We start from the raw sequence: 57,671 nt of genomic DNA on the forward strand, positions 1-57,671 counted from the left end.
ATGTATGCGGTTTATCATGGGCCTCAAGGTTTAGATTTTATCGCAAATCAAATTCATTACAAAACGAATGCGCTAAAAAGCACATTGCAAATTTTAGGTTATGATGTGGTTGCAGAACCTGTTTTTGACGCTGTTAAATTCAGAATGCAAGAGGAGGAAAAAACGGCTTTACGTATGTTGATGCTTGATCATAAGATTAACCTTAACTATTTCACAGAAGGTTTTGTAAGCATTGCTATTAACGAAACAAGCACACTTGCTAAACTTCAGAAATTAGTTAATACGCTTGCAAGCTTTAAGGGCAAACAAGCTTATCAATTAGAATTAAAAGAAGAAATTTCGATTCCTGCGGATATGCTTAGAAAAGACGAAATTCTAAAAGAAGAAGTCTTTAACAAATACCATACAGAAACCGAATTAATGCGTTATATTAAACGTCTAGAACGTAAAGATTTATCATTAACACACTCGATGATTTCTCTAGGTTCTTGTACAATGAAACTGAATGCTGCAACAGAAATGTTGCCTTTATCTTGGCCAGAATGGGGAAGTGTTCACCCATTTGTACCAAGAGATCAAGCAGCAGGTTACCAAAAATTAATTCAAGAATTAGAAAAAGATTTAGCTGAAATTACTGGTTTTGCAGGAACTTCACTTCAACCAAATTCTGGTGCGCAAGGAGAATACGCAGGACTTATGGTAATCCGCGAATATCATAAATCCAGAGGCGAACATCACAGAAATGTCGTTGTAATTCCACAATCTGCTCATGGTACCAACCCAGCTTCGGCAGCGATGGCAGGAATGAAAATCGTTGTGGTTAAAAACTTAGAAAACGGAGAAATTGATTTTGAAGATCTAAAAGCTAAAGTTGAGCAACACTCAGAAAATCTTTCGGCGATTATGATTACTTATCCGTCAACCTACGGATTCTTCGATAAAAACGTGAAAGAAATTACAGAACTTATCCACGCACATGGCGGACAAGTCTATATGGATGGCGCGAATATGAATGCGCAAGTAGGTTTCACAAGTCCAGGTAATATCGGGGCAGACGTTTGTCACCTTAACTTACACAAAACTTTTGCGATTCCTCATGGTGGCGGCGGTCCAGGCGTTGGCCCAATCTGTGTGGCAGAACATTTGGTGCCATTCTTACCGAGCAATGCCAATATCCAAACAGGTGGGAAAGAAGCGATTTATGCTATTTCTGCAGCGCCTTATGGTTCAGGTTTAATTCTTAATATTTCTTATGCTTACATCAAAATGTTAGGAACTTATGGTCTTAAAAAATCAACAGAGCATGCGATTCTTAATGCTAATTATCTGAAAGAAATTTTGGCAGATCATTTCCCAATTTTATATTCGAATGAAAATGGAAAAGTAGCTCACGAATGTATCGTTGATTTCCGCCAATTCAAAGCTTTAGGGATTGAGGTTGCTGATGTTGCAAAACGTTTGATGGACTACGGATTCCATGCGCCAACAGTTAGTTTCCCAGTAGCTGGAACTTTAATGATTGAACCAACAGAATCTGAAAGTAAAGCAGAAATCGACAGATTCGCGGAAGCGCTAATCGCAATCAAACATGAGATTGACGAAATTGCAAATGGTGAAGCGGACAAAGACAACAACGTCTTGAAAAATGCACCACACACAGAGCAAGTTATTATTTCTGACGCTTGGGACAAACCTTATGGTAGAGAGAAAGCGGCTTATCCATTGGATTGGGTACGCGATCACAAATTCTTTGCAACCGTATCAAGAATTGATGAAGCTTATGGTGACAGAAACTTAATCTGTACTTGTGAGCCAATTGAAGCTTATATGTAAAATTGATATTTGGATTTTTAATCCTTTTTTAAATAAAATAAGAACAGCAACAAAATTTATTGTTGCTGTTTTTTTTGTTTCAAGACCGAAATTTTGAGAGAATTTTTATTTAGTCATTATTAATGGCATCAGCCAAAAATTGATTGAACGGATGTATGATCTTAAAAACATCTACAGCGTTTTTAACAACATGAGGATCCAAAATTTCTTTATCCGATAATTCATGAAAAACAGTGAATTGCTTGAATTTTAGATAATCTTCCATAGGATCTTCTTTGTCAAATCCTTGTGGAATCCTCACTAATTTTTCACCGCGCATTTCTAGTTTTTCCTTAAAATTTTTGGTATTAATAATGTTTAAAAAGCTTTGAGATTCAGTACTTATTTTTTGTCGAATAAGTTTCAGATTGGCAGTTTCGGTCATATAAACGCCACCCGCCAAAAAAGATTTGCCAGGTTCTAGATGAATGTAATAACCAGAATGGCTCAAGGTTTTGCTGCCTTTTTCTCGCAAAGAAGCGCCCATATTGGTTTTGTAAGGTGTTTTATCTTTAGAAAATCGTGTGTCTTTATAAATTCTGAAAACACAAGATTTTGCTTCCAATCGTTCGACACTTTCATCAAAACCCGCAATTCCGTGTATGATGTCGTCAACAACTTTTATGAAGTTCTGTTGCGCTTCGATATATAAAGCTTTGTTTTCGTTGAACCAATCGCGCTTGTTATTGCGTTGCAATTCTTTTAGAAAGTCTAAAGTAGATTCCAAAATATAATGTTTCATCTTAGATATTTTTATAAAATTAGACTTTTTTAAGCTTTTGATATGTAACGTCCTGAAAAAATGATACAGGATTAGACCAATAAAATTTTATTTTAAACAGTACATATATTCGTATTTGTACTGTTTTTCTTTTTGTAAGATTTTGGTATTAATTCTTGTTGTTGGTGCATTTGCATCGGTGTTAAATAATAGTTTGACAAATGCGGTCTTAACTCATTATAGACCTTTACGGTTTGTTTGACCAAAATCTTTCTTGTATTCAAATCTACATTAAATTTATCAATATCATATTCCTGTTTTAAAATTCCATTGATTCTTTCGGCTATGGCATTCTCATAAGGATCTGATTCTTGTGTCATACTACAACGGATTTTATGCTTTTTTAATAACTTTTGATAATCATCGGAACAATATTGTAAACCTCTGTCTGAGTGATGAATGAGACTCTTCGGATTTTCTTTTTCCAATGCCATTTTTAGAGCATTTAAACAAGATGCTGTAGCCAAAGAATCCGACACATCAAAACCTACGATTTTCTTGGAATAAGCGTCGGTTATTAAACTTAGATAGGCAGGATTTTCTCTGTTTCCCAAGTAAGTTATGTCTGATACCCAAACATTATTAGGCTTTTTGTATTGATAATCTTTAATCAAATTTTTATGTTTTTTTAAAACAATGATACGAATTGGTAGTTTTGTGATAACTTCTTTTGGGAATGATTAACAAATGGTTAGCCCTTAAGAAGTCAAAGAATTTGTCTCTGCCAATTCTTAAATTTTCAAGTTTCTCTTTCAAAAGAAAATACAGTTTCTTTCCACCCATTTTTGGATGAATCATTCGCAGCTCTGCTACCCAATCCACAACCTGCTGTGCATTTTGTTGCCGCTTTGCTCTTCGTTTCAAATGACGATAATAAACCTGTCGGTCCACCCCGAACAATTCACAGGAGAAACTTATGGTTTCTTTTTGTTCCCTTCGGAAAGATTCGATAGTTCGGGTGGTGAGTTTTTTCGTATATCAATTTGATATTCCTCTTCGGCAAGGTTAATCATCATGTCAAAAATAATAGCTTTTTTATCCGCTACATAAGCCTGTTTTTCAAGAAAGGTCTTCTGTTTTTGCAAAAGTTTTACTTGAGCTTCAAGCTCCATAATCTTTTGTTCTGGTGACTTTGGCATATGCGATGGGGAGTGGTTCTCCCAGTCAAAGGTACCAAATTTTCTGAGCCAACTCACAACTGTGCTTCGAGCTTGGATGCCATACTTACGGCAAGCACCCACAGTAGATAACTCCCCACACTCGATTTCTTTTACAACGTTCAACTTAAAAGACATACTGTAATCGCGCTGAGTACGTTTTACATAATTGCTTCTTTCTTCCATAATAACGATTTCTTTTTTGTATCGCTATTTCAGGACGGGACAATATTTAAAAATAAAAAATCCTCAAATAATTATTGAGGATTTGTATTGTTTTATAATGCGATTTCAATTTTTACTTTTTTACCTTTTAGCTTTCTATTAACAAGATTGGCAAGTAAGTTTTTGACTTTAGTTTCTTTAACGGCAACGTAAGCGCTGGTATCCTTGACTTCGATAAGACCGACATCATCTTTTTCTAAACCACCAGTTTTTATGAGGTATCCAACGATATCGACTTTGTTGATTTTGTCTTTTTTTCCTGCGCTGATGTACAAGGTTTTGAAAGCTGCGGTCTGTGGAAGTTTGTAATCTGTGCTTAGTTTGACTTCTTCAACATTTGGTTTTATAAAAGGATATTGTTCTTCTGTGGTCATGATGAGATAGGCAATTCCTGAGGCATTCATACGCGCTGTACGACCATTTCTGTGGATAAAAGCATCTTCTTTTGGAGGAAGCTGATAGTGGATAATCGCTTCAACTTCTGGAATGTCGAGGCCGCGCGCTGCCAAATCTGTCGTTATCAAAATACGGATACTTCCGTTTCGGAACTTTAGCAAAGCGCGCTCGCGTTCGTCTTGTTCCATCCCGCCATGAAAAGATTCGTGGGTGACTTTGTTTTGTTTTAAAAGTTCACTTATTCTGTTAACCGCTTCGCGATGGTTGCAGAATATCAAGGTGTTTTTTGCGCCAATTTTTCCGATAAGCGCAATTAAAGTTTCCAGTTTTTCCTCTGGTTCACTCATTACTTTTTTCAAAGTGAGATTAGGTTTAACTTGCTTTTCGCGTAAGAAGTCAATGTACTTAGCTTCTTCAAGTCCAGTAAAATCAGGGATTTCCTTAAGGTCGGTTGCGGATGTTAGCAAACGATGTTTCAGACCATTCATTTTTCCTATGATAAAAGACATGTCTTCTGTAAATCCAAATTCCAGAGATTTATCAAACTCATCCAATACCAAAGTTTCTATAGTCTTTGGATTAAAATTTTGATTCCGAATATGAAATGCAATTCGTCCAGGCGTCCCAACCAAAACTGCTGGCGGCTCGATAAAATTGTGCTCTTCAATCTTGACAGCGTGTCCGCCATAACAAGAATTGACTTTAAAACCGGTTCCCATACTTTTGAAAACCTGTTCAATTTGCAGAGCCAATTCTCTGGAAGGCGCCATGATAAGTGCTTGTACGCCTTTTTTGTCTTTTTTTAGATTTCGTAAAATCGGGAACAAAAAGGCTAAGGTTTTTCCAGAACCTGTGGGAGAAAGTAAGACTAAATCTTGATGTTTGTCGCTGGTTTTGTAAGCTGCATTCTGCATGGTATTGAGCGACTCAATCTGTAGTTTGGCTAAAATAGTATCGATTTGCATTTTGCAAAGTTAATCTAAAGCAAGAGTCAATAAAAATTAATTTTATTTTTAAGTTCTGTCATATTAAACAGAAATGGACATAGGCGTAAAAAAAATAAATTTAGTTTTCAATTAAATTACTATTTTAGGGACTTTATTTAAAACAAAAAATTTGGAGACACAACAACAAACTACAGAATCTAAAACCGAATTAAAACGCGGGCTTAAAAATCGTCATATTCAATTGATTGCTTTGGGAGGCGCGATTGGTACAGGATTATTTCTTGGTATTGGCCCGGCCGCGGTTTTAGCAGGTCCATCTGTAATTTTGGGATATGCCGTTGCAGGACTTATCGCATTTTTTATTATGCGACAATTAGGGGAAATGGTTGTTCAGGAACCTGTATCTGGGAGTTTTAGTCATTTCGCGTACAAGTATTGGGGAAGTTTTGCCGGTTTTGCTTCTGGCTGGAATTATTGGTTGTTGTACATTCTCGTAAGTATGGCAGAGTTGACCGCTATTGGAGTATATGTACAGTTTTGGTGGCCCGAAATCCCGTTGTGGGTATCAAGTTTGTTTTTCTTTTTTGTTATTAATGCCCTTAACTTAGCTTCTGTAAAAGTGTATGGTGAAGCAGAATTTTGGTTCTCTATTGTTAAAGTTGTTGCGATTATAGCGATGATTATTTTTGGAAGTTATTTGTTGTTAAGTGGAACAGGAGGCGAGGATGCTAAAGTCTCTAACCTTTGGAACAACGGTGGATTTTTCCCAAAAGGTTGGATAGATTCTGACGGACAAGGTGGATTTGTGGGACTTTTGGCGGCTATGGCGTTGATTATGTTTTCGTTTGGCGGTTTGGAGCTTGTCGGCATTACTGCTGCAGAAGCCGAAAATCCTGAAAAAAATATTCCTAAAGCGACCAATCAAGTTATCTATAGAATTTTGATTTTCTATGTTGGTGCGTTAATTATTTTGTTTTCGTTGTCACCTTGGGAAAAAATTACGGCCGGAAGTAGTCCTTTCGTTATGGTTTTTGAACGACTAAATGGTTTCCAATTAGATGTGTTTGGGACGACCATTTATTTTACAAAACTCATTGCTAATGTTCTTAATATTATTGTTTTAACAGCGGCACTATCTGTTTATAATAGTAGTGTTTACAGTAATAGTCGCATGTTATTCGGACTTGCAGAACAAGGAAATGCCCCGAAGTTTTTAACCAGATTAAACAAGAACCATGTTCCTGTGATGGCGATTTTGGTATCGGCTGCTTTTGCTGCAATCTGTATCGTTATTAATAAATTAATTCCAGAAGAAGCATTAGAGATATTGATGTCTTTGGTGGTTTCTTGTTTGGTGATTAACTGGATTATGATCAGCTTTACACATCTTAAATTCAAGCAAGCGCAGAAAGGTGAAAAAACAAAGTTTCCAAGTTTTGCATATCCTTTGACCAATTATATTTGTTTAGTTTTCTTATTCGGGGTTCTGGTAATTATGTGGTTTACAGGACTTAAAATTTCAGTGGAATTAATTCCGATTTGGCTCATATTTTTATACTTATGTTATTTGGGAGTGAAGCGTTATAAAAGAGCAAATTAAACAATTGTTTGGTATAGAACTTGCCACTAAAACCGAAATTTAAAGTTTATGAAAAAATTAATGGCGATGAGCCTTTTTACTGGTGCAATTTTAATAAGCGGAACTTTTTCTGCACAAAATTCAATGAAAGTAGATATTACACCTTTTCCAAAAGCTGAAAAAGGGATGAAGCAAGTGGTGATAGAAGTGCCACATTCTGAAAATGATATCAATAAAAAACTTGAAATTTTTGTTGGTAAAACCATGCAGACAGATGGTTGTAACAAAATTTGGTTATCGGGAGAATTCTCAACTTCGGAGCTGAAAGGTTGGGGGTATAATTATTTAACTTTCAAAACAGATGGTGCAACGCCTTCAACGATGATGGCTTGTCCTAATGCAAAACCAAAAAATGAATTTGTTAAATCTAAAGGTTACTTTACAGATTACAACGGAAGAATGCCGATTGTACTTTATATTCCAGATGGTTACGAAGCCAAATTCAGAATTTACAAAGCAGAACGCGAGCTTTACAAAGCACAAGAGATTATGACAAAATCTAAATAAATTAATAAAAGAGTTTCAACATTTGTTAAAGCTCTTTTTATTTTAAACGCATCATGGTTACAAGAGAAGTGGCAACATGCGACTCTTTTCCGTTGTCGCTGATGCAATAGATTTCCGTACGGATGACACTGATACTTTTTCCGCCTTTCACCACATAGGATTTACTTAATAAAGCTTCACCAATTGCAGGTCTCAGATAATTAACTTTTAGTTCTACGGTCACAACATAGCAATCGTCTTCGTAATGACTAACAGCAGCATAACCAGACGACACATCAACCAATGAAGCCATCATTGCGCCATTGAACATGCCCGCTTTGCGCGTCATCATCTCTTGTTTCGGGATTTTTATCGATACAAAATCCTTGTCAAGCTTTTCTAAGTTTGCTTTGTAAAATTTGAGCGTTTCCGAATTGTTAAAACTTTTTTCTATAAGTTGTCGTTTCTCAGCTGTCATTTTACAAATTTAGTTTTTAAATTTAATTCTAGACAATTGATTTTTCCAACAAAGATCTTTAATAAAAAATTTAAAACTAAAGCAAATTGTCTTTTAACTAAAAATTGTCGAAGTTTGTAAAACTTTCAAAAAATGAAGTGGTTCCTATGAAATTGTGTATTGCCGAAAAACCAAGTGTTGCCCGAGATATTGCCAAAGTATTGGGCGCAGATATGCCCAAACAAGGCTATTACGAAGGTAATGGTTATTGTGTGACATGGACATTTGGTCACCTTTGCACCCTCAAAGAACCGCAAGATTACAGCCCACATTACAAATCTTGGGATTTAATTTTTCTTCCCATTATTCCACAGAATTTTGGAATTAAACTAATCCAAAATCCAGGCGTAGAAAAACAATTCCGAACCATAGAAAAATTAGTTGAAGAATGCGACGAAGTCATCAACTGCGGGGATGCTGGACAAGAAGGAGAATTGATACAACGTTGGGTTTTGCAAAAAGCAAAATGTAACAAACCGATGAAGCGCCTTTGGATTTCGTCTTTGACAGAAGATGCTATTAAAGATGGTTTCTCGAATTTGAAATCTGCAGACGATTACAAAAATCTTTATTTAGCAGGAAATGCACGCGCCATTGGCGATTGGCTTTTAGGCATAAATGCTACCCGACTTTTCACAAAAAAATATGGCGGAAACAAAGCAGTTTTGTCCATAGGTCGCGTCCAGACGCCAACTTTAGCGATGTTGGTACAGCGTCAAAAAGAGATTGATGCTTTCCAAACGGAAGAATATTGGGAGTTGAAAACGAAATATAGAGAAGTCGTTTTTAATGCCGCTATCGATCGTTTAAAAACTTTGGACAAAGCCGAAAAAGGTTTAGAATATCTCAAACAACATTTGTTTGAAATTATAGCTTTTGAGATTAAAGAAGGACGAGAAAAAAATCCTCGTTTATTCGATTTGACGGCGCTTCAGGTTGAGGCTAACAAAAAATATGGCTTTTCTGCTGAGAATACGCTGAAATATATCCAGAGTCTTTACGAGAAAAAACACACGACTTACCCCAGAGTTGATACGACTTATCTTTCGGAAAACTTGTACCCAAAAATTGCTGGGATTTTAGCATCGATGAAGTTTTATGCTGAATGGACTGCGCCTTTATTATCGCAAGCAATTCCGAAATCAAAAGCGGTTTTTGATGATTCTAAAGTGACGGATCACCACGCGATTATTCCGACAGAAATTCCACCGAGTTCCAATCTTAGCAAAGAAGAAAAGCTGATTTATGATTTGATAGCAAAACGTTTTATTGCTGTATTTTATCCAGAATGTAAAATTTCCAATACTTTAGTGGAAGGACAAGTAGGAACAATTCCTTTCAAAGCTTCGGGAAAACAAATTTTGGAACTTGGCTGGCGCGAAGTTTATGCAAAAGACAAAAAAGACGATTCTGAAAAAAAAGATAAAGACGAAGAACAAGCAATTCCGAGCTTTGAAATAGGAGAGAAAGGTGAGCACGAACCTTTGATTCATCAAGGGAAAACAAGTCCACCCAAAGCTTATACAGAAGCGACTTTGCTACGTGCTATGGAAACTGCGGGTAAGCAAGTCGAAGATGAAGAGCTTCGCGAAATGCTCAAAAATAATGGTATCGGACGTCCTTCTACAAGAGCCAATATCATCGAAACTTTGTTTAAAAGAAAATATATTGATCGCAAAAAGAAAAATATTTTTGCAACTTCTGTCGGTATAGAACTCATTGATACCATTGAAGACGAACTTCTCAAAAGCCCCGAATTAACAGGAGAATGGGAGTTTAAACTTCGTAAAATCGAACGTGGCGAATATGAAGCCAATCATTTTAAAGATGAACTGATCCTGATGGTGACCAATCTTACCAGAAAAGTTATTCACGAAAAACCGAAAGTAATTGTTCATCAGGATGCTATTGAAGTTAAAGAGAAGAAAGAACGCGCACCAAGAAAACCGACAGTCATTATTTGGGAAGAAGAAAATTGTCCAAAATGTAAGGCGAATAAGTTGATGAAGGGCAAAACGGCAATTGGCTGTTCGGATTATAAAGCTTGTGGTTTCAAAGTTCCGTTTGAAGTTTTTGGAAAAAAATTAAATGAAAAGCAGATTTTTGATTTAGTGAAAAAAGGAAAAACATCGAAGCTAAAAGGTTTCACTTCTCACCCAAATACGATACAAGAAGGTAGTTTGAGTTTTAATGATAATTTTGAAATAATTCTATAGATGATGAAAATTCCAAAAGAAAAGTACGGGCTCTTGGCGAGCATTATTTGTTTTGTTCTGAGTTTAATATTGCCAGTTTATCTGAGATTTCCGTTAAACACGACGACTTCTGGCTATGGTCTAGAAGGTTTTGGATACGAGTTTTTAACATTGGGCTGGATAATGCTTTTGGAGTATGTTCCAGATTTTATTGTGTGGTTTTCCAACATCACTTTGGTTTTGTCTTGGCTATTTTATAAGAAGAAAATTTCTAATTATTTCGCCTATTTTTCAGCCGGAATGATGTCGCTTTACTTTTTAGATTATCTATTAAATTTAGAAATTTTCGAAATTGTATATCATCAATATTGGCCTTGTGGCTTGTTGTTTTGGGTCGCTTCTGGCGTGTTGATGGCGATATTTAGTTTTAAAAAGACAAAAGCTTTAAATAAATAAAATTTAAATAAACCATTGGTCCATTTGCGAGTCATCTTTAAGATCAAACTTATAGACTTTTCCAAAACCAACCTGAATTTTAAAAATATTTTCCAAAGGAATTTGTAACATATTTGCAATCATACAACGGATGACGCCAGCATGCGCGACAACCACAATATCTTGGTCGTCTAACAATCTTAATTTGTTAAAAAAATGGCCAGTACGTTCAAACAATTCCAGAAGGTTTTCGCCATGAGTAGGGCGTTCGGTTACGAAATTTTCACTCCATATTTTTAGTTCGTTTTCTGGAATCTCTTGCCACAGTTGACCTTCCCAATCTCCAAAATTAAGTTCGAGTAAAGCTTTATCGGTTTTATATTTAGGATCAAGAAATTTAGCAAAAGCTGTACAACGTTGGCTAGGACTACTGTATACAAGATCAATTTTTTTGGGAAGCAGTCGTTTCAGTTTCGCAAATTCCTTTTCAAAATTTTTCTTCAGAGGCACGTCCAATTGCCCATAACAAGTCCCTTTCGGAATATCCACTTCGGTGTGACGTACTATATATATTGACATACTGCAATTATCGTTAATAAAATAAAAATCTCTGCAAACTGTTCTACAGCGCCGAGGCAATCTCCTGTGAAGCCATCTATCCATTTATTAAAATAATATTTTGAATAGATTATTAATAGCATTAAAACAGGGATTGTCGCTAAAAAATGCAGGGAGAAAGTTACTAAAAATATCAAGCTAAAACAACCAAAAATGTAAGCGCCAAAAACCTCTTTCCAAGTGAAAGATTTTGCCAATGGTTTGCTCTTACTCGTTGCATCTTCGCGAGAATAAGGTATCAAAAAACTTAGCGTAATGCCTGCAGTTCTTGCCAAAGCATGATAACAAATAAAACCAGCAAAAATGAAAAGCCAATCGCCTTTTGCAAAATTGATAAAAGTGGTCAATGCATAAACTTTTAGACCAAACAAAAAAATCAAAGCCACAGTTCCGTAAGTTCCTAGTCGGCTGTCTTTCATAATGTCAAGGATTTTTGTTTTGGTCCAACCGCCGCCAAAACCATCGAAGACATCTGCAAAACCATCTTCGTGAAAAGCGCCTGTTACCAGAACACCTGCCACCAAAGACCATATCACTGCAATCTCTGTAGGGAACAGAAAGCTTGATAATGCAAAAGCCAGAAATGAAATCGCGCCCACTAAAATTCCTACCAAAGAAAAATAGCGTGTGCATTGGTTAAGAAGTTTTTCGTCATAATTTTTGAAACTCGGAATCGGGATTCTGGTAAAAAACATTAATGCCGTTAAAAAAATATGGAATTCTCTTTTCATTTTTAAATTACAATCAAAGCTGTGTATTATTTGTTGCTAACGCCTGCACTCTCGAAACTTGCCATGTCGTTTAAAAAATTAACCGAAGCCAAAATCAAAGGATAGGCGAGCGCGCAGCCTGTGCCTTCCCCTAATCTTAAATCTAAATCCAGCAAAGCTTTTTCTCCGAAATATTCTAATAATAAACGATGACCAGCTTCTTGACTACGATGACAGAATATGGCATTATTTAATATGTCAGGATTCATTTTGTAAGCCACCAAAAATGCGGCACTTGCGATAAAACCATCAATCATTAACAACATATTATTCTCAAAAGCCGATAACATTGCACCAGTCATTTGGGCAACTTCGTAACCGCCGAAAGTTTGTAAAACCTGTTGTGGATCTTTAATTTCAGCATGGAAATTTTTTGCATTTTGGAGAATTTCAATTTTTTTAAGAACAGCTTGGTCATCAAGACCAGTGCCGCGTCCTACGCAATTTTCTAAAGGGATATCTGTCAGAGTATTGATAATCATAGATGCCGACGAGGTATTGCCGATGCCCATTTCTCCGAAACCAATAATGTTACAATCGGATTTTGCAATCTCGTCTATCATTTGTTGAGAATAGTCGAAACAAGCTTTTAGCTCGTCTTCTGACATGGCTTTGTGCTTTAAAAAGTTTTTGGTTCCTTTAGCGATTTTGTGATGAAGCAAATTGTCATGGGCTTCAAAATCGCCATTAACACCAGCATCAACAATTTTTAGATTAATATTATTTTGTTTACAAAAAACATTGATTGCTGCGCCATCGTTTAGAAAATTAAAAACCATTTGATAGGTTACTTCTGGAGGATATGCGCTGACAGCTTCCTGCGCAATGCCGTGGTCACCAGCAAACACGATAAGATGTGGATTTTTAAGCTCTGGAGTTAAAGTGTTTTGAGAAGCGCCAATTTTGAAGGCTAGCTGTTCTAATTGTCCTAAAGCGCCAAGTGGTTTTGTTTTTAAATCTATTTTTTGTTGAAGTTGTTCGAGCATTTTTTGAAGGTAATTTTGCTAGTCTTAAGTTATATGTGTTGGATGTTTTTTATTTTTAAGATTAAAAAAGAATTAATAAATTCTTTGTCCAAAAATGGCTGAGCCGACACGTACAGAATTGGCACCATTCTCAATGGCTAAAGGGAAATCGTCGCTCATTCCCATGGATAAAATCTCTAGCTTTTTTTGAACAGATAGTTGATCAAAAAGTCTTTTTAGAAAAGAAAACTCCCGAGCAACTTGTGCTTTGTCATCTACGAAACTTGCCATACCCATTAATCCAATTATTTCTACATTTGGGAATTCGCCTTGCAAATATTTTAAAAATAATTCTTTAGCTTCTGAAACTTCGAGACCTGTTTTGGTGTCTTCTTCAGCGATTTTAACTTGTAGAAGAACTTTTATAATTCGGTTGTTTTTGGCTGCTTGTTTATCTATTTCGGATAAGAGTTTTTCGCTATCAACACTTTGTATCAAAGCCACAAAAGGTGCGATATATTTAACCTTATTCGTTTGCAAATGTCCGATAAGGTGCCACTGGATATCATCGGGAAGATTGGGTTGTTTTTCCGTCATCTCTTGTACTTTGTTTTCACCAAAAATTCGTTGGCCAAGATTGTAAATTTCTTGGATTTTTTCAATGGGATGGTTTTTGGAAACCGCTACTAATGTAACATGTTTTGGAAGTTGGCTTTTGATATGTTGGTAGTTTTCTGCTAAGCTCATTTTTAAATTATTAAAGTTTAGTTCTTTGTGTTATAATAAGATTAAAACCCAAATTAAGAATTATCTTTTTTAATCGTTTCATAAAGGTCTTTTCGACGGTCTTTGATAACTTGTACCGATCCGTTGAAATGGAGTTCTTTCAACAAGTTAAGATCCACATCCACGATGAGTGTCATTTCTGTATTGGGTGTGGCTTCACCTTTTATCGCGTTGGAAGGAAAAGCAAAATCCGACGGTGTGAAAACCGCAGCTTGCCCGAACTGAATGTCCATGTTGCTAACCCCTGGAAGGTTGCCTACACAACCTGTTATGGCTACGTAACATTCGTTTTCTATAGCTCTTGCTGCTGCGCAATTTCGCACGCGTGTATAGGCATTTTGCGTATCTGTAAGATAAGGGACAAACAAAAGCTTCATCCCTTCATCTGCGAGAATTCTCGGTAACTCTGGGAATTCTACATCATAGCAAATAACGATGCCGACTTTTCCACAGTCTGTATCAAAAACTTTGATGTCGCTTCCACCCTGCATGCCATAGTATCTTCTTTCATTGGGCGTGATATGTATTTTGCGGTATTCGTCTATTTTGCCATCGCGGTGGAGTAGATAACTGGCGTTATACATTTTGCCATCTTCCATAATTGGCATACTTCCTGCGATGATGTTTACGTTATAACTTACGGCATATTCCGAAATTTTATTTCTGATTTCTTCTGTTAATTCCGCTAGTTTTTCCATGGCTTCGCGCTCGTGCATTTCATTGAATTGCGCCAGCAATGGTGTGTTAAAAAGTTCTGGGAATACACAAAAATCGGACTCATAACTTCCTAAGACATCGACGAAAAACTCGACTTGTTGATAAAAAGCATCAATATCTTTGAAATGTCGCATTTGCCATTGTACTAATCCCAATCGAATAACACTGTCTTTCATCGTATTTTTTTTGGAGGTATAGTAGATGTTGTTCCATTGCAAAAGCACTGCGTATTCTTCGGACTCGACATCGCCTTTTAGATAACCTTTTAAAACTTTGATGGGCGAAAAATTATTCGATAACTGAAAGCTAAGTACAGGGTCGTAGATTTCTTTTTGTCTTACTTTTTTGATGTATTCTCGCGGCGTTAACTCATCGCTGTATAGATGGTAGTTTGGGATACGACCACCGATGACAATGGACTTAAGGTTTTTGATTTCGCAAAGTTCTTTTCGCGCATCATAAAGACGCCGTCCCAAGCGCAAAGTTCGGTATTCAGGATCTACAAAAACTTCGATGCCGTAAAGTGTATTTCCGATATTGCTATGGGTATTAAAACTTTCGTGCCCCGTAATTTCTTCATAAGTATGTTGGTCGCCAAAAATCTCATAGATTACAACAATGGAAAGCGCAGCAGCTACCAATTTGCCATCAACGGTGATACACAATTGTCCTTCTGGAAAAATAGAAGTTAGCTTCTGAATATTCCGTTTTGCCCAAACATTATCTTCGATATCGGGATAAGCTTTTTTCATTGCCGTTGCCAGCTCATCATAATCATCAATAGATAATTTTCTAATGTCTACTTGCATATTGTGTTTTTTTTTAATTGTTTGATTTTGAATGGATTAATCTAGATGATAATTTTAAAAAACGTGTTACCAACAGGACTGCCGAAATTGTTAATCCAATTCCTAATGCTATCCACATTCCCAATGCCCCCATTTTCTGAATGTAGCAAAGATAATATCCTAACGGAATGGTAAAAATCCAATAAGCGACAAAGGTAATAATGCTTGGGATTTTAACATCCTGAATGCCACGCAAAGCGCCTAAAGCCGCCACTTGTATGCCATCTGATAATTGGAATAAAGCCGCAATAATTAATAATTGTGAAGCCAAACTTATAACTTCTACCTCACTTTCCTTGGTGAAGAAATGTGGTAAAATGTCTCGGAATGTGATAAATATTAAACCACAAAAAATCATAAATATAAAGGCCATTTTCAGATTATTAATACCGACTTTTCTTAAACCAACAAAATCATGATTTCCTAGCCTGTTCCCAATCATAACCGTAGAAGCAACACTGAATCCTATACACAGATTAAATGTGAAAGATGCCATCGACAATGCAATCTGGTGCGACGCAATGTCTTTGGAACTTATCAAACCACAAATAAAAGCTGCGCCTGCAAAAGCGGTTACTTCAAAAAACATTTGCAATGCTGTGGGAAGTCCAAGTTTTATCATTTTGTTGAACATCGATTTGCTAAATTCTGATATTTTTAAACTGAATTCTTGGATGTAGCGTTTTGTTTTCGGTTCTTTAATCAGCACAAAATACAAGAAAACGACCATGAAAATTCTAGCAATTAAAGTTGCCATTGCCGAACCCTGGACGCCCATTGCTGGTAATCCGAACATGCCTTTAATTAAAACATAATTCAGAATAATATTGATGATATTGGCGAGTATTGTCGCTTTTGTTACGCCTATCGTATAACTAAGACCTTCCGAAACTTCGCGTAAAGTTTGAAACATCATAAACGGAATCATACTTATCGCCATAATGTGCAAAAAATCAATGGTGTCGGGAAGGATTTCCTTCGGTTGATCCATGTGATAAAGTAGAGGAAGTGCAAAAATTAATGCGAGCATGAGAACAATGCCAACTGTCATATTAATTACAAAACCATGCCGAAAAACATTATTAATCATCGAATGATTTTCCTGAGTTTTGGCTTCTGATACCAAGGGCGGAATGGCAAAAGAAAATCCTAATGCCAGAACAAAAATCGAAAAAAATACCGCATTTCCTAACGAAACAGATGCTAAAGCTTGGGCACCTAGTAGTTTTCCCACGATAATATTATCGAATAAGTTAACAGAAACCTGCCCAACTTGTGTTAACATAACAGGTAACGCCAAGGTTAAGGATTCTCGGGTATATCTCGGATTTAGAAATTTCATATATTAATTTTTTAAACAAAAAACCGCAGATTTTAATGTTCTGCGGTTTCCAAAGAATATTAAAATCGATTATTTTCTTACAAAATTAGCTACATCTTCTGTAGATACAGGATTTGCACCTAATATTACCAACCTTTCTACAACATTTCTAAGCTCGCGGATGTTACCTGTCCAACTGTATTGTTGAAGTGCTTTTATCGCTTTATCATCAAATTTTTTAATTGCTGTACCTTGCTCATCAGCAATAATTTTTGCGAAATGTTCTACCAAAAGTGGAATATCATTTTTGCGATCATCAAGCGCTGGAACATTGATTTCGATGACAGAAAGTCTGTGGAACAAATCTTCACGGAATTTGCCTTCTGCAATTTCTTTATTTAAATCTTTGTTGGTGGCAGCAACCACGCGAACGTCAACTTTTATTTCTTTGTCGCTACCTACAGGAGAAACTTTACTTTCTTGTAAAGCGCGAAGCACTTTGGCTTGGGCCACCAAACTCATATCCCCGATTTCGTCCAAGAAAATGGTTCCGCCGTTGGCTTGCTCAAACTTCCCTGATTTATCTTTTATCGCGCCAGTAAAAGAACCTTTAACATGTCCAAATAGTTCACTTTCAATAAGTTCTGATGGTATTGCAGCACAGTTAACTTCAATCATTGGACCTTTTGATCTTTCGCTTTGAGAGTGGATGGCGTGTGCAACCAATTCTTTACCAGCACCATTGGGACCTGTGATAAGAACTCTAGCATCCGAAGGCGCTACTTTTTCGATCATTTCTTGTATCATTTTCAAGGCTGGAGATTCTCCAATCATTTGATACTTTTTATTGACTTTCTTTTTAAGTTGAGAATTTTCGGACTTTAAACTTTTATTATCTTTTTGAAGATTACCTTTGTCTAAAGCGTTTTTAACGCTAGTAATCAGTCGGTTAATATCAATGGGTTTTGATATAAAATCATAAGCGCCATCTTTAAGACAACTAACAGCGGTATCGATATCGGCATGTCCAGAAATCATCACAAACGTTGTTTCTGGTTTTATTTGCAATGTTTCTTTCAGTAGTTCTGTACCAGAAAGTTTTGGCATTTTGATGTCAGAAATGACTAATGAAAAATCTTCTTTTTCAAGAATTTTCAAAGCTTCTAAACCGTCGTTGGCGATTTGGAATTCGTAATCTGTAAGCTCCTCTGATAAGATGCTGTGAAGTACACCAGAAATGGCTTTTTCGTCTTCTACAATAAGAATTTTTTGCATAGGGCAAAGTTAACAAAAATTGTGCTATAATTAATTATTGAACTTAGTGGGGATAACTTTACTTAATCGATTAATATTTTTTTGGTTTTTGAAATGCCATCAATTGTTAATGTCCCGAAGTAGATCCCTTTTTTCAGATTCTGAATGTTGATACGGTCTTCATTTTTTACCGATAAAATTGTTTTTCCTAAAGCGTCTACCAAGCTGAATTCGAAGGTTTTAAGTTTTTTATTTAAAAATTCTAAAGTGATAAAATCTTTAGCAGGATTAGGAGAAATCTGAAGACTATTAACTTGATCTTCGGGCGTACATACTGCTAAATTTGAAATTTTGGCATTTGTAAAATGAAGTGCCGCGCCAGTAGCTGCTTTAGCAACATTATATACATAAGTTGGATCCAGGTTGGCAAGTGTATCGTTCTGCGTGTGTGGATAAGAACTTTCTGTGCCTTCATAAAATCCTGTAATCACCTCGCCATTGGCTTCGAAAGGCATATAGTCTGATCCGTAAGCATGGGCTAATTTTGGCTGAAGCGTCGAGTAGTAGCCAACGTAAGTCATTAAATCCTGTGTAATGGCTGCCGAAGCTGCATTGTTGGAATTCGGTGAGTAGGTTTCGTCTTGCTCGCAAGTAATTTGGTTATTAATTCTTCCTTTAACTCCGCCCACTTCATCGATGTTGAAAACTAATTTGATATTCATTTTTGGAGAAGTAGCATTCACCACATTGCTTACATAGCGCGAACTTCCGATAAGGCCTTGTTCTTCACCTGCAAAGTTGATAAATTTAATAGAATACTCGGTTTCTATATTTTGTAAAAGTCGTGCGATTTCCAGAATTACCGATACGCCACTTCCGTTATCGTTGGTCCCAGGCCCGTTAAGCGTGTCGTAATGTCCACAAATAATGACAAAAGTATTTGGATATTTGGTGCCAGTTTTGGTAACAATTAAGTTGCTGGAAGTAGAACCTTGATAGCTAAAGCTTTGTTCTGTAATTTGGGATGCTGTATAACCAAAACTGGTGTATTTTCCTTTAAGCCAAGCTAAAGCTTGATTAAGTTTGGAGCTTCCTGTTGTTTTAACACCGATATTTTCAAACTCCTGAAGATGGTTGGTAATATTGGTTTGTGTAACTTGGTTAGCGATAGACGAATAGTAAGGCACCGCTTGCGAAAACATCCAATTTCCGAATAAACTTGCTCCAATTATTAAATATGATTTAATTGTCATTGATAAACTTTTGATTGTCAAAGATAATTTTATTCTTAAACAAAAAAAAGAGGAAATTCAATTTCCTCTCTTCTGAAAAATAGTGTGTTAATATGAAGATGACTCTCAAGTTAATTTTCTTTCTGAGAATCGAGTTTGTCATTGATGTCGTCTTTGATTTCTTCAGCCTTGTCCGATGCTTTGTCATAAAGCTCCGAGCTTGTATGTTTTGTTTTTTGCCAAGCTTCTTCCGCAAAATCTTTCGTATCGTCCCAGGCATTGGCAACTGAATTTTTTAATTGATCAAAAAAGCCATTTTTGCTAGGTTCCTGATTGTTTCTTTTTTGTTCTTCTATGTAGTTTTTGGCTTGGTTAGCCAGTTGTGTGATTTTTTCTTGGGTTTCGTTTGTGAAGTTGTTCAAAGATTCTTTGGCGTCATTCACAAGATTTTTAGCTTTGTTGTAATCCTGATTTTCCATTGTATTTTGATTTTAATGTTTGTGTTTAATTATTTTCAAATATTGTTCCATAGGATTTGTAAAGGATGTTAAATAAAATATGTATTTTCACAAAAGTTTCATAATAAATTTTTCACAATATGGAAAAAATACGTTGCGGTTGGTGCGGCAAAGATGCGTTGTACATCGACTATCACGATAACGAATGGGGAAAACCGGTGTACGATGATGAAACGATATTTGAGTTTTTGGTGTTAGAAAGTTTTCAGGCGGGACTTAGCTGGATTACGATTCTTAGAAAACGTGATAACTTCAAACGCGCTTTTGATAATTTTGATTATAAAGTAATTGCGAATTATGATGATTCTAAAATTGAAGAATTGCTGGCAAATGCAGGAATTATCAGAAATAAATTAAAAATTTTAGCCACCGTGAATAATGCCAAACGTTTTATGGAAGTTCAAAAAGACTTTGGAAGTTTTTCAAAATATATCTGGGGATTTGTTGACGGAAAACCTATTGAAAACCAACCAAAAGTTTTAAAAGATGTTCCTGCAACAACCGAAATATCGGACGCGCTAGCAAAAGATTTGAAAAAACGGGGCTTCAAATTTTTAGGTTCCACCGTTGTCTATGCGCACATGCAAGCAACGGGAATGGTAAATGATCATCTTGTCGATTGTTGCGCACGATGATTGTTTTATGATTTTAATTTAATTTTCATTTTCATTAAGTTTTGATAGAATAAGCTGTTCCTTAGTTTGAAGAAACAGCTTATTGTACTTAATCTATTTTTATTAATTCTACTCTTCGGTTTTTAGCTTTGTTGCTCTCGGAATCGTTAGCCACCAAAGGTTTTTCTGTTCCGAAACCTTTAGCAGATAATCGCGATTCTTCTATACCTTGTTTTATCAAATTGGTTAAAACTGCATTGGCGCGATCTTCTGATAATTTTTTGTTGCGTGTGGCGTCGCCAGTATTGTCGGTATGTCCTTCTATGGCTATTTTTAAAGATGTATTATTTTTAAGCGCTTCACTTATTTGCTTTACTACATCTTGACCTTCTGTAGAAAGATGGGCTTTGTCGGTTTCAAAATTAATGTAAAGTACCGATTTTCCTTTTTCCGATAAGTCTTTTGCAATGTCATCTGCACTAACTTTTGTCATCGTTTGCACAAAGGTTTCTTCTTGCAAAATGTTAAGCTTGGCGCCAGCATTATTGGAAGAATACTGAACATAAATATTGCCTTTTTCTTGACTTCGAATGACATAAAATTTAATAGGCTCATCCCAATAACCGATGTCTCCAGTTCCACCTTTGTTTGGATCTTGTTTGTTGTAACGTTCGTATTCTTCTTTGGTAATTTCACCATCAAAAATTTTGACCGCGCCGATAGATGTTAAATAGTCGGCCATGCTTTTTTCAAAGTAGTGTTGCGAAAATTCTTCACCTCGTTCTGCGCCGATATTTGCTTTGTAAAGTTGACCTTCAAAAGGCGTCATTACAGCGTTTATAGGAAAAAAACAAACATCGAATTTTTTTTGCATTGGACTTTTCTTAGCGACCAAAGTTTTGGGCAAAGTAAAGAAAGGAAAATCACCTAAGTCAGCATTTGAAAACGGAATATCTTGGATATTAAAATTTTCTGTTGTCTCAATTGTTTTTTCTTTAACAGCAATGTCATCACGCATTATTTCTGTGTTTTTAATTTCTTTGGCTGTTTTGTCACAAGAGATTATCAAGACAGCGGAAGCGAGCAAAAGTTTTATTTTTCTCATGTTTTACATTAGATATGTCCAGGGATTTTTTTGATACTGTATTTACTTTTTTAAAATCAAAAACTTAAAACTATTGTTTCACGCCATCAAAATAAAAAGTTACATCTGTAGCAGATTGTTTTTGTGTCCTCATTTCGAGTGTTTTAACCTCTTTTGTGTACCAAAAATAACCTTCTAAAATTCCGCTTACATTGTGGATGTCTCCATTGTATAAATTTTCTACTTTAAAAGTTTTGGACGTCACAGTAGAATAAGCTTCTCCAGTTTTGGCTGTAACTTTTAAATGTTGATCGTCCACTTTTGTAACATACATTACAACATCGAAATGTTCATAATCATCAAGATTGGGGGATGTCAATTTTCCTTTATAGGTTCCGACAGCTTCGTCAATTTTTGTTGTTACAACTTCATCATGTCTTTCTTCGTCTTTGCTACAGCTGGTCGCGATTGTTCCGAAAGTTAATGTTGATAAAACACTTAGCATTGCAATTTTTGAACTTACTTTATTCATAACTTTTATATTTTGTTATATGTTTAGCAAAATTCAATTATTATTAATTTAAAGACAATCGTAATTAACTATGATTTTATTTCTAATGGTTTACCATGAATTTTTGTATTTTTTGGAATAGCGTTTTTTTTATTTGGATATTTGTAACATAAATAGGTATGAATGTTCAAAAAGATATTCTTTTTCATTGGTGTTTTACTGGTTTTTAATAAGCTGCAGGCACAAGAATTAATTCCGCTAGACGAATCGAATTATTTAAAACAAATAAATATTAATATTGAAACTGCTAAAAATGATAGCATCCGATTACAAAATCATCTCTTGCTTTCTGAATATTGGGCACAAAGAGATAGCATAAAAAGCAGGCAAGCACTTAATGTTGTATTTTCAATTCCGCTAAAAGAATCTTTATCTAAAGGTGTTTTAGAATATTATCAAGCCATTTTTTATTCGCATCAAAACGATAAGGCTAAAGCTAAAAAACATTATGAAAATGCAATAAATCTGTTGGAGAAAGACACGAAAAACACAGATTTGTTAATAAAAGCTTTGTACCATTTTGCCTATCTACAGGTTGAAGAAAAAGGTTATGATTTTATGGTTAAAACCTTGACAGAACGCTGTATTCCGTTGAGCAAAAAGTCTGGGAATATTGAGCTGTTGGCATACTCTTATACCAAGTTAGGATTAAGTTTTATGTCTGTTGCACAGTTTTCTAAAGCAGAAGAATATCATAAAAAAGCTTTGGAACAATTGGCGAAAATAACAACGCCCAATACAGTTCATTTGCTTACTTATCTCAATCTTGTTAGTAATTATTGTTACAAACCAGATAGTAAATCGGCTAAGATGTATTTGGATAAAGCAAAAGATATTATAAAATCCTACCCAAACTCTCAACATTATTCCAACTATTATTATCAGGAAGCCATGTATTTTACAACCATTCAGGATTATCACAAGGCATTGGCAAGTTTGGATAAAGGTGCAAAATTAGCCAAAGCTAATAATCAGCCCAAATTGTTGCACATGCTGTATTTTCGGATGTATAATGTTTATTTGATGCAAAAAGATTATCATAAAGCCAAGTCGCAATTAGAATATATTCTGAAAGAAAATATCTTGAGCAAAGAAGCGGTTAACCGAAAGATTACCTATACGCAACTGGCGGCTGTTAATAATGTATTGGGAGATTATAAACAAGCTTATGAATGGATGAAAAAGTCGAGCGCTTTGAATGATAGTTTGCAAGAAAAAAAACTACTGGAGAAAATGAACGAACTCGAAATCTTGCACCAAACGGCCGATAGAAAACAAAAAATTAAAAGACTCGAACTCGAGAAAAAAGAAAACGAATTGATCGCAAATAACAAAAATCTGCGTATAAGTATTTTAGCAACTGCTTTGGGATTGAGTATCATTATCGCGTTTCTAATTTATCTTACTTATAGAAAACAACAGAAATTAAACCATCAAATCAATATTGGGCATCAACAAGATCTTTTACATATTGAAAATGAAAGAAAGTATGAAGCCACACAAGCCGTCTTACAAGGCGAAGAGCAAGAACGACAACGCATCGCGCAAGATTTGCATGATAGCATGGGCGGAATGCTTGCTAATATAAGAATGTCCATCGCAGCATTAGATCCAGAAAAATCAACAAACATTTATGAAAAAATCGATAAGTCTATTTCTGAAATGCGACGAATCTCCCGAAATCTAATGCCCGAAACTTTAAAAAACTTAGGTTTAGAAATAGCGATTAAAGAACTTTGTGAGTCGATGAGTCACAAACATTTTTCTATTCAGTTTGAGTCGTTTAATCTGTCAGATAACATTCCGTTTCAAGTTCAGTTGGTGTTTTATCGCATTGCGCAAGAAAGCATTAGTAATATTATAAAATATGCACAAGCTAATAATGTTATTGTGCAAATAAGCCAAAATGAAAACATACTTAATCTAACTATTGAAGATGACGGAATTGGATTCGAAAAGTCCGAAATTGTTTATGGATTAGGTCTTAAAAATATGGAAAACCGCGTACGATTGATCAACGGGACCGTCGATATTATTTCCTCTAAAGGGGAAGGAACCACCATAAATGTTGAATGTAATGTGTAATAAAACTATTTTGAATTTAGCGATAGTTGACGATCATCCCATGATTTTGGAAGGATTGAAATCGCTTTTGGAGAAAGATGAAAAATTTCAGATTTTTTCTTTTACCAAAGGATTGGCTATTTTGGATTTTATCCAAGAAAATAAAATTGATGTTGTTTTGCTGGATATTGTTTTAAACGATGGAAGCGGTTTGGATTTTTGTAAAAGTATCAAACAGAAATCACCCCAAACCCATATCATCGCCATAAGCAATCAGGCGGAAAGAAGCATTATTTTTCGTTTTTTAGAAAATGGCGGAAGTGGCTATATTCTTAAAAATGCAGATGCAAAAGAAATAACAAATTGTATTAATAATGCATTAAACGGTAATTTGGCTTTAAGTAAAGAAGTGCAAGAGATTATGTTGCATTCTTCGTCTAATAATTTTGAATTACCAAGACTCACCAAACGCGAACAACAGATTTTGCAAGCTGTAGCTATGGGAAAAACTTCTGCCGAAATTGCCGATAATTTATTTATATCCATTATTACTGTAGAAACGCATCGTAGGAATCTTTTGCAAAAATTCAAAGCAAAAAATATGATCGAGCTGGTCAGGATTGCGGCCGAAAACAAATTGATATAAGCGCAAGCAACATCCTTTATTTTGGACTTGGCTGAAAACAAAACGCGCGGAACAAAAATTTTTGTTCCGCGCGTTTTAATTATAACAGTCTTATTTTATAACACGTTCCAGTACCCATTCGATCATCATTTTTTCTGATGCGTGGTGATCTGCTGCGAATTCGCCACGTCTTCTGTTGGCGATGACACAGTTCACTGTAATGGCTTTGTGTCCCAGAAGTTTAGAAAGTCCATAGATTGCAGATGTTTCCATTTCGAAGTTAGCAACGCCAAGGTCATTTAGTTTTTCCAAGAATTGATCGTCCAAAGCTTTCAGACGCAGTTGGCGTCCTTGTGGTGCATAGAATCCTGGGAAAGTTGCCGTGTTACCGAAGTATTTTGCATCTTTATATAGTTCTAATAATTCTGGAGCACAATCTGCGAAATACAACATCGGCTTGATATTCGCGTAAGGAAAGTTTTCTAAAAAGTTCTTACTAAAATCGTTTTCAAATTTATAATCGCTGTAGAAATGCATTAGCCCATCAAGACCAACAACATTTTCGCTTACCAAAAGATTATCCACTTGGATGTCTGGATTAACGCTACCACAAGTCCCCATACGGAAAAGTTGAAGTGTTTTGTGTTCGGTTTTAAATTCTTTGGCTTTCAGATCGATGTTAACCAAAGCATCCAATTCGTTCATCACGATATCGATGTTTTCTGTCCCGATACCTGTTGACATTACTGTAATTCTTTCGCCGCGAAGTGTTCCTGTGTGGGTGTAGAATTCGCGTTTATTTTTTTTAACCTCGATAGTATCAAAATATTTTGAAACACGTGGGACACGATCGGGATCTCCAACTAACAAAATTTTGTCAGCGATATCTTCTGGTAAAAGATTAAGGTGATAAACACTTCCGTCGTCATTAAGAACCAGCTCCGAAGCTGCAAGTTTATTAAGCATATTATTTTTATTTATTAATTAAATTATTTTTATTGTTACGTAAGGTTTTTATTGATTATCCTCCTACACGTTTGGTTTTGTAACCCATTTCTTTTAAAATAGTCATAATCTTATCACGCTTATCACCTTGGATAATGATGACGCCATCTTTTTCCGAACCACCGATTCCTAAGGTCGTTTTAATTTTTTTAGAAATTACTTTTAGTTCTTCTTCACTTCCTTCAAAACCTTCGATTAAGGTGACTGGTTTTCCATTTCTGCCCTTTTTTTCGAACTTACAAATAAGGGCTTCTTTTTGCTCAAATTTTTCCTCTGGCATTACAAAATCTTGTTCTTCGTGATCGGGAAAAAGATTCTTAAGTTGGTCTCTAAGATCCATAATTTTTTGATTTTAGAAAAAGGTTTTAAAGATAACGAAAATATCAATACTAAAAACATTAATTTTACTAGAATTCTAACTGCTTATTTTCTAAATTTGTAGAGAGAAAAATTTTCGAAATCATGTCAAAAAAAGCTTTACTTGCCATCTTGGATGGTTGGGGGTTGGGAACAAATCCAGAAGTTTCTGCAATTGCAAAAGCCAAAACACCTTTTATCGATAGTTGTCTGAAAAACTTCCCCAACACAACTTTGGAAGCGAGCGGTCTTGCCGTTGGTTTGCCAGCTGGACAAATGGGAAATTCTGAAGTGGGACATATGAATTTGGGTGCTGGTCGCGTGGTGTATCAGAATCTTGTGAAGCTTAATATGGCTGTAGAAAACGGAACTTTAGGAATTCAAAAAGAAATTCAAGATGCTTTTGAATATGCGAAAGTTAACTTTAAGAAAGTGCATTTTATAGGTTTGGTTTCCAACGGTGGTGTGCATTCTCACATTAATCACCTAAAAGCACTTTTGACAGCTGCTCATAATTTTGGCTTAGAAAAAAATGTTTTTGTACATGCTTTTACCGATGGCCGCGACTGCGATCCGCATTCTGGATTAGGTTTTGTCAAAGAGCTTCTGGATCACATGAAATTATCTACAGGCCGCTTGGCTTCTGTTATTGGGCGTTATTATGCCATGGACCGCGACAAACGTTGGGAGCGTGTTAAATTGGCTTACGATCTTTTAGTAAAAGGAAGAGGACAAGAAACAAAAAATCCTTTAGAAGCGATAGAACAGTCATATCTTAATGAAGTTTCAGATGAGTTTATTAAACCAATCGTTTGTATCCAAAATGGACTGCCTATAGCAATGATTGAAGAAGGAGATGTTGTTATTTGTTTCAATTTCAGAACCGATAGAGGTCGCGAAATTACCGAAGTATTGTCTCAGCAAGATTTTCCTGATTATGACATGCACAAGTTGGATTTAAAATATATTACCTTAACCAATTATGATAAAAGTTTCCAAAATGTTGACGTTGTTTTTGATGAAAATGTTTTAGAAAATACGATGGGCGAAGTTTTGGAACGCGCAGGAAAAACTCAAATTCGAATTGCAGAAACCGAAAAGTATCCGCATGTAACTTTCTTCTTTTCCGGAGGGCGCGAGAAAGAATTCGATGGTGAAAAACGTTTGCTTTGTCCAAGTCCAAAAGATGTGGCAACTTATGATCTGAAACCAGAGATGTCCGCTTACGATATTACAAACGCTATTCTCCCAGAATTAGAATACGAAACAGCTGATTTTATTTGTCTTAATTTTGCGAATACCGATATGGTAGGACATACAGGTGTTTTTGAAGCAGCGGTTAAAGCAGCGGAAGTTGTAGATTCTTGCATTGAAAAAGTGGCAACTATGGCTTACGAACATGGTTATGCGGTGTTTATCCTTGCGGATCATGGAAATTCCGATATTATGATAAATAACGACGGATCGCCAAACACGCAACATACGACCAATTTGGTTCCTTTCATTGTAATGGATAAAGACCATACTTGGAACTTAAAACCTGGCAAACTTGGTGATGTTGCTCCAACAATTCTAAGTGTGATGAATGTTGTTAAACCAGAGATAATGACAGGTGATAGTCTTGTTTCTCATTAGTAAAATAATAAAAATATAAAAAACCAGTATTATCCTATGCATAATATTGTTAAATTTGCAAAAACTTAAAATTAAATAATTGATGTACGCTGAATTGGTAAGAAAAGAAGTAATGAAAAATTTGGAGGTTGAAATGTCGAGCTTTATCTCGAAATTTTTAACACCAATTGAGAAAATATGGCAACCATCGGATTTTTTGCCAGACACTTCTAGTGCCGATTTCAAAGATCAGCTCGATGAGTTGCAGACTTTTGCTCATGAGATGCCTTATGATCTTTTTGTAACACTTATTGGCGACTGTATAACAGAAGAAGCACTTCCTAGCTACGAATCTTGGATTATGGGAATCGATGGGATTAACCAAGAAGAAAGAGTAGGTTGGTCACAATGGGTGCGTGCATGGACTGCCGAGGAGAATCGTCATGGCGATTTGCTTGGTAAATATCTTTATCTCTGTGGACGTGTCAATATGCGCGAAATGGAAGTTACAACGCATTATTTGATAAATGATGGTTTTGATCTTCAGACCAGTATGGATCCTTACAGAAATTTTGTGTACACAAGTTTTCAAGAAACAGCGACTAATATTTCGCACCGTCGTGTAGGGACTTTAGCAAAACAAACAGGTAATGTCAAATTGGCTAAAATGTGCGGCGTTATCGCTGCAGATGAGGCAAGACATGCTAAAGCCTACAAGCATTTTGTAGAGAAAATCTTTGAATTGGATCCTAGCGAAATGATGCTGGCTTTTGAAGATATGATGAAAAAGAAAATCGTAATGCCCGCGCACTTGATGAGAGAGTCTGGACAAAAAGCAGGCGAACTTTGGGAGCATTTCTCAGATGCTGCACAGCGTTGCATGGTTTACACAGCGCAAGATTACATTGATATTTTGAAAGATCTATTAGTAGACTGGAAGATTGATGGTATTACAGGGCTTAATGAGTCTGCAGAAAAAGCCAGAGATTATCTGATGAAGTTACCATCTAGATTACAACGCATTACAGATCGTATCAGCACGCCAGATAGAGAATATAGTTTTAAATGGGTGAAAAGTTAATTTGTAATTTACATATCATAAAAATCCAGTCGTATTAGTGCTGGATTTTGTTTTTATAAAATCAAATATAACTTCTTAAAAATTCTTATATTTGCATACTTTTTAAGCTTTGAAATAATGATGATTAACAACAAAAAATTGGCAATTGATTTTGATGGTACAATCGTAGATGACGCTTATCCAGGAATTGGAAAAGCTAAAATTTTCGCTTTTGATACCTTGAAGAAATTACAATCAGAAGGTTATAGATTGATACTTTGGACATACCGCCATGGTAAAACTTTGGATGAAGCAGTGGAGTTTTGTAGAAAAAATGGATTAGAGTTTTATGCTGTTAACTCAAGCTTCGAAGGCGAAGTTTTTGATTCTGAAACCCAAAGTAGAAAAATTGATGCCGATTTGTTCATCGATGACCGCAACTTAGGTGGTTTTCCAGGTTGGGGAGAAGTTTATCAAATCGTGAAAGAGCGTATCGAATTCCAGGTAGCGGGAGGCGAAGTACATGCTTATTCTAAAATGAAAAAAGAAAAAAAGAAAGGTCTTTTTTGGTAAGAGGCCTAGACAAACATTATAAATGCTGGTTTTTTTAATCAGCATTTTAATTTTTTATATCATGATACAGTTAAAAACAATAGAAGAACTTCGACTAATGAAAGAAAGTGCCCAATTGGTTTCCAAGACTTTGGGGATGTTAGCGAAAGAAATAAAACCAGGAGTTACGACCAATTATTTGGACAAACTTGGCGGTGAATTTATACGTGACAATGGCGGTTATCCCGCTTTTTTAGGAATGTATGGTTTTCCTAAAAATTTGTGTATTTCACCCAATGATCAAGTGGTGCATGGTATCCCAAATGATGAACCTTTAAAAGATGGCGATATTTTATCTGTTGATTGTGGCGTTTTTATGAACGATTTTTATGGCGATCATGCCTATACTTTCGAAGTAGGAGAAGTCGCACCAGAAGTTAGAAAATTACTTCGTGTCACCAAAGAATCTTTGTATAAAGGTATCGAACAATGTATTCGTGGAAAACGTGTTGGCGATATTGCTAATGCAATTCAGGTGCATTGTGAAAAAGAAGGTTATGGCGTAGTTCGCGAGTTGGTGGGGCATGGCTTAGGTCGAAAAATGCATGAAGATCCACAAGTGCCTAATTATGGAAAAAAAGGAAGTGGAAAAGTTCTGAAAGATGGTATTGCTTTAGCGATTGAACCGATGACAAATCTAGGAACAGAAAAAGTAAAATTCCATGATGATGGTTGGACAGTGACAACACTTGATAATTTGCCTTCAGCACACTTCGAACATGATGTATGTATTATAAAAGGTAAACCTGTTTTGTTATCAACTTATCAATATATTTATGAGGCTTTAGGAATAAAGTCGGATGAGGAAAAAGCTTTTCAATTAGATTTTTAAATTTAAAATCAACTTTAGATAAACCTTAATAATAATTGTATTACATGTTGTTATGAAATTTATTTAAAGTAAAATATAGACATATAGCCTTTGAAAAAAGTTGCAAAATTTCTTCTTAACAAACTGCCAAGGCCAATGCTTATACAGCTAAGTATTTTGGCTCGCCCGCTTATTTATCAAATTTTCAAAGGGGACCGTTTTACAGATCCTATAGATGGAAAATCTTATAGGAAGTTTTTGCCTTATGGTTATGGAAAACAAAGAGAGAATGCGCTTTCGCCAGGTACACTTTCTTTGGAAAGACATCGTCAAATGTGGTTGTATCTTAAAAATGAAACAAGCTTTTTTTCTGACTCTTTTAAGGTTTTACATATCGCACCAGAGCAAGAGTTTCTTCGCCGTTTCAAAAAGATGAACAATTTGGATTATACTTCTGCGGATTTGTATTCTCCAATTGTAGACGTAAAAGCTGATATTTTAGATTTACCATTTGTGGATAATAGTTTTGATGTTATCATTTGTAATCATGTTTTAGAGCATATTGTTGATGACCGCAAAGCAATGTCAGAATTGTATCGCGTGATGAAAAAAGGCGGTTGGGGAATTGTACAAGTACCCATGAAAAATAGCTTGGAGAAAACTTATGAGGATTTTTCAATAACAGATCCCAAAGAAAAGCAAAAGCATTTTGGGCAATACGATCATGTCCGTTGGTATGGGATGGATTATTTTGAAAGACTTAAAAGTGTGGGTTTTGAAGCTGAAGTCAACTTTTATTCACAACAATTTTCTGAGTATGACCAAATCCGATTTGGACTCAATAAAAATGAAATTTTACCAATAATCCGAAAGGCATAAACTTTCGGATTTTTTTTGTTAAGTAAACGTTAAACCGTGTTTTAAGATGTTATTCTATGCATTTTATCTATTATCTTTAATCGTTTTTATTGATATAAATCAATCATTTGTTTGGTTTTAAAACTCTATTTTAGCGAATCATTTAATTTTATGTATTTATGAGAAGAATTTCGATACTGATGATGACTTCAGCATTGATGTTAGCATCTTGTTCAAAAGAAAAAAAACAAGATGGTCAAAAGGAAGTGAAACCGCAACACTATGAATATATTGTTGCGAAATCTGGTGCTGCCGACAATCATACCGAATATCCAGCTAGGCTAGAAGGTGTGGAAAATGTTGAAATTCGTCCAAAAATCGATGGATTTATTGAAAATCTTTATGTTGACGAAGGACAAATGGTAAGTAGAGGACAGCATCTCTTCCGTATCCGAAATCCTCAGTACGAGCAATTGGTACGTGTAGCACAGGCCTCAGTTAATAGTGCGCAAGCAGCTGTGGCAACTGCGCAGATGCAGGTTACCAAAACAAAACCTTTGGTGGATCGTAAAATTGTTTCCGCTTACGAATTGCAAGCAGCACAACTTAATTTGAAAGCAGCTCAGGCCAGTCTTGCAGAACAAGAAGCGCAATTAACCAACGCTAAAGTTAATCAAGGCTATACGATAATTACAAGTCCAGTTTCGGGGGTTGTAGGAACACTTCCTCTAAAAGCGGGTAGTTATGTTAGCGCAAGCACGTCTCAGCCTTTGACGACGGTTTCTAATATTTCCAAAATATTTGCTTATTTCTCAATTAACGAGAAAGATCAACTTAACTTTTTAAAGCATTCTCCTGGCGCATCTATTCAAGAGAAAATTAAAAATACACCACTTATTACTTTGCGTCTTTCAGATGGAAGTATTTATAACGAAAAGGGGAAATTAGAATCCATTAGTGGATTGGTTGATCCTAATACGGGATCTTTCAGTATGCGTGCTACTTTTCCTAATCCACAAGGATTGTTGAGAAGTGGATACAGCGCGACAATTATGTTGCCTAACAATTTGGAAGATGTTATCATAGTTCCTCAAAAAGCAACTTTTGAGCTTCAAGGTAAAATTTTTGTTTATGTAATCGGTGCAAATAATAAAGTGAAATCTCAAGAAATAAAAGTAACTGAATTGGCGGACGGAGTGACTTACGCTGTAGAATCAGGACTCAAAAATGGAGATAAAATTGTAGTACAAGGGATTGGCATTTTGAAAGATGATACCGAGGTTATACCCAAGGAAACCAATCTTCAAACGGTTTTAAAAACTAATTAATACGAGATTTTTCTGATTTTTATATAAGATTTATGTTTAAAAAATTCATAGAACGCCCCGTACTTTCCACGGTAATTTCCATCATTATCGTGATTTTGGGAGTATTGGGTATTGTAACATTGCCAGTAGCGCAGTATCCAGACATTGCACCACCTACAGTGGTGGTTAATGCTAATTATATGGGAGCCAATGCAGATGTCATTCTCAAAAGTGTTATTGTTCCACTAGAAGAGCAAATTAACGGTGTTGAAGGGATGACGTATATGACATCTTCTGCAACCAATGATGGATCCGGATCTGTAACAGTATATTTTAAACAAGGGATCGATCCAGATATCGCTGCGGTTAACGTACAAAATAGAGTTTCTAGAGCGAATAGTTTGCTGCCTCGTGAGGTAACGCAAGCTGGGGTTACCGTTGTTAAACGACAAAGTTCCAATGTGTTGATTTTCTCTTTATACAGCGAGAATCCACAATTCGATCAAACTTTTATACAAAACTTTGCGAATATTAATATTATTCCACAGATTAAAAGGGTGCCTGGTGTAGGTGATGCTACAGTTTTCGGAACAAAAGATTACTCCATAAGAATTTGGTTGGATCCACAAAAGATGGCTGCCTACAGTTTGGTTCCTTCCGATATTAATGCTGTTTTAGCTGACCAAAATATTGAAGCAGCACCTGGTAGTTTGGGCGATGAGGCCCATACAAGTTTCAGATACACTTTAAAATATAAAGGACGTTTGACAGAAATTCCAGAATTCGAAAATATCGTTTTAAAAGGTACTGAAAATGGACAAGTTCTTCGTCTAAAAGATGTTGCTAAAATTGAACTAGGAGCACAAGATTATACTGGAAAAAGTTTTACAGATGGTAACCCGAGTATCGGTATTGCTATTTCGCAAACGGCAGGTTCTAACGCACAAGATGTTATTGACCAAACACTTGCTGTTTTAACAGAAGCCGAAAAAAGCTTCCCAAATGGTATAAAATGGACAACACTTATTAATGCTAACGAGTTTTTGGACGCCTCAATAGAAAAAGTTGTTCACACCCTAATTGAAGCTTTTATTTTGGTATTCATTGTTGTATTCATTTTCTTGCAAGATTGGCGCTCAACATTAATTCCGGCTATTGCCGTACCAGTGGCGATTATTGGAACATTTTTCTTCTTAAATGTTTTTGGTTTTACAATTAACCTATTGACCTTGTTTGCTTTAATCCTGGCAGTTGGTATTGTTGTCGATGATGCCATTGTGGTGGTGGAAGCCGTACATAGTAAAATGGAACAAGGGGAAACATCTCCACTTCGGGCATCGATTAATGCGATGGGCGAGATTAGTGGCGCGATTATCAGTATTACTTTGGTAATGTCTGCGGTGTTTGTCCCAGTAAGTTTTATTACTGGTTCTACAGGAGTTTTCTACAAGCAATTTGGTTTGACACTAGCAATTTCAATCGTATTATCAGCGGTTAATGCATTAACATTGAGCCCTGCATTATGTGCTATTTTCTTAAAACCTCACTCACATGAGGAAAAGAAAATGAATATTATGGAGCGATTTTTCCTATATTTTAATACCATTTTTGATGCATTTGTAAAACGTTATTCAAAATGGGTATTATTTTTAGTTCGAAAAAAATGGATTACAGGCTTAGGGCTTGCTGCCTTTACTGCCATCTTTGTTTACTTGATGAATACAACACCCAAATCTTTTGTACCTTCCGAAGATATGGGGGGTGTTATGGCGGATATATCATTGCCTTTAGGAGCTAATGAAGTTCGTACGCAAGCCGTTATGGACGAGGTGGAAGCTATTGTGAAAAAACAACCAGAAATTGCACATGTTCTGAAAGTGTCTGGACGAGGGATGATGTCTGGTGTTGGTAGTAATAACGGGATGTTAATTTTAAAATTAAAACCTTGGGCAGAACGTAAATCTAAAGAAGAAAGTACACAAGCTTTGATCGCAAGATTATATCAGCTAACTGCTGGTATTAAAGATGCGAAATTGGTATTCTTCGGACGTCCAACTTTGCAAGGTTTTGGTAACGCCGCAGGTTTCGAATTCCAAGTTCAGGATCAGAAGGGAGGAAGTATAGAAGACCTTACCAAGGTCAGCAATGATTTTATCAATGCGCTGAAAGAAAGACCAGAAATCCAAAATGCATTTACATCATTTAATCCTAATTACCCACAATATATGGTGGATATTGATGTCCCGACAGCTAAAGCTGCAGGTTTCTCTGTGAATGATATTTTGTCGGTGATGCAAGGTTATTTTGGAGGAGTATATTCTTCTAATGTTAACTTATTTGGAAAACAATATCGTGTAATTTATCAAGCACCAGCGGAGCATCGCCAAAGTTTAGAAAACTTAAATTCGATGATGGTTCGTAATCAAAATGGCGTTATGGCACCTTTAAGCCGTTTTGTAACAACCAAAAAAGTATATGGTCCACAAGCTATTGGTAGGTTTAACCTCTTTACTTCTGTTGGGGTCAATGGTACGCCTAACGCAGGTTATAGCTCTGGTGACGCGATTGATGTTGTTAAACAAGTTGCTGCCGAAACTTTGCCAAAAGGTTATGGGTATGAGTTTTCTGGATTGACAAGAGAAGAGGTTAACTCCGGAAGTCAGACGATAATTATTTTCATATTATGTTGTGTATTTGTTTATTTCTTATTGGCTGCACAGTATGAGAGTTATTTGCTACCATTTGCAGTAATGTTATCATTGCCAGTTGGTTTAGCAGGAGCGATGATTTTCTCTAGCTGGATTGGAAAATCAAATAACATTTACACCCAGATTTCCCTTATTATGTTGATTGGACTTTTGGCAAAAAATGCAATTTTGATTGTAGAATTTGCTTTAGATGCGCGTAAGAAAGGTTTTTCTATAGGTCGAGCAGCAGTCACAGGAGCCAAACAAAGGATACGTCCTATTTTGATGACGTCCTTTGCCTTCATCTTTGGTTTGCTACCTTTAGCAAATGCAAGTGGTGCTGGTGCAATAGGTAACCAGTCTATTGGTATTGGAGCAATCGGAGGCATGTTAATAGGAACTATTTTCGGTGTTTTGTTCATTCCTGCATTGTTTGCAATTTTCCAATATTTACAAGAACGAGTTTCTAAAAAGAAAGTTTTTGAAGAAGATTACGGAAGTAGGCTTAGCGAATAACACCACACTCAATTTTATTTAGAAATGAAAATTAAAACATCACATATCGTTTCCACTATTGGTTTAGCGGCTTTGCTACAATCTTGTAAAGTCACGGAAACCTATCAGAAACCAAACATAAAATTGGAGTGGGAAAATTCCTTATTCCGAAATCAAACCAATCAAGATTCTTTATCGGTTGCAAAATTGGCATTTAGTCAAATTTTCACGGATGATAAACTGCAAGGAATTATTAAAAAAACAATTGAGAATAATTATGATTTGAAAATTGCGGTAGCCAGAATTAATGAAGCTGATGCTGTTTTCAAACAATCTCAGCTTAATAATCTGCCTACTGTAGATGCCGTTGCAGGTATTAAGGATTCTAAAAATAGCGCCGCCGCGCAAGGTAACAACTTCCGAATGCCAGATGTTATGAATTACCAACTTGGGATTTCTGCCGGTTGGGAAATTGATGTATGGGGAAAAATGGCATCCATGAAACGTTCTGCTTATGCAGGCTTTCTACAAACAGAAGCTGCCAAAAGAGCAGTACAGACGCAGTTGGTATCCCAAACAGCAAGTTTGTATTATCAATTATTGTCTTTGGACAAACAGTTGGAAATCACAAAACAGACCATTGCACTGCGTGAGAAAAATGTAGAAGCTGTACAACTATTGATGGATGCAGCTTATTTGACAGGTGCGGATGTCGAGCAAAGTAAAGCTAATCTTTATGCGGTACAATTAATGGTGCCAGATTTGGAAACGCAGATTCAGCAGATAGAGAACTCATTAAATATATTAATGGGAGAAACGCCAAAATCAATTGCAAGAAATACCATCGATTCGCAAGCCATCCTTATGGATTTCAAAACAGGATTACCAGCATCTTTATTACAAAATCGTCCAGATGTTTTGGCGGCGGAGATGGCTTTTAGACAAGCATTTGAAAATAAGAATATCGCTTTGGCACAAGTCTATCCTTCATTGAATATTACAGGAACATTGGGACTTTCTTCCCAAAATTTAAAAGACTTTTTCACAGAATCCTTGTTTTATTCAATTGGTGGAAGTTTGACACAAAATATCTTCCAACAAGGTAATAGAAAAGCCCAAGTGAAAATCGCGGAAGCGCGTCAACAACAAGCTTATTTAGGTTTTGAAAAGACCTTGTTAATTGCAGGTGCCGAAGTGTCGGATGCTTTGGTCGGCTACGAAAAAGCCAAGTCCAAGGAGACAACACGTGAACTGCAAATACAATCCTTACAAAAGGCTCTTGATTATAGCAATGAGTTGTTAACATATTCCTCAAAAGTTAATTATGTGAATGTTTTGACTGCGGAACAAGCGCTTTTACAAGCCAAGCTTTCGGCGGTGAATGACAAGTTGCAACAATTGCAAGCAATGACTGAGTTTTACCGCGCATTGGGCGGTGGACAGTTTTAAAATAAAAGTCTGACTATCTGGTCAGACTTTTTCACTTTTTTAGGAGCTATTTCCCGCTATCCGCTGTATCTTTTAGCTTGACGCTCGGACGGCTCCGCTACGCTCCGCCGCCTCGCGCCAAGCCAAAAGGATGCCGCTGCTATCGGGGCTAGAGATTTGTAATAATTATTTCAATATCAGCCTATTATTAAAATTCAACAATTCCAGTTTCATTAAAATAAAAAAATAGGATTGTAAAATTTAATATTCTTACTTTTGAACAAATAAATTCATGTGAGTTTCGAGGAAGCAAAAATCATTAATCAAAAAAAAATTTTAGACCATTTAATCGTTGGGCATCCTTATTATCCACCTAGGCCAGCTTTTTTGTTGATTAAAAATGGCAATCTGAAGATTCGTGAACAGATTAGCATTTATACACCATCAAATTATAGCGTAATTTTAATAGACAGCAATTCTGTTTATGAGATACTAGAATACAGCCACAATATAGATGCTTTAGTAGTCGTATTTAATAAAGGTTATTTTGAAAAACTAAACCTCAAATTCAATCATCTTAGCGCATTTAGAAACATTCGCTCAGAACTAAAAAAAGGCTATCAATGTGATGAAAGTGATTTTTTTGCAATCTGGAATAACATCCAAAATGTCCAATATTATACCGAAAACAAAGATGAACAAGAATATACGATTGATGTTATCGAATCCTTGTTTTCTGCTTTTATCTATCAGCTCGCCAATATCGTTACCCAACAAAGAGAAATTTCCAAAGAGAAAATGTCTCGATCTCAGGAAGTTGCTTTAAATTTCATTAAACTTGTTTCTGCCAATTTCAAAAAAGAACGCTCTGTAGAATTTTATGCTCAAAAAATGATGTTATCTAGCCGACATTTGACGGTAGTTTTAAAAGAAATATTTGGAAAAAGTGCGATCCAGATTATTAATGAATTCATTTTAAACGAAGCCAAAGCGCAACTTTCATCATCATCCAAACCTATTAATGAAATCGCAAGTCAATTACAATTTAGCGATCAATATTCATTTTCTCATTTCTTTAAAAAACATGAAAACTTGAGTCCAAAAGAATATAGAAATCAATTCTAAGTATAAATCTTACTTTTGAACATCTTTTTCCTTTTCTTAAACATTTGTTTGACCTTATGCACAACCTAACTTTGCGGTCGTAAAACAAGGTACAATGAAACAACAAATAAAAGTGTTGGGATTGCTTTTCGTAGGCTTTTCATCGCTTTTTCGTGCGCAAAGTGTAGAAATGTCTGTTCAGCAAGCTGCGGATATGGCGGTAAAAAACCATCAGCAGCTTAAGATTTCAGAAAAGAACATTTCTATTTCTCAACAGCAAACGGAAGTGGCAAAATTGCAGAAACTTCCTTCTATCACGGCATCTACAAGTCAGTTTTTTTTAGGAGATGCTTTAATTATCGATAAAGATTTTTCCAATTCTACAAAAGTGAGCATGCCACATTACGGAAGCACGTATTCTGTACAGGCGCAGCAACTCATTTTTAAAGGCGGATTGGTGAATAAATCTATTGAAGCATCCACTTTAAGAGAGCAATTGGCGGAATTGGATCTAGCAAAAGATCAGCAAAATGTAAAATTTCTGGTAACTTCTAATTATCTGGACATTTACAGATTGATTAATCAAACCGAAGTTTACAAAAACAACAAAAAACTCGCTCAGGAACGATTAAAAAACATTCAAAAATTTTATAATCAAGGAATGCTGACTCGTAACGAAGTTATTCGTGCGGAATTGGCGATTAAAAATTTGGATCAAGGGATTTTAGTTTTAGAAAACAATCGTAAAATTTTAAACTATCAATTGAATGTCGCTTTGGGCTTGCCAACCGATACAGAGCTTGTTCCCGTTGAAGATATCGAAGCAAAACAGGAATATTTAGACATTGCTTCCTTCAAAAAATTGGCGTTGGAAAACAATCCATTTTTAAAATCTGCGCAAACCAATATTCAATTGGCGGACAAAAATATTGAAATCATTAATACCGATAAAATGCCTACCATTGGTGCTTTTGCCGGTTACAATATGCAAAGACCCATCACCACGAGAACGCCCGCGATGGATATGTACACCAATTCTTGGCAAGCTGGGGTTTCTTTGAGTTATAATATTGATAATCTGTACAAAACCAAAGAAAAAGTAAAACTGGGCGAAATGCAAAAGGAAATGGCCAATGAAGCTTTAACACTTACCGAACAAAATATCGACATCGCCGTAAATGCTGCATTTATCAAACATCAAGAAGCCATACAACAAGCTGAAATTCTGAACGAAGCTAAAAAATTAGCGGAAGAAAACTACAAAATTACAGAAGCTAAATACCTCAATCAGCTGGCTGTACAAGCTGAAATGACGGATGCTCAGAACCAAAAATTACAATCCGAATTGGATTATGCCAATGCAGAAATCAATATTCTGTATCAATATTACAACTTATTAAAAACTACAGGAACGCTATAAAAACTGACAATTACAATGGAAAACAAGGATACACCACAAGAAAATACTATACAACAAACTGCACAACCTGCCGAACCAAAAACACAGCATGTTGCAAAACCAACGACCGCTGAAAAAGTAAAACAAAATAAAAAAAATAAAACCAAATCTACCATTACCAACTATGTTGTATTGGCGATTATTGGCTTCGGGATTTATTGGTTGGTGACACAATATTTCCACATTGGTGATAAAAATTACACCGAAGCTGCACAAGTTGAGGAATTCATTAATCCTATTAACACAAGGGTTTCCGGATATATTAAAGAGATAAAATTTAATGAACATCAAGCCGTGAAAAAAGGCGACACGCTTTTGATTTTGGATGATCGCGAAATTTTAACACAATTAGGTCAAGCCGAAGCGGCTTATCAAAATGCTTTAGCTCAGAAAAACGCGACAGGAAACTCTGTAAATACCGTTTCGAACAGCGTCAATGTCATGGAATCGAATATTGCAGGAGCCAAAGCAAGATTGTGGAATGCAGAACAAAATTTAAACCGATATAAAAATTTGTTGGCTGCGGAAGCGGTTACCAAACAACAATACGATGCGGTAAAAACCGAATATGATGCTACAAAAGCGTCTTACGAAACATTAATTAATCAGAAACAATCAGCGCAACTTTCTACTCAGGAAGTGAAATCTAAAATCGGAATTAACGATGCCGAAATTAAAAGAACAAAAGCCGCTTTGGACATGGCAAAACTCAATTTGTCTTACACCGTAATTACCGCTCCTTACGATGGGGTGATGGGAAGAAGAACGATTTCTGAAGGACAATTGATACAACCTGGACAACAAATTGGAACTATTGTTTTGAACGGTCAAAAATGGGTTACTGCTAACTTTTTAGAAAAGCAAATGCCGAATATTCAATTGGGAAGCAAAATCAACATGACCGCCGACGCTTTGGGTGGACAATCCTTTGAAGGCGTGGTTACTGCCATTTCTGCGGCGACAGGTTCTAAATACTCTGCCGTTCCTACGGACAATTCTACGGGGAATTTTGTGAAAGTTCAGCAACGTATTCCTGTAAGAATTGAATTTACTGAGAAAAACGATTCTAAAAAAGTTGAGCAACTGAGAGCCGGAATGAACATGGTTTTGAAACTTGAAAAGTAAAAAGAGAAGTTAGAGATTAGGAACTAGGAATTAGAAATTAGAAAAGAAACAATAATTAGCTAGTTTGTTTAAAGTTTAAAGTTTGACATCTCACGTCTAAAATTTAAAAAACATGTACAATCAAGGTATATTTAATAATTGGGTTCCCAAACCTGTTCAGCTTTTGCTCATTATACTTTTTGCGGGTATTTTGATGCCAATGAGTGGAATTTATACGGGAAACCTGACCTTCATGATGAGCGATTCCGGAACGATGACGGAATATTATATGATGGCAAATTTTGCTTCATCTATTGGGATGGGAGCCATTATGCCTATTGCCGTTCGTTTAAAATTGCGTTTTAAAATTCGAGATAAAGTAACTTTTATTCTGGTTTTACTGGCGTTGCTCTTATTCGTGAACGGAACAACAGACAATCCGTGGATTATCATCATCAATTGTTTGCTGATTGGTTTTCTGAAAATGGCTGTGATAATGGAATTTATGCTTCCATTAATGATGATAACACCGAGTAGAGGCGCGTTTTATTCCATTCTTTATGGTTTTGTTTTAACCTTATCACAATTGGTGAATTATTACGTGGTTGAATATTCTATTCTTTACAACTGGGAATATTTCTTCATTTTGACAGCGATTATTTGTTTGATTTTGGCTTTAATAAGTTGGATTTTCATGCACGATAAAAGATTTGCGCTGAAAATGCCGATGTATTATATCGATTGGATGAGTATGCTGATGTTCATCGCGACATTTACCATGCTTTCTTATGTTTTATCTTTTGGAAAACAGCAGGATTGGTTTAATTCGCCTTATATCATTTGGAACAGTATCGGGTTTTTGGTGACTTTTGTTTTATTAATTGTTCGTCAATCTTTTTTGAAACGTCCGTTTTTATCCTTTAATATTTTTAAAAAGAATAACGTCATTCATGGCTTGTTTATGCTGTTTTGTTTGGGGATTTATATGGCGTTGGGATCTATGCAAACCAGCTTTGCCATAGGGGTTTTACAATACGATCAATTAACAAATTCTAAACTAAATTTATTAATGATTCCAGGTTTAATTGTTGGTGCCATTGTCGCCATTGTTTGGTTTAAACATAATATTAATTTAAGAATGTTTGTTTTTTCTGGCTTTGGAGCGATGTTGATGTTTACCATTATCCTTTATTTTTCCATGGTTCCCGAAATGAATTTTGAACGTTGGTATCTTCCGATGTTTTTGAAGGGCTATGGCATGTGTTCTTTATTTATCGCGGTTTGGTACTACACCATGGATAAATTGGAGGTGAACGATCTTTTGCCCGCTTTCGGATTTGTGTTGTGTTGGAGATCCTTTATAACGATAGGTTTCTTTTCTGCGTTGTTTTCTTGGATTCAATATCAGTTTCAAATTCAAGCCATTGGAGATTTAGCGGTGCATTGGGACAGTTTGCAAGTTAGCCAACAAGCGGTAATGACGCAGTTAAAACCAATGCAACTGAACGCAATGTTAGTTGCCAATAAAAAGCTTTTAGGTTATATTATTTATGCTGGATTTTTGATTCAAATTTACGTTTATTTTCATCGATTTGGAAAAACAAAATACACTCAAATTCGTATGATTCGTGTATTGAAAGGAAAAGCCTTCATCGCAAAACGCAGACGCAGAGAACAAATTGCACTTAGTCAAACGCTAAATCCTATAAAAGATGCTGGCGGAATTAATCCGCTATAAAATACCTTGTTTTCACGGAGGCTCTGCTATTCACAAGATAGTGGGGCTTCTTTTTTTTGGATGATTTTTTTCTTTTTCGGGGCGGCGGCGAAGCCGCCGCTCCGAAAACCAAAAAACGTTAAAAAAAACTTTCGGCGCCGCAGGCGCCGAAAGTTTTCTCAATATTTGATATTCAATTCTCTCAGAATAAAACTCAGCAACCACGCTGGTCCAACTAACAAAAACTGTAAATCTTTCAGGAAACTCGGTTTTTTACCTTCAATTTTGTGACCTACAAATTGTAGAATCCATGTGACTACAAAAACAATTAGATAAACCAACCAAGGAGAACTAACATGAATATTTACCGCATAGGCTAAATGTTCCATCAGCAGCATGACAACAAGCATGATAATGGCGATCACCCAAGATAAGCGGAAATAGAAAATGGTTACAAAAATAACAGCAATAATACTCGCAACCGAAATACAACCGAAGTAGGCCAAACAAAAATGTGGTGCCGGAATCAGCGAAATAAAACCTAAAATAGTCCAAAATATAAGCGGAACACAAATCCAATGAATTAATTTATTGGTTCCGTTTTGGTGGCTTTCACCGTATTCGTTGAATAGTTGGTCAATCTTTCGCATGGCAATTTTTTTTTTGTAAAAATAAATGTACCATTTATTTTAATGAATAACCGTTATCTGAATATCAAAACCTTAACCAGTGTCTTCGCGCTTAATCCGCAGTTTTCAAAAAGGAGCATGAGAGATTGGAAGAAAAACATGACTGACTTCACGTTAAATTGAAAAGTTTTCGGCGCCGCAGGCGCCGAAAACTTGTTTTATACATCGAATCTCAAATCTCAAATCTCAAATCTTGACTTTTGACTCTAACTTACCCAATCTCAATACCGTTTTGTACGGGACTATCTGGCGTCACAAAAGACAATTTTCCATCTTCTTTAGTCGTTAATAACAACATACCTTGCGATTCGATGCCACGGATTTTTCTTGGAGCAAGATTCAGTAAAATCATCACTTGTTTTCCAATTACTTCTTCAGGAGTGAAACTCTCTGCAATCCCCGAAACAACCGTTCTTACATCAACGCCAGTGTCCACTTTTAGTTTTAGTAATTTATCAGCTTTTTCCACTTTTTCAGCTTCTAAAATGGTTGCAGTTCTAAGATCTATTTTTGTAAAATCGTCAAAAGTGATTTCTTCTTTCATGGGATTGGCGTTAGGATTTGTTTTTGCGTTATTTTGTTTGGTTTGTTCTAATTTTTGAATTTGAGCATCAATAACATCATCTTCAATTTTTGAGAAAAGAAGTGATGCTTCATTCATTTCGTGGCCTGTTTCAATTAAAATGGGTGTGTTTTCAATATCCGTCCAATTCATTTTTTGAACATTGAACATTTTCAATAATTTCTCTGAACTGAAAGGCATAAACGGCTCGCACAACTGTGCTAAACCAACTGCAATTTGAGCACCAACAAATAAAGAATGAGCCGCTTTTTCAGGAGAATCTTTAATCGTTTTCCAAGGTTCTTCGGTTTGAAGATATTGGTTTCCGAAACGAGCTAAATTCATTAAAGCTGTTAAAGCATTTCTAAATTCAAACTTCTCTAAAAACTCATGAATTTCTTTTGCAGATTTAGAAACTTCCGCTAATTCAGGAGCGTTCACATCACCTTGCGGAACAACACCGTTGTAATATTTATGAATGAGAACCGCAACTCTATTGATAAAGTTTCCGAAAATCCCCACCAATTCTGAGTTATTTTTGGTTTGGAAATCCTTCCAAGTGAAGTTATTATCCTTAGTTTCTGGCGCCGAAGAAAGCAATGCATAACGCAAAACATCTTGCTGACCAGGGAAATCTTCCACATATTCATTCGCCCAAACCGCCCAGTTTCTGGAAGTTGAAATTTTATCGTTTTCAAGGTTCAAAAACTCAAAAGCGGGAACATTTTTCGGCATATTGTAATGTCCGTGAGCCTTCATCATTGCAGGGAAAATAATGCAGTGGAATACAATATTATCTTTTCCGATAAAATGAATTAAATCCGAACCGTTTCCTTGCCAATATTCTTTCCAATCTTTACCATTTTTCTCCGCCCATTGTTGCGTGAAAGAAATATAACCAATTGGCGCATCAAACCACACATAAAGCACCTTTCCATCAGCATCTGGAAGAGGAACAGGAACGCCCCAATTCAAATCTCTGGTCATTGCACGAGGTTTTAAACCATCATTCAACCAAGATTTTACTTGTCCGTAAACATTGGGTTTCCAATCGTCTTTATGACCTTCAATAATCCATTCATTTAAGAAATCTTCATAGTCATTTAAAGGCAAATACCAGTTTTTGGTTTCTTTTAAAACAGGAATATTTCCACTCAACATCGATTTTGGATTAATCAATTCCGAAGGCGAAAGTGTAGAGCCACATTTCTCGCATTGATCTCCGTAAGCATTGTCGTTGCTACAATTTGGACAAGTTCCAACGATGTAACGATCTGCTAAAAACTCACCTGCTTGTTCATCAAAATATTGTTCAGAAACTTCTTCCGTAAACTTCCCGTTGTCGTATAAAGTTTTGAAGAAATCCTGACTTACTTCGTAATGTTTTTTATCGGTAGTTCTGGAATATTCATCGAAAGAAATCCCTAAATCTGAGAACGATTTTTTAATGATTTCATGGTATTTATCCACCACATCTTGAGGCGTAACCCCTTCTTTTTTTGCACGAATCGTAATGGGAATTCCGTGTTCATCCGAACCACAAATGAAAGCCACGTCTTTTCCTAATCTTCTCTCGAATCTTGCGTACACATCCGCAGGAATGTAAACTCCCGCCAAATGGCCTATATGAACCGGTCCGTTTGCGTAAGGCAACGCCGCCGTAATCAGTTTTTTATTTGACATTCTTATATGTAAAATTTTATGTTGCAAAAGTACGTATTTTAATCTTTTGATTGATAATGCTAATAATATTAAATACAGGTTCGAAACAAATTTCGAGAAATTGATGTATTTTTAAATCAAAAATTAAAAATATGAAGTCAAAATTAGTTTTAATATGTCTTTTGATTGGGATTTCGTTGAGTGTAAATGCCCAAAAAAAAGGATTCTACGAAAATGTACAAAAGAAAAATATTAACAAATTGTTGGACGACTTCAACACATTTGCAGGGAATGCCGATTTTCAAAATTATTTCGATTGTTTTGCTGAAGAATCAACTTTTATTGGGACGGATGCAACAGAAGTTTGGAACAAAAAAGAATTTATGAATTGGGCAAAACCATTTTTTGATAGCAAAAAAACTTGGAATTTCAAATCTTTGAAACGTAATATCTATTTCAGTAAAGACGGAAATTACGCATGGTTTGATGAAATTCTGGATACCCAAATGAAAATTTGTCGCGGTTCTGGAGTTCTCGAAAAAATAGGGGGAAAATGGAAAGTTAAACAATATGTACTTTCTATGACTATTCCGAATGATGTTATTAACGATATATTGAAAGTGAAATCACCTATAGAAGAAGCTCTTTTAGAAAAGATGAAATAAAATGCAACATTTTTATTAACACACATCAATTTATTTTTAATCTTATTTGTAGAGATTTGTATTATAAAAATGAGATTAAAATGAAAACAATATTTTATAAATCAGACAGTCGCGGATATGCGGATCATGGTTGGCTAAAAAGCCATCACACTTTTAGTTTTGCCAATTATTACAATCCAGAAAGAGTTAACTTCGGAGTGCTTCGAGTAGTTAATGATGATTCTGTAGAAGCAGGAATGGGCTTTGGACGTCATCCGCATCGCGATATGGAAATAATATCTATCCCATTAGACGGTCAGTTGCGACATGGTGACAATATGGGAAATGTTGGCATTATCAAAAAAGGTGATATCCAAGTTTTGTCAGCAGGTACTGGCATTATGCACTCTGAAGAAAATGCGAGTGATGTTGATGATGTTAAGTTTTTGCAAATTTGGTTAATGCCCAAAGAAAATGATGTGAAACCGCGTTATGACCAACAAAACTTTGAACAAAAATTAGTTCCCAATCAATTACTTCAAATTTTATCACCTAATAAAGAAGATGATGGTGTTTGGATTCATCAAGATGCTTGGTTCAACTGGGGCAAATTCACGGAAGATACAGACCTCAATTACCAATTTCATAAAGAAGGAAACGGTTTGTATATATTTGTGTTAGAAGGCGGTGCAACGATAGGCGATCAAAAGTTGAGTCGTCGCGATGCGATGGGCGTTTGGGACATCAGTCAATTAGATTTAAAAGTAAAAAAATCTTCAGAAATATTATTAATGGAAGTTCCTATGAGTTTGCCTGTATAATATTTAATAATTTTTTAAGAAATTTTAAGCCTTGTAATAAAATTATTATGAGGCTTTTTGATGAAAAATTAGTATTTTTGACACAATAAATCAAATAAGAAATAAATAACATAATGAGAGTACTTATCGTTGGCAACGGAGGTCGAGAATCTGCAATTGCTCAAAAACTTAGTGAGGATCAACGCATTACCAAAATGTATTTTTCACATGGGAATGCGACAACTGAGCAATTAGGCGAAAATATTTACGAAAAAGACATTCAAGAACTTAAAGATTTTGCCATTAAGCAAAGAATAGATATGACCATTGTAGGACCAGAAGCCCCTTTGGTAGAAGGTTTGGTTGACGAGTTCAAAAAATCGGATTTAGCGGTTTTCGGACCAACAAAAAAAGCGGCTTCTTTGGAAGGCTCAAAAGCCTATTCTAAAAAATTCATGCAAACTTATAATATCAAAACTGCAAGAGCAAAAGTTTTTGATGCTTTTACGGAAGCTGTAGAATATGTAAAAGATGAGAAGTTTCCATTGGTGATTAAAGCAAGCGGATTGGCTGGTGGAAAAGGCGTTGTAATTTGTGAAACTCTAGAAGAAGCAGAGGCAACTTTACGCGATTTCATGATCAAAAGAATCTTCGGCGACGCTGGTATAAAAGTAGTTGTAGAAGAACACCTTAAAGGTTTCGAAGCTTCAATCATTGCGTTTTCAAATGGCGACAAATTATTCCCTTGTATCTCTGCTAAAGATTATAAAAAAGTAGGAAATGGCGACAAAGGCGCTAACACTGGCGGAATGGGATCTGTTGCACCAAGCCCAGAATACACCGCAGAACATCAAGCAGATTTTGAAAAAAATATTTTGCATCCAACCATCGAAGGACTCAAAAAAGAAGGTCTTAGCTTCAAAGGATTTATCTTCTTCGGGTTGATGGTTACCAAAAACGGAACTTATCTTTTAGAATACAATATGCGTCTGGGTGATCCAGAAACGCAAGTATTATTACCATTGTTAGAAAACAATCTATTAGACGTCATCGAAGATTGCTACAACGGAAAAGAAATTAACCTTAAGTTTAAAAATAAAAAAGCCGTTTGTCTGGTAATGTGCTCAGGCGGTTATCCGAAGAATTTCGAAACAGGTTTTGAAATTAGCGGAACAGAAAAGGTGAAACACAGCCAAGTTTTGTTCGCAGGAGCAAGACAGCAAGGCGACAAGATTATCTCAGACGGTGGGCGTGTACTAAATATCGTGGCAACCGGCGACACCTACGAAGAAGCACGAAAGAAAGTTTACGAAGATGCCGTTCCGGTAGATTTCGATTACGGATTCTACAGAGATGATATCGGAAAATTCTAAATAAAGGATAAGAGATGTTGGGCGACCAATGTCTCTTTTTATTTGGAGCTATTTCCCGCTCTTTGTTGCAATCTTTTTTGGATGGCTTCGGCTCCGCTCAGCCATCCAAAAAAGGATTTCCACGTCGATCGGGGCTATTTTAACAACAACCAACAATTAAAAATTTCAATACAATATAAAACCTATGCAAAACGGAATTATCATTTTAGACTTTGGCTCGCAGTACAACCAACTCATTGGACGTCGTATTCGCGAGATGGAAGTTTATTCAGAAATCATCCCTTTCAATACACCTTTAGAAGATATTTTAGCCAAACAACCCAAAGGGATTATCCTTTCTGGAGGTCCTAGCTCTGTCAATGCAGAAGATGCCAATTTGGTAGAAAAAGCTTTGTTTGAACAAGGTATTCCCGTTTTAGGAATTTGCTACGGTATGCAGTTGACGGCACATCTATTGGGCGGAAAGGTTGACAAAGGCCAAAAAGGAGAATATGGAAAGGCCAATCTTGAAATCATCAAAGAAAATACTTTATTGAAAGGCGTTTCTCAAAACTCGGTAGTTTGGATGAGCCATTTTGATGAAGTGTCAACACTTCCACAAGGCTTCGAACTGAATGCCAAATCGGGCGTTATTGCAGCGATTTCTGATCCTGTTAAAAATATATTCTGCGTACAATTCCATCCCGAAGTATCACACAGTGAGGAAGGCGGTAAAATGTTAGAAAATTTCGTTTTCGACATTTGTAAAGCTGAAAAAAACTGGCAACTTACCAATTATATCGAAACAACCGTTGCTTCAATTAAAGAAAAAGTAGGTGACCAAAAAGTGATTTTGGGACTTTCAGGCGGTGTTGATTCTTCGGTTGCCGCAGTGCTCATCCAGAGAGCCATTGGAGATCAACTGACTTGCATCTTCGTGGATACTGGACTTCTTCGCAAAGATGAAGCTAAAAAAGTGATGGAAAATTATGGCGAGCATTTTCACATGAACATCAAATTGGTTGATGCTGCAGATCGTTTTCTTTCAAAATTGGCTTGCGTAGATGATCCAGAGCAAAAACGTAAAATCATTGGTAACGAGTTTATCGCTGTTTTTGATGAAGAATCTCATAAAATAGAAGGCGCAAAATTCTTAGCGCAAGGCACCATTTATCCAGATGTTATCGAATCTCAATCTGTGAAAGGACCTTCAGCAGTCATCAAATCACATCATAATGTTGGGGGACTTCCAGAAGATATGGACTTTGAACTTCTTGAGCCACTTCGTGAACTTTTCAAAGATGAAGTGCGAAAAGTAGGAGAGGAGCTTGGTATTCCGCACCATTTGGTGTACCGTCATCCTTTTCCTGGGCCAGGTTTAGGAATTCGGGTTTTGGGTGCTGTAGATGCTGAGAAAGTTAGAATTCTCCAAGAAGCGGACGATATCTTCATTGAAGAACTTTACAAGAATGATCTTTATGAAAAAGTATCTCAAGCTTTTGTGGTTTTGCTTCCTGTAAAATCTGTTGGCGTAATGGGTGACGAGAGAACTTATGAATATACAGCTGTTGTGCGTTCTGCCAATACAATAGATTTTATGACAGCTACTTGGAGCAAGTTGCCTTATGAGTTTTTGGAAACTGTTTCTAATCGAATTATTAATGAAGTCCGCGGAATTAACAGAGTGGCTTACGATATTTCCAGCAAACCACCTGCAACAATCGAGTGGGAATAAATACATGATAAAACTCTTAGAATTTTTCTAAGAGTTTTTTTATCTCTTGTATGATTATTGATATATCGGAAATATTTTTAAAAATCGAGACGTTAGGATTTGATTAATGCCTAATTTTGTACTTCAAAAATTTAAGCTAAAAATAAATTATTTAAAAAATGCATCATCAACATCAAAGCATTATGGAATTGCATCCTGGACTTGTCTGGGGATTTGCAATTGTTGTCATTATAATGCTTCTTTTAGATTTAGGGATTTTCAATAAGAAAGCGCATGTCGTATCGTCCAAAGAAGCTACCGTTTGGTCTATTGTCTGGATATCCTTGGCCATGGCATTTTCAGGTGTTGTGTATTGGGTTTTCAATCATGACATGGGCGGACACAAGTTAGCCGTTGAAAAGTTCACCGAATTCCAAGCGGCCTATTGGATAGAAAAAGCATTATCCGTCGATAATTTGTTTGTATTTATCATGGTTTTCAACTTTTTTCGTGTTCCAAAACATTTGCATCACAAGGTTTTGTTCTGGGGCATTATTGGTGCACTTATTTTCCGGGCGATATTCATTTTTGCAGGTGTTGAGATTATTAACTTAACGTATTTGCCAGAGTTTGAACTATTTGGACAAGTTGTGAAAATCAATGCTGTAATGACCATTTTCGGATTCTTTTTATTGTATTCTGGGATTAAATCTTGGGGCGGACACAAAGAGAGTGATGACGATGCCGAAGACTTCGCTGACAATGCTGGTGCTAGATTGGTAAAACGTTTTTATAAAATATCCAAAACCTACGATGGTGACAAGTTCTTCACGATAGAAAATGGTGTTAAGATGGCAACGCCACTTTTGGTCGTTGTAGCGGTTATCGAGTTTACAGATGTTATTTTTGCGGTAGATTCTATTCCGGCGATTTTTGCAATTTCGGATGATCCATTTATACTTTATACGTCTAATATTTTTGCGATTCTAGGACTTCGTTCGTTGTATTTTTTATTGGCAAACTTCATTTATATGTTCAGTAAACTGTCTTACGGATTAGCAATTATTCTTGCTTTCATTGGTGCCAAAATGATTGTTGCACCTTGGTTACACGTTCCGTCGCCTGTTTCTTTAGGAATTGTTGGTGGTATTTTGGTAATTTCGGTTCTTATTTCGTTTTTATTTCCAGATAAACCAAAACAACTAGATTCTCATTAATTTAGAACATCAAATGATATATAAAAATCCGACACACTATGTGAGTCGGATTTTTTTATTTTAATATTGATGGCAAACAAATAACAAGAACATTCATTCCAAAAAATGAGTTTTGTAACACTTTATATGTTTCTGCACAAACTAACATAACGATGCAAAAAGCCTTCGCTAGACCAAATTTTTAGTTTTCAAAAGAGTTGATTTTCCACTTAATTCTGTTAGCAAAAAGTTAATTTGTTCATTTCATTATAATTTCTATTTTTAGCAACACAACCATACAAAATAAAAACCGATGAAAAATCTTTTCCTTTTATCACTCTTAGCTATAGGACTTTTCACTTCCTGCAAAGACCGAGAAACCGATCCCAACGTCCTTCCGCAAGCAACACAATCTGGCAAAAATACTGCTGGTGCTCTTGTCAACGGTAAAGTCTGGGTAGCGACAACAAATTATATTAATCCTATAGGTGGATTAGGAACATTTTGTGAAAGAATAAACAATACAACAATAATTAAAGTTGATTTACTGCATATATCTGAAAAGCAGAATATTTTTTAATGCTAGAATAGAAAACTTTGAACTGAATAAGACCTATATTTTATTTGAGAATTTAGATATAATGGATTATAATTACGCTAATTATTCTGACAGTAATTTTAATGGATATTCAACACAGCCTAATTCTGAATATATTGGAGAAGTAAAAATAACAAAATTGGATTTACAGCATCAGATTGTCTGTGGAACATTTGAACTTAAAGGAATCGACCATAATGGGAATGTTGTAAATATCACCGACGGACGTTTCGACAAAAAATTTGACTAATCATCAAAAACATATTCTATGAAAACAAAACTCCTTTTGTGGACAGTAGCATTCCTGCTGTCCCAAGCTTTCTACACACAAACTACACAACAGCGGGCTGTAGTGCAACCAGATAATCCACAGGTAGAGCTCAATACTATTTTATTTCCTTTTTCCGAACTCGACAAATCCAAAACCGAAACAGGTGTACTTTTAGACGCTGTTGTAGAATTTGTAGTCCTCAAAAAAGTCATTAACTTTATCAGATAACAATCAAAAACACAAAATATCATGGCATCACAATCAGAAGTAGGACACGCTAAAAATGTAGCGAACCTTCAAAAATTAATCGAACAAATTACAGTTTATACAGACTACAATCCACCTATTGACAGCCTAAAGCTTGCCAATTTACAAACCCTTTATACCACAGCTTCCACAAAATTAAGTGAAGTCGAAGACAAACGAATTGCCAATAAATCAGCCATTCACCAACGACAAGTAGCCTTCGAAAACCTAAAACCTATTTGCACAAAAATTATCAATTTATTGGATATTTTAGGATTATCGCAAGGAACATTAGATCAAGCAAAATCTCTGAATCGCACCATTCAAGGCGGACAAAAGAAAACCACCACACCACCCCAAGATCCCAACAACCAGCAACCGACAACCAACAACAGCATTTCCACATCTCGTCAATCTTACACCCAACAAGCCGAAAACTTCGGAATTTTGTTGCAACTTCTCGCCACAATTCCAACCTATACACCCAATGAAGACAATTTAAAACTAATTAATCTCAACACTTACAAAGATTCTTTGGTCAGATCCACCCAAGCCGTTGACCAAACCGAAGCCGAATTCAACCTTAAACTTATTGAAAGAGATAACATTCTCTACGCAGACGGAACGGGTTTATATTCCATCGCGCAAAATGTTAAAAAATACGTGAAAAGTCTCTACGGAGCCACCTCTCCAGAATATACAAACGTATCAGCAATCAAATTCACTTCCCAAATTTAATATTAGAGCAGGAAGTTTTTACATTAACACGACCTTATTTTATATTCTTGCATCCTAACGGAATATTCTGTTAGGATTTTTTTATATTCTTTCATCTGTAACTTATATTGGCACGACTGCGAATAATATTCTTGTGTCTGTTAATTATATTAGAGCATCTGTAAGTTATATTCTTGCGTCTGTAGATAATATTCTCTCATCCGAAAGTTCTATTCTCGCAACAATTTTTATAAAACCAAAAAGAAAACCCACCACTTAGGAAAAACCAACAACAACTTGTATTAACTTTTCATCATTTAGCTTCTTATAAAACGACAATCAACGCTGACCAGCCTAAAGTTTCTCGTCAATAATCTTTAATATTAATACAAAAAAAGCCGATTAACAAACGAAAGTTAATCGGCTTTTTCGAAGACCTGTTCTTTATACAAAAGGAGTTTTAACAACTTTTGCAGGAATGTTTTTATTTCTTACTTGGATGAAGATTTCCGAACCGATTTTGTTATGCGATGTGTTAACATAAGCCAATCCAATTCCGATTTTTCTCATGGGAGATTGCGTACCAGAAGTTACTTTCCCGATAACATTAGCCTCGGCATCAACCACTGGATAATCCTGTCTAGGAACGCCTTTATCTGTTAACTCAAAACCAACTAATTTTCTAGTAACGCCTTCTTCTTTTTGTTTTGCAAAAATATCTTTAGACACAAAATCTTTATCGAATTTTGTAATCCAGCCCAATCCAGCTTCCATGGGTGATGTTGTATCATCGATATCATTGCCGTAAAGACAGAAACCTTTTTCTAATCTCAAAGTATCTCTAGAAGCAAGTCCACAAGGTACAATTCCGAAGTCTGCACCAGCTTCCATCACCGCATTCCAAAGTGTTTCGGCATCTTCGTTTTTAAAATAAATTTCGAAACCGCCAGAACCAGTATAACCTGTATTAGAAATAATAACATCTTGTACACCTGCTACTGTACCTATTGTGAAATGATAATAAGGAATGTCTCCTAAATTGATATCTGTTAATTTTTGTAAAGTCTCAACAGCTTTTGGACCTTGGATTGCTAACAATGACATATCATCTGAAGCATTGGTCATTGTTGCGCCAAATTCTGTGTTGTATTTAGAAATATGATTCCAATCTTTATCGATATTAGAAGCATTAACAACTACAAAATATTTTTCATCATTCATTTTGTAAATGATAAGGTCGTCAACAATACCGCCTTGTTCGTTGGGAAGACAAGAGTATTGCGCTTTGCCATCTTCTAATGTATTTAGATTGTTGGTAGTCACTTTTTGTAAAAGATCAATAGCCTGTGGACCTTCAATAAAAAACTGTCCCATGTGTGACACATCGAAAAGTCCCACTTTCTCGCGCACTGCGAAATGTTCTTCTGTAACGCCAGAATATTGTACAGGCATATCAAATCCTGCAAACGGAACCATCTTTGCGCCTAAGGCAACGTGTTTGTCGTATAATGCTGTTTTTTTCATTTTTAAATTCTAAAATTCGTGATGCGCAAAGCTAATGATTTGTATGCTGAAAATAAAGTTTTTTTGAAAGCTTTGTAGATGATGAAAATCAATTTCGGAAATATTCTTTTAATTACTTTTAAAATTAATTAGATTTGAGGTATAGTTTTAATAATATGAATGCTGAAGAAATAAGAGAATATTGTCTTTTAAAAGTTGGTGTTACAGAAGATTTTCCGTTCGATAACGAAACTTTGGTTTTTAAAATCGGCGGAAAAATTTTTCTTTTGATGTCTTTGGAAAAGCAGCCCACGACAATCAATCTAAAAGCTAATCCTGATTGGAGTATCGAACTTCGTGAAGAATATGTGCAAATTGTTCCAGGTTATCACATGAACAAGAAACACTGGAATACCATTACAACAGAGGGCTTAAAGAGAGATTTTCTGATTAAATTAATCAATCATTCCTATGATTTGGTTTTCGCATCTTTAACAAAAAAATTGCGTGAAAAACTAATGAAGGAAAATTCTTAAACGATTTTAAAACTGAAATTCTTCTGTAAGACGTTTGTCATCGTCTAGTTTTTCAATAAGTTTTTCTAAACCTTCGAATTTAATTTCATCATGTAAAAACTCTCGGAATTTCACACGAATTATTTGGTCATACAAATCGCCATCGAAATTAAGAATGTGCACTTCGGTGCTCAACTTTTCACCATTAACAGTCGGATTGGTGCCAATGCTCAACATGCCTTTGTACAATTGATTGTCTAACCAAACTTCCACAATATAAGCGCCTTTTTTGGGTAGAATTTTTCCTTCCGGCACTTCGATATTTGCAGTAGGATAACCAATTGTTCTACCGATTTTTTTACCATGAATGACCATTCCCGAAAGCGAGTAGGCGTAACCCAACATGTCGTTAGCTTCTACAATATGAGCCGTTGCCAAGGCCGTTCTTATTTTCGTCGAGCTAATATGTTGATGCTGAAAATCGACTGGACCGAGCTGTTCAACTTGGAAATCTAATTCTTTTGAGAGTTGTTGCAACAATTCAAAATTACCGCTTTTGTTTTTTCCAAAAGTGTGATCGTATCCTATAATAAGATGTTTAACATTTAGTTTTTTAATTAAAATTTCTCGGCAAAATTCTTCTCCTGTCAAATTTCGGAAGGCTTCATCGAATGTTTTTAAGAATAAATTCTGAATGCCAGCTTTGTCAAGAAGTTCAATTTTTTCGTCCAATGTATTTAATAATAATACATCATCTTGTGGATTGAGCACTTTGCGTGGATGTGGCCAAAAAGTTAAAATGCCAGATTCCAATTCCTTTTCGGTGGCAATTTGGTTGAGTTTATCAATGATGGAAAAGTGCCCACGGTGGACACCATCGAACATTCCTAAAGATAAAGCAAGTGGCTTTGCGCTATGATATTGATCTAAATCTTGGATGATTTTCAAAACAAAATAATTTTGTAAAAAGTCTTAATATTAATAGATAAATCAAGACTTCTTGAACTTTTAAAAATAGAATTTCAAGAACCTAAAGTTCTATTTTGCAAATATGATAAAAATCTTTATTTGTGACAATGCAGATTTACAAACTTTTATTATCTTTGTGCGCAAGAAAAAATTTAGTAATGGCAAACCAAATTAAAGGAAAGATTTCACAAATTATTGGACCAGTTATCGACGTGGTTTTTAATGAAGTTGAAGAATTACCAAGAATATATGACGCTCTAGAAGTTGTGAAAACTGGCGGGCAAAACCTTGTTCTAGAAGTTGAGCAACACATCGGAGAAGATACAGTAAGATGTATCGCGATGGATGCAACAGACGGTTTACAAAGAGGACAAGATGTAATAGGAACAGGGAAACAAATCACAATGCCAATTGGTGAAGGTGTTAACGGTAGACTATTTAATGTTGTTGGTGATGCTATCGACGGTATCCAAAGTTTGTCAAAAGAAGGTGGTTTGCCAATTCACAGACCTGCACCTAAATTTGATCAATTAACAACTTCTGCTGAAGTTTTATTTACAGGTATTAAAGTAATCGACCTTATTGAGCCTTATGCAAAAGGTGGTAAAATTGGATTATTCGGTGGTGCTGGTGTAGGTAAAACAGTATTAATTCAGGAGTTGATTAATAATATCGCTAAAGGACACGGTGGTCTTTCGGTTTTCGCTGGAGTAGGTGAAAGAACGAGAGAAGGTAACGACCTTTTGAGAGAGATGTTGGAATCTGGTATTATTAAATATGGTGATGAGTTCATGCACTCTATGGAAAATGGAGGTTGGGATCTTTCTAAAGTTGATCTTGAAGAAATGAAAGATTCTAAAGCAACATTCGTTTTCGGTCAGATGAATGAGCCACCTGGAGCAAGAGCACGTGTTGCATTGTCTGGTCTTACAATTGCAGAATATTTCCGTGATGGTGGAGAGTCAGGACAAGGTCGTGACGTATTATTCTTCGTAGATAACATCTTCCGTTTTACACAAGCAGGTTCAGAGGTGTCAGCACTTCTTGGACGTATGCCATCAGCGGTAGGTTACCAACCAACCTTAGCATCAGAAATGGGTGCGATGCAGGAAAGAATTACATCGACTAAAAACGGATCTATTACATCTGTACAAGCGGTTTATGTGCCTGCGGATGACTTAACAGACCCGGCGCCAGCTACAACCTTTGCTCACTTAGATGCAACTACGGTACTAGATAGAAAGATTGCTTCATTAGGTATTTATCCAGCAGTAGATCCATTGGCATCAACTTCTAGAATCTTAGCACCAGAAATTATTGGTCAGGAGCATTACAACTGTGCACAAAGAGTAAAAGAAATTCTTCAAAGATATAAAGCATTACAAGATATCATCGCGATTCTTGGTATGGAAGAACTTTCTGAAGAAGATAAATTGGTTGTTTATCGTGCTAGAAAAGTACAAAGATTCTTATCTCAGCCTTTCCACGTAGCAGAGCAGTTTACAGGTATCCCAGGATCTTTAGTAGATATTAAAGATACAATCAAAGGCTTTAACATGATTATTGATGGTGAGTTAGATCACCTTCCAGAAGCTTGTTTCAACCTAAAAGGAACTATCGATGAAGCTATCGAAGCTGGTGAGAAAATGTTAGCTGATAACAAAGCTTAATAATTAGACACTAGGTATCAGAGTTTTGACATGAGACTTTAATGTCTGAAATCTGAAATCTGAAATCTTTTAATCTAAATTAAAATGACAATCAAAATTATAACTCCAGAATATGTAGTATTTGAAGGTTCGGTGAACTCGATTTTATTACCAGGAAAACAAGGTGAGTTTCATATTTTTAAAAACCACGCCGCTATTGTTTCAGCATTAGTTAATGGTCATATAAAAATCTATACCGAAGAAATTTCTGCACAGTATTCTAAATATTTCACCAAGGAAGACGAGGCTAACACAGCATTCTCTTTTCC

54 protein-coding genes (2 of these 54 cut by a window edge) are annotated in these 57,671 nt (G+C 35.8%); 32 read left to right on the forward strand and 22 right to left on the reverse strand.

Going from position 1 to position 57,671, the window contains the following annotated elements; translation table 11 throughout:
- On the forward strand, positions 1–1,833 hold the 3' portion of the coding sequence (gcvP, locus tag ACVFVN_RS04920) for an aminomethyl-transferring glycine dehydrogenase (protein WP_456234431.1). Its footprint begins 1,023 nt before the window's first position; only the last 1,833 of its 2,856 coding nucleotides appear in the window; the start codon falls outside the window, past its left edge; its stop codon occupies positions 1,831–1,833.
- Between the two features lie 109 nt (positions 1,834–1,942).
- On the opposite strand, the gene ACVFVN_RS04925 is transcribed toward gcvP, so the two are convergent.
- The 4 genes from ACVFVN_RS04925 to ACVFVN_RS04940 all read right to left on the reverse strand — a co-directional run bounded on the left by ACVFVN_RS04925 (position 1,943) and on the right by ACVFVN_RS04940 (position 5,396).
- Positions 1,943–2,614: a DUF2461 domain-containing protein gene (locus tag ACVFVN_RS04925; RefSeq protein ID WP_456234432.1), complete on the reverse strand. Its 672-nt coding sequence runs from the start codon at positions 2,612–2,614 to the stop codon at positions 1,943–1,945.
- 92 nt (positions 2,615–2,706) lie between these two features.
- Entirely contained in the window at positions 2,707–3,315 is a 609-nt protein-coding gene (locus ACVFVN_RS04930; RefSeq protein ID WP_456234589.1) for an IS3 family transposase, read from the reverse strand.
- A gap of 252 nt (positions 3,316–3,567) precedes the next feature.
- Positions 3,568–3,996 carry a transposase gene (locus ACVFVN_RS04935; RefSeq protein WP_456234433.1) on the reverse strand — a complete coding sequence of 143 codons (429 nt, stop codon included), beginning with the start codon at positions 3,994–3,996 and terminating at the stop codon, positions 3,568–3,570.
- A 92-nt stretch (positions 3,997–4,088) separates the two neighbouring features.
- Positions 4,089–5,396: a DEAD/DEAH box helicase gene (locus ACVFVN_RS04940; protein ID WP_456234434.1), complete on the reverse strand. Its 1,308-nt coding sequence runs from the start codon at positions 5,394–5,396 to the stop codon at positions 4,089–4,091.
- 151 nt (positions 5,397–5,547) lie between these two features.
- Between ACVFVN_RS04940 and ACVFVN_RS04945 the strand changes: the two genes are divergently transcribed.
- Together ACVFVN_RS04945 and ACVFVN_RS04950 are read left to right on the forward strand one after the other, a co-directional pair.
- Positions 5,548–6,978, forward strand: a complete 1,431-nt coding sequence (locus ACVFVN_RS04945) for an amino acid permease (RefSeq protein WP_456234435.1) — start codon at positions 5,548–5,550, stop codon at positions 6,976–6,978.
- 48 nt (positions 6,979–7,026) lie between these two features.
- Positions 7,027–7,524 (forward strand): ecotin family protein, encoded by a 498-nt coding sequence (locus ACVFVN_RS04950; protein ID WP_456234436.1) that lies wholly within the window; start codon positions 7,027–7,029, stop codon positions 7,522–7,524.
- A gap of 37 nt (positions 7,525–7,561) precedes the next feature.
- On the opposite strand, the gene ACVFVN_RS04955 is transcribed toward ACVFVN_RS04950, so the two are convergent.
- Positions 7,562–7,981: a PaaI family thioesterase gene (locus ACVFVN_RS04955; protein WP_456234437.1), complete on the reverse strand. Its 420-nt coding sequence runs from the start codon at positions 7,979–7,981 to the stop codon at positions 7,562–7,564.
- Positions 7,982–8,127: 146 nt separating this feature from the next.
- On the opposite strand from ACVFVN_RS04955, the gene ACVFVN_RS04960 reads away from it, so the two are divergent.
- Positions 8,128–10,236 carry a DNA topoisomerase 3 gene (locus ACVFVN_RS04960; protein ID WP_456234590.1) on the forward strand — a complete coding sequence of 703 codons (2,109 nt, stop codon included), beginning with the start codon at positions 8,128–8,130 and terminating at the stop codon, positions 10,234–10,236.
- Positions 10,237–10,671 carry a hypothetical protein gene (locus ACVFVN_RS04965; RefSeq protein ID WP_165130841.1) on the forward strand — a complete coding sequence of 145 codons (435 nt, stop codon included), beginning with the start codon at positions 10,237–10,239 and terminating at the stop codon, positions 10,669–10,671.
- A gap of 3 nt (positions 10,672–10,674) precedes the next feature.
- On the opposite strand, the gene cobC is transcribed toward ACVFVN_RS04965, so the two are convergent.
- The 9 genes from cobC to ACVFVN_RS05010 form a co-directional block, all read right to left on the reverse strand.
- On the reverse strand, positions 10,675–11,229 hold the full coding sequence (gene cobC / locus ACVFVN_RS04970; RefSeq protein ID WP_456234438.1) for an alpha-ribazole phosphatase: 555 nt from the start codon (positions 11,227–11,229) through the stop codon (positions 10,675–10,677).
- Positions 11,214–11,999 (reverse strand): adenosylcobinamide-GDP ribazoletransferase, encoded by a 786-nt coding sequence (locus ACVFVN_RS04975; RefSeq protein ID WP_456234439.1) that lies wholly within the window; start codon positions 11,997–11,999, stop codon positions 11,214–11,216. Before ACVFVN_RS04975 ends, cobC begins: the two co-directional genes overlap by 16 nt.
- Before the next feature lie 26 nt (positions 12,000–12,025).
- Positions 12,026–13,024 (reverse strand): nicotinate-nucleotide--dimethylbenzimidazole phosphoribosyltransferase, encoded by a 999-nt coding sequence (gene cobT / locus ACVFVN_RS04980; RefSeq protein WP_456234440.1) that lies wholly within the window; start codon positions 13,022–13,024, stop codon positions 12,026–12,028.
- 72 nt (positions 13,025–13,096) lie between these two features.
- Entirely contained in the window at positions 13,097–13,750 is a 654-nt protein-coding gene (locus tag ACVFVN_RS04985) for a YggS family pyridoxal phosphate-dependent enzyme (RefSeq protein ID WP_456234441.1), read from the reverse strand.
- Between the two features lie 53 nt (positions 13,751–13,803).
- On the reverse strand, positions 13,804–15,315 hold the full coding sequence (locus tag ACVFVN_RS04990; RefSeq protein ID WP_165130851.1) for a carbon-nitrogen hydrolase family protein: 1,512 nt from the start codon (positions 15,313–15,315) through the stop codon (positions 13,804–13,806).
- Between the two features lie 13 nt (positions 15,316–15,328).
- On the reverse strand, positions 15,329–16,696 hold the full coding sequence (locus ACVFVN_RS04995; RefSeq protein WP_456234442.1) for an MATE family efflux transporter: 1,368 nt from the start codon (positions 16,694–16,696) through the stop codon (positions 15,329–15,331).
- Between the two features lie 69 nt (positions 16,697–16,765).
- Positions 16,766–17,950, reverse strand: coding sequence for a sigma-54-dependent transcriptional regulator (locus tag ACVFVN_RS05000; RefSeq protein WP_165130855.1), 1,185 nt, complete (start codon positions 17,948–17,950; stop codon positions 16,766–16,768).
- A gap of 62 nt (positions 17,951–18,012) precedes the next feature.
- A complete protein-coding gene (locus ACVFVN_RS05005; protein WP_456234443.1) occupies positions 18,013–19,182 on the reverse strand; it encodes a M28 family peptidase in 1,170 nt (389 codons plus the stop codon).
- 110 nt (positions 19,183–19,292) lie between these two features.
- Positions 19,293–19,640, reverse strand: a complete 348-nt coding sequence (locus tag ACVFVN_RS05010; protein WP_456234444.1) for a hypothetical protein — start codon at positions 19,638–19,640, stop codon at positions 19,293–19,295.
- A gap of 119 nt (positions 19,641–19,759) precedes the next feature.
- On the opposite strand from ACVFVN_RS05010, the gene ACVFVN_RS05015 reads away from it, so the two are divergent.
- Entirely contained in the window at positions 19,760–20,314 is a 555-nt protein-coding gene (locus ACVFVN_RS05015; RefSeq protein WP_456234445.1) for a DNA-3-methyladenine glycosylase I, read from the forward strand.
- 88 nt (positions 20,315–20,402) lie between these two features.
- Here the strand turns inward: ACVFVN_RS05015 and ACVFVN_RS05020 are convergent, their stop codons facing one another.
- Positions 20,403–21,398 carry an OmpA family protein gene (locus ACVFVN_RS05020; protein WP_456234446.1) on the reverse strand — a complete coding sequence of 332 codons (996 nt, stop codon included), beginning with the start codon at positions 21,396–21,398 and terminating at the stop codon, positions 20,403–20,405.
- A gap of 70 nt (positions 21,399–21,468) precedes the next feature.
- Positions 21,469–21,909, reverse strand: a complete 441-nt coding sequence (locus ACVFVN_RS05025; protein ID WP_456234447.1) for a hypothetical protein — start codon at positions 21,907–21,909, stop codon at positions 21,469–21,471.
- A 162-nt stretch (positions 21,910–22,071) separates the two neighbouring features.
- Between ACVFVN_RS05025 and ACVFVN_RS05030 the strand changes: the two genes are divergently transcribed.
- On the forward strand, positions 22,072–24,033 hold the full coding sequence (locus ACVFVN_RS05030) for a tetratricopeptide repeat-containing sensor histidine kinase (RefSeq protein WP_456234448.1): 1,962 nt from the start codon (positions 22,072–22,074) through the stop codon (positions 24,031–24,033).
- A gap of 10 nt (positions 24,034–24,043) precedes the next feature.
- A complete protein-coding gene (locus tag ACVFVN_RS05035; RefSeq protein ID WP_228455891.1) occupies positions 24,044–24,658 on the forward strand; it encodes a response regulator in 615 nt (204 codons plus the stop codon).
- 90 nt (positions 24,659–24,748) lie between these two features.
- Here ACVFVN_RS05035 and ACVFVN_RS05040 read toward each other — a convergent pair whose 3' ends face one another.
- Together ACVFVN_RS05040 and ACVFVN_RS05045 are read right to left on the reverse strand one after the other, a co-directional pair.
- Positions 24,749–25,603, reverse strand: coding sequence for a nucleoside phosphorylase (locus ACVFVN_RS05040; protein ID WP_165130870.1), 855 nt, complete (start codon positions 25,601–25,603; stop codon positions 24,749–24,751).
- Positions 25,604–25,658: 55 nt separating this feature from the next.
- A complete protein-coding gene (locus ACVFVN_RS05045; RefSeq protein ID WP_456234449.1) occupies positions 25,659–25,982 on the reverse strand; it encodes a translation initiation factor in 324 nt (107 codons plus the stop codon).
- 122 nt (positions 25,983–26,104) lie between these two features.
- On the opposite strand from ACVFVN_RS05045, the gene gpmI reads away from it, so the two are divergent.
- The 12 genes from gpmI (at position 26,105) to ACVFVN_RS05105 (ending at position 42,276) form a co-directional block, all read left to right on the forward strand.
- Complete coding sequence (gpmI, locus tag ACVFVN_RS05050) at positions 26,105–27,634, forward strand: 2,3-bisphosphoglycerate-independent phosphoglycerate mutase (RefSeq protein WP_456234450.1); 1,530 nt, start codon at positions 26,105–26,107, stop codon at positions 27,632–27,634.
- 82 nt (positions 27,635–27,716) lie between these two features.
- Complete coding sequence (locus tag ACVFVN_RS05055) at positions 27,717–28,694, forward strand: acyl-ACP desaturase (RefSeq protein WP_165130876.1); 978 nt, start codon at positions 27,717–27,719, stop codon at positions 28,692–28,694.
- Positions 28,695–28,814: 120 nt separating this feature from the next.
- The gene (locus tag ACVFVN_RS05060) at positions 28,815–29,246 is read left to right on the forward strand and encodes a BT0820 family HAD-type phosphatase (protein ID WP_165137464.1); all 432 of its coding nucleotides are present in this window, start codon (positions 28,815–28,817) and stop codon (positions 29,244–29,246) included.
- Between the two features lie 61 nt (positions 29,247–29,307).
- Positions 29,308–30,117, forward strand: coding sequence for a type I methionyl aminopeptidase (gene map / locus ACVFVN_RS05065; RefSeq protein WP_165130878.1), 810 nt, complete (start codon positions 29,308–29,310; stop codon positions 30,115–30,117).
- A 90-nt stretch (positions 30,118–30,207) separates the two neighbouring features.
- Entirely contained in the window at positions 30,208–30,975 is a 768-nt protein-coding gene (locus tag ACVFVN_RS05070; RefSeq protein ID WP_456234451.1) for a class I SAM-dependent methyltransferase, read from the forward strand.
- A 158-nt stretch (positions 30,976–31,133) separates the two neighbouring features.
- Positions 31,134–32,282 carry an efflux RND transporter periplasmic adaptor subunit gene (locus tag ACVFVN_RS05075; RefSeq protein WP_456234452.1) on the forward strand — a complete coding sequence of 383 codons (1,149 nt, stop codon included), beginning with the start codon at positions 31,134–31,136 and terminating at the stop codon, positions 32,280–32,282.
- Between the two features lie 32 nt (positions 32,283–32,314).
- On the forward strand, positions 32,315–35,464 hold the full coding sequence (locus ACVFVN_RS05080) for an efflux RND transporter permease subunit (RefSeq protein ID WP_456234453.1): 3,150 nt from the start codon (positions 32,315–32,317) through the stop codon (positions 35,462–35,464).
- 24 nt (positions 35,465–35,488) lie between these two features.
- The gene (locus ACVFVN_RS05085) at positions 35,489–36,892 is read left to right on the forward strand and encodes a TolC family protein (protein WP_456234454.1); all 1,404 of its coding nucleotides are present in this window, start codon (positions 35,489–35,491) and stop codon (positions 36,890–36,892) included.
- A gap of 273 nt (positions 36,893–37,165) precedes the next feature.
- A complete protein-coding gene (locus ACVFVN_RS05090) occupies positions 37,166–37,996 on the forward strand; it encodes a helix-turn-helix domain-containing protein (protein WP_456234455.1) in 831 nt (276 codons plus the stop codon).
- Between the two features lie 94 nt (positions 37,997–38,090).
- Positions 38,091–39,395, forward strand: a complete 1,305-nt coding sequence (locus ACVFVN_RS05095) for a TolC family protein (protein WP_456234456.1) — start codon at positions 38,091–38,093, stop codon at positions 39,393–39,395.
- Positions 39,396–39,410: 15 nt separating this feature from the next.
- Positions 39,411–40,559 (forward strand): efflux RND transporter periplasmic adaptor subunit, encoded by a 1,149-nt coding sequence (locus ACVFVN_RS05100; protein WP_456234457.1) that lies wholly within the window; start codon positions 39,411–39,413, stop codon positions 40,557–40,559.
- A gap of 112 nt (positions 40,560–40,671) precedes the next feature.
- Positions 40,672–42,276: an MFS transporter gene (locus ACVFVN_RS05105; protein WP_456234458.1), complete on the forward strand. Its 1,605-nt coding sequence runs from the start codon at positions 40,672–40,674 to the stop codon at positions 42,274–42,276.
- Between the two features lie 158 nt (positions 42,277–42,434).
- Here ACVFVN_RS05105 and ACVFVN_RS05110 read toward each other — a convergent pair whose 3' ends face one another.
- Positions 42,435–42,905 (reverse strand): Mpo1 family 2-hydroxy fatty acid dioxygenase, encoded by a 471-nt coding sequence (locus ACVFVN_RS05110; protein ID WP_165130894.1) that lies wholly within the window; start codon positions 42,903–42,905, stop codon positions 42,435–42,437.
- Positions 42,906–43,155: 250 nt separating this feature from the next.
- Positions 43,156–45,189 carry a methionine--tRNA ligase gene (metG, locus tag ACVFVN_RS05115; RefSeq protein WP_456234459.1) on the reverse strand — a complete coding sequence of 678 codons (2,034 nt, stop codon included), beginning with the start codon at positions 45,187–45,189 and terminating at the stop codon, positions 43,156–43,158.
- A 131-nt stretch (positions 45,190–45,320) separates the two neighbouring features.
- On the opposite strand from metG, the gene ACVFVN_RS05120 reads away from it, so the two are divergent.
- The 9 genes from ACVFVN_RS05120 (at position 45,321) to ACVFVN_RS05160 (ending at position 52,727) form a co-directional block, all read left to right on the forward strand.
- On the forward strand, positions 45,321–45,833 hold the full coding sequence (locus ACVFVN_RS05120; protein ID WP_456234460.1) for a nuclear transport factor 2 family protein: 513 nt from the start codon (positions 45,321–45,323) through the stop codon (positions 45,831–45,833).
- 80 nt (positions 45,834–45,913) lie between these two features.
- A complete protein-coding gene (locus tag ACVFVN_RS05125; protein ID WP_456234461.1) occupies positions 45,914–46,633 on the forward strand; it encodes a pirin family protein in 720 nt (239 codons plus the stop codon).
- 113 nt (positions 46,634–46,746) lie between these two features.
- Entirely contained in the window at positions 46,747–47,985 is a 1,239-nt protein-coding gene (purD, locus tag ACVFVN_RS05130; protein WP_456234462.1) for a phosphoribosylamine--glycine ligase, read from the forward strand.
- Between the two features lie 184 nt (positions 47,986–48,169).
- A complete protein-coding gene (guaA, locus tag ACVFVN_RS05135) occupies positions 48,170–49,699 on the forward strand; it encodes a glutamine-hydrolyzing GMP synthase (protein ID WP_456234463.1) in 1,530 nt (509 codons plus the stop codon).
- Positions 49,700–49,857: 158 nt separating this feature from the next.
- Positions 49,858–50,895 carry a TerC family protein gene (locus tag ACVFVN_RS05140; RefSeq protein ID WP_456234464.1) on the forward strand — a complete coding sequence of 346 codons (1,038 nt, stop codon included), beginning with the start codon at positions 49,858–49,860 and terminating at the stop codon, positions 50,893–50,895.
- Between the two features lie 292 nt (positions 50,896–51,187).
- Positions 51,188–51,454: a hypothetical protein gene (locus ACVFVN_RS05145; RefSeq protein ID WP_456234465.1), complete on the forward strand. Its 267-nt coding sequence runs from the start codon at positions 51,188–51,190 to the stop codon at positions 51,452–51,454.
- 61 nt (positions 51,455–51,515) lie between these two features.
- Positions 51,516–51,722 carry a DUF6252 family protein gene (locus ACVFVN_RS05150; protein WP_456234466.1) on the forward strand — a complete coding sequence of 69 codons (207 nt, stop codon included), beginning with the start codon at positions 51,516–51,518 and terminating at the stop codon, positions 51,720–51,722.
- An 18-nt stretch (positions 51,723–51,740) separates the two neighbouring features.
- Positions 51,741–51,971, forward strand: a complete 231-nt coding sequence (locus ACVFVN_RS05155) for a hypothetical protein (protein WP_456234467.1) — start codon at positions 51,741–51,743, stop codon at positions 51,969–51,971.
- A gap of 21 nt (positions 51,972–51,992) precedes the next feature.
- The gene (locus ACVFVN_RS05160; protein WP_456234468.1) at positions 51,993–52,727 is read left to right on the forward strand and encodes a hypothetical protein; all 735 of its coding nucleotides are present in this window, start codon (positions 51,993–51,995) and stop codon (positions 52,725–52,727) included.
- Between the two features lie 423 nt (positions 52,728–53,150).
- Here ACVFVN_RS05160 and gcvT read toward each other — a convergent pair whose 3' ends face one another.
- Positions 53,151–54,230 carry a glycine cleavage system aminomethyltransferase GcvT gene (gcvT, locus tag ACVFVN_RS05165; RefSeq protein ID WP_456234469.1) on the reverse strand — a complete coding sequence of 360 codons (1,080 nt, stop codon included), beginning with the start codon at positions 54,228–54,230 and terminating at the stop codon, positions 53,151–53,153.
- 155 nt (positions 54,231–54,385) lie between these two features.
- Here gcvT and ACVFVN_RS05170 point away from each other — a divergent pair, with 155 nt between their 5' ends.
- The gene (locus ACVFVN_RS05170) at positions 54,386–54,745 is read left to right on the forward strand and encodes an MmcQ/YjbR family DNA-binding protein (RefSeq protein ID WP_456234470.1); all 360 of its coding nucleotides are present in this window, start codon (positions 54,386–54,388) and stop codon (positions 54,743–54,745) included.
- A gap of 6 nt (positions 54,746–54,751) precedes the next feature.
- On the opposite strand, the gene ACVFVN_RS05175 is transcribed toward ACVFVN_RS05170, so the two are convergent.
- On the reverse strand, positions 54,752–55,672 hold the full coding sequence (locus tag ACVFVN_RS05175; RefSeq protein ID WP_456234471.1) for a bifunctional riboflavin kinase/FAD synthetase: 921 nt from the start codon (positions 55,670–55,672) through the stop codon (positions 54,752–54,754).
- 179 nt (positions 55,673–55,851) lie between these two features.
- On the opposite strand from ACVFVN_RS05175, the gene atpD reads away from it, so the two are divergent.
- Together atpD and ACVFVN_RS05185 are read left to right on the forward strand one after the other, a co-directional pair.
- Positions 55,852–57,363, forward strand: coding sequence for a F0F1 ATP synthase subunit beta (gene atpD / locus ACVFVN_RS05180; RefSeq protein WP_165130916.1), 1,512 nt, complete (start codon positions 55,852–55,854; stop codon positions 57,361–57,363).
- Positions 57,364–57,447: 84 nt separating this feature from the next.
- Positions 57,448–57,671 carry the 5' portion of a F0F1 ATP synthase subunit epsilon gene (locus ACVFVN_RS05185; RefSeq protein WP_165130918.1) on the forward strand. Its footprint extends 58 nt past the window's final position, so the window shows 224 of its 282 coding nt (coding positions 1–224); it begins with the start codon at positions 57,448–57,450; the stop codon falls past the right edge of the window.

Source organism: Soonwooa purpurea (assembly GCF_053891095.1).

Bases quoted from the DNA above. Each gene is read 5' to 3' on its own strand.
- ACVFVN_RS04925 (WP_456234432.1), bottom strand. From the start codon at position 2,614: ATGAAACATTATATTTTGGAATCTACTTTAGACTTTCTAAAAGAATTG.
- ACVFVN_RS04935 (WP_456234433.1), bottom strand. From the start codon at position 3,996: ATGGAAGAAAGAAGCAATTATGTAAAACGTACTCAGCGCGATTACAGT.
- ACVFVN_RS04940 (WP_456234434.1), bottom strand. From the start codon at position 5,396: ATGCAAATCGATACTATTTTAGCCAAACTACAGATTGAGTCGCTCAAT.
- ACVFVN_RS04950 (WP_456234436.1), top strand. From the start codon at position 7,027: ATGAAAAAATTAATGGCGATGAGCCTTTTTACTGGTGCAATTTTAATA.
- ACVFVN_RS04955 (WP_456234437.1), bottom strand. From the start codon at position 7,981: ATGACAGCTGAGAAACGACAACTTATAGAAAAAAGTTTTAACAATTCG.
- ACVFVN_RS04960 (WP_456234590.1), top strand. From the start codon at position 8,128: ATGAAATTGTGTATTGCCGAAAAACCAAGTGTTGCCCGAGATATTGCC.
- ACVFVN_RS04965 (WP_165130841.1), top strand. From the start codon at position 10,237: ATGATGAAAATTCCAAAAGAAAAGTACGGGCTCTTGGCGAGCATTATT.
- cobC (WP_456234438.1), bottom strand. From the start codon at position 11,229: ATGTCAATATATATAGTACGTCACACCGAAGTGGATATTCCGAAAGGG.
- ACVFVN_RS04975 (WP_456234439.1), bottom strand. From the start codon at position 11,999: ATGAAAAGAGAATTCCATATTTTTTTAACGGCATTAATGTTTTTTACC.
- cobT (WP_456234440.1), bottom strand. From the start codon at position 13,024: ATGCTCGAACAACTTCAACAAAAAATAGATTTAAAAACAAAACCACTT.
- ACVFVN_RS04985 (WP_456234441.1), bottom strand. From the start codon at position 13,750: ATGAGCTTAGCAGAAAACTACCAACATATCAAAAGCCAACTTCCAAAA.
- ACVFVN_RS04990 (WP_165130851.1), bottom strand. From the start codon at position 15,315: ATGCAAGTAGACATTAGAAAATTATCTATTGATGATTATGATGAGCTG.
- ACVFVN_RS04995 (WP_456234442.1), bottom strand. From the start codon at position 16,696: ATGAAATTTCTAAATCCGAGATATACCCGAGAATCCTTAACCTTGGCG.
- ACVFVN_RS05000 (WP_165130855.1), bottom strand. From the start codon at position 17,950: ATGCAAAAAATTCTTATTGTAGAAGACGAAAAAGCCATTTCTGGTGTA.
- ACVFVN_RS05005 (WP_456234443.1), bottom strand. From the start codon at position 19,182: ATGACAATTAAATCATATTTAATAATTGGAGCAAGTTTATTCGGAAAT.
- ACVFVN_RS05010 (WP_456234444.1), bottom strand. From the start codon at position 19,640: ATGGAAAATCAGGATTACAACAAAGCTAAAAATCTTGTGAATGACGCC.
- ACVFVN_RS05015 (WP_456234445.1), top strand. From the start codon at position 19,760: ATGGAAAAAATACGTTGCGGTTGGTGCGGCAAAGATGCGTTGTACATC.
- ACVFVN_RS05020 (WP_456234446.1), bottom strand. From the start codon at position 21,398: ATGAGAAAAATAAAACTTTTGCTCGCTTCCGCTGTCTTGATAATCTCT.
- ACVFVN_RS05025 (WP_456234447.1), bottom strand. From the start codon at position 21,909: ATGAATAAAGTAAGTTCAAAAATTGCAATGCTAAGTGTTTTATCAACA.
- ACVFVN_RS05030 (WP_456234448.1), top strand. From the start codon at position 22,072: ATGTTCAAAAAGATATTCTTTTTCATTGGTGTTTTACTGGTTTTTAAT.
- ACVFVN_RS05040 (WP_165130870.1), bottom strand. From the start codon at position 25,603: ATGCTTAATAAACTTGCAGCTTCGGAGCTGGTTCTTAATGACGACGGA.
- ACVFVN_RS05045 (WP_456234449.1), bottom strand. From the start codon at position 25,982: ATGGATCTTAGAGACCAACTTAAGAATCTTTTTCCCGATCACGAAGAA.
- gpmI (WP_456234450.1), top strand. From the start codon at position 26,105: ATGTCAAAAAAAGCTTTACTTGCCATCTTGGATGGTTGGGGGTTGGGA.
- ACVFVN_RS05055 (WP_165130876.1), top strand. From the start codon at position 27,717: ATGTACGCTGAATTGGTAAGAAAAGAAGTAATGAAAAATTTGGAGGTT.
- ACVFVN_RS05060 (WP_165137464.1), top strand. From the start codon at position 28,815: ATGATTAACAACAAAAAATTGGCAATTGATTTTGATGGTACAATCGTA.
- map (WP_165130878.1), top strand. From the start codon at position 29,308: ATGATACAGTTAAAAACAATAGAAGAACTTCGACTAATGAAAGAAAGT.
- ACVFVN_RS05075 (WP_456234452.1), top strand. From the start codon at position 31,134: ATGAGAAGAATTTCGATACTGATGATGACTTCAGCATTGATGTTAGCA.
- ACVFVN_RS05080 (WP_456234453.1), top strand. From the start codon at position 32,315: ATGTTTAAAAAATTCATAGAACGCCCCGTACTTTCCACGGTAATTTCC.
- ACVFVN_RS05085 (WP_456234454.1), top strand. From the start codon at position 35,489: ATGAAAATTAAAACATCACATATCGTTTCCACTATTGGTTTAGCGGCT.
- ACVFVN_RS05095 (WP_456234456.1), top strand. From the start codon at position 38,091: ATGAAACAACAAATAAAAGTGTTGGGATTGCTTTTCGTAGGCTTTTCA.
- ACVFVN_RS05100 (WP_456234457.1), top strand. From the start codon at position 39,411: ATGGAAAACAAGGATACACCACAAGAAAATACTATACAACAAACTGCA.
- ACVFVN_RS05105 (WP_456234458.1), top strand. From the start codon at position 40,672: ATGTACAATCAAGGTATATTTAATAATTGGGTTCCCAAACCTGTTCAG.
- ACVFVN_RS05110 (WP_165130894.1), bottom strand. From the start codon at position 42,905: ATGCGAAAGATTGACCAACTATTCAACGAATACGGTGAAAGCCACCAA.
- metG (WP_456234459.1), bottom strand. From the start codon at position 45,189: ATGTCAAATAAAAAACTGATTACGGCGGCGTTGCCTTACGCAAACGGA.
- ACVFVN_RS05120 (WP_456234460.1), top strand. From the start codon at position 45,321: ATGAAGTCAAAATTAGTTTTAATATGTCTTTTGATTGGGATTTCGTTG.
- ACVFVN_RS05125 (WP_456234461.1), top strand. From the start codon at position 45,914: ATGAAAACAATATTTTATAAATCAGACAGTCGCGGATATGCGGATCAT.
- purD (WP_456234462.1), top strand. From the start codon at position 46,747: ATGAGAGTACTTATCGTTGGCAACGGAGGTCGAGAATCTGCAATTGCT.
- guaA (WP_456234463.1), top strand. From the start codon at position 48,170: ATGCAAAACGGAATTATCATTTTAGACTTTGGCTCGCAGTACAACCAA.
- ACVFVN_RS05140 (WP_456234464.1), top strand. From the start codon at position 49,858: ATGCATCATCAACATCAAAGCATTATGGAATTGCATCCTGGACTTGTC.
- ACVFVN_RS05145 (WP_456234465.1), top strand. From the start codon at position 51,188: ATGAAAAATCTTTTCCTTTTATCACTCTTAGCTATAGGACTTTTCACT.
- ACVFVN_RS05150 (WP_456234466.1), top strand. From the start codon at position 51,516: ATGGATTATAATTACGCTAATTATTCTGACAGTAATTTTAATGGATAT.
- ACVFVN_RS05155 (WP_456234467.1), top strand. From the start codon at position 51,741: ATGAAAACAAAACTCCTTTTGTGGACAGTAGCATTCCTGCTGTCCCAA.
- ACVFVN_RS05160 (WP_456234468.1), top strand. From the start codon at position 51,993: ATGGCATCACAATCAGAAGTAGGACACGCTAAAAATGTAGCGAACCTT.
- gcvT (WP_456234469.1), bottom strand. From the start codon at position 54,230: ATGAAAAAAACAGCATTATACGACAAACACGTTGCCTTAGGCGCAAAG.
- ACVFVN_RS05170 (WP_456234470.1), top strand. From the start codon at position 54,386: ATGAATGCTGAAGAAATAAGAGAATATTGTCTTTTAAAAGTTGGTGTT.
- atpD (WP_165130916.1), top strand. From the start codon at position 55,852: ATGGCAAACCAAATTAAAGGAAAGATTTCACAAATTATTGGACCAGTT.